42 protein-coding genes, 1 tRNA gene and 2 pseudogenes are annotated in these 52,189 nt (G+C 65.2%); 21 read left to right on the plus strand and 24 right to left on the minus strand.

The genetic code is table 11. The features are described from left to right. Positions 1-82 precede the first annotated feature (82 nt). Positions 83-156, plus strand: a tRNA-Arg gene (locus V6D40_RS03925). 26 nt (positions 157-182) lie between these two features. On the opposite strand, the pseudogene V6D40_RS03930 reads toward V6D40_RS03925, so the two are convergent. From V6D40_RS03930 to cmtR, 3 genes and pseudogenes are all read right to left on the minus strand, one after another. Further along, positions 183-1,412: pseudogene (locus tag V6D40_RS03930) on the minus strand (IS481 family transposase). Between the two features lie 523 nt (positions 1,413-1,935). Further along, on the minus strand, positions 1,936-2,535 hold the full coding sequence (locus V6D40_RS03935; protein WP_334289056.1) for a cadmium resistance transporter: 600 nt from the start codon (positions 2,533-2,535) through the stop codon (positions 1,936-1,938). Then, positions 2,535-2,894: a Cd(II)/Pb(II)-sensing metalloregulatory transcriptional regulator CmtR gene (gene cmtR / locus V6D40_RS03940; RefSeq protein ID WP_334289057.1), complete on the minus strand. Its 360-nt coding sequence runs from the start codon at positions 2,892-2,894 to the stop codon at positions 2,535-2,537. The genes V6D40_RS03935 and cmtR overlap by 1 nt, the downstream gene beginning before the upstream one ends. A gap of 126 nt (positions 2,895-3,020) precedes the next feature. Between cmtR and V6D40_RS03945 the strand changes: the two are divergent. Next, positions 3,021-3,386, plus strand: a pseudogene (locus tag V6D40_RS03945) (YceI family protein); the annotation flags it as partial. A gap of 60 nt (positions 3,387-3,446) precedes the next feature. Here V6D40_RS03945 and V6D40_RS03950 read toward each other — a convergent pair. Further along, positions 3,447-3,887, minus strand: coding sequence for a hypothetical protein (locus V6D40_RS03950; RefSeq protein ID WP_334289058.1), 441 nt, complete (start codon positions 3,885-3,887; stop codon positions 3,447-3,449). 63 nt (positions 3,888-3,950) lie between these two features. Here V6D40_RS03950 and V6D40_RS03955 point away from each other — a divergent pair, with 63 nt between their 5' ends. Next, positions 3,951-4,742, plus strand: coding sequence for a YhfC family glutamic-type intramembrane protease (locus V6D40_RS03955; RefSeq protein ID WP_334289105.1), 792 nt, complete (start codon positions 3,951-3,953; stop codon positions 4,740-4,742). Here the strand turns inward: V6D40_RS03955 and V6D40_RS03960 are convergent. The 6 genes from V6D40_RS03960 to V6D40_RS03985 all read right to left on the minus strand — a co-directional run bounded on the left by V6D40_RS03960 (position 4,739) and on the right by V6D40_RS03985 (position 13,804). Next, positions 4,739-4,963 carry a PspC domain-containing protein gene (locus V6D40_RS03960; protein WP_334289059.1) on the minus strand — a complete coding sequence of 75 codons (225 nt, stop codon included), beginning with the start codon at positions 4,961-4,963 and terminating at the stop codon, positions 4,739-4,741. The genes V6D40_RS03955 and V6D40_RS03960 overlap by 4 nt on opposite strands. A gap of 24 nt (positions 4,964-4,987) precedes the next feature. Continuing rightward, complete coding sequence (locus V6D40_RS03965; protein WP_334289060.1) at positions 4,988-5,461, minus strand: MarR family winged helix-turn-helix transcriptional regulator; 474 nt, start codon at positions 5,459-5,461, stop codon at positions 4,988-4,990. A gap of 189 nt (positions 5,462-5,650) precedes the next feature. Next, positions 5,651-8,311, minus strand: coding sequence for an AAA family ATPase (locus V6D40_RS03970; RefSeq protein ID WP_334289061.1), 2,661 nt, complete (start codon positions 8,309-8,311; stop codon positions 5,651-5,653). A gap of 2 nt (positions 8,312-8,313) precedes the next feature. Then, complete coding sequence (locus tag V6D40_RS03975; RefSeq protein WP_334289062.1) at positions 8,314-9,480, minus strand: metallophosphoesterase family protein; 1,167 nt, start codon at positions 9,478-9,480, stop codon at positions 8,314-8,316. 417 nt (positions 9,481-9,897) lie between these two features. Further along, the gene (locus tag V6D40_RS03980) at positions 9,898-10,713 is read right to left on the minus strand and encodes a hypothetical protein (protein WP_334289063.1); all 816 of its coding nucleotides are present in this window, start codon (positions 10,711-10,713) and stop codon (positions 9,898-9,900) included. Next, on the minus strand, positions 10,706-13,804 hold the full coding sequence (locus V6D40_RS03985; protein ID WP_334289064.1) for a DEAD/DEAH box helicase: 3,099 nt from the start codon (positions 13,802-13,804) through the stop codon (positions 10,706-10,708). Before V6D40_RS03985 ends, V6D40_RS03980 begins: the two co-directional genes overlap by 8 nt. 98 nt (positions 13,805-13,902) lie before the next feature. On the opposite strand from V6D40_RS03985, the gene putP reads away from it, so the two are divergent. The 3 genes from putP to V6D40_RS04000 are packed head-to-tail and all read left to right on the plus strand — an operon-like array spanning position 13,903 to position 16,572. Continuing rightward, positions 13,903-15,465, plus strand: a complete 1,563-nt coding sequence (putP, locus tag V6D40_RS03990; protein ID WP_334289065.1) for a sodium/proline symporter PutP — start codon at positions 13,903-13,905, stop codon at positions 15,463-15,465. A 7-nt stretch (positions 15,466-15,472) separates the two neighbouring features. Then, the gene (locus tag V6D40_RS03995) at positions 15,473-16,072 is read left to right on the plus strand and encodes an HNH endonuclease family protein (RefSeq protein ID WP_334289066.1); all 600 of its coding nucleotides are present in this window, start codon (positions 15,473-15,475) and stop codon (positions 16,070-16,072) included. Between the two features lie 11 nt (positions 16,073-16,083). Then, positions 16,084-16,572 (plus strand): DUF2269 domain-containing protein, encoded by a 489-nt coding sequence (locus tag V6D40_RS04000; protein WP_334289067.1) that lies wholly within the window; start codon positions 16,084-16,086, stop codon positions 16,570-16,572. Positions 16,573-16,737: 165 nt separating this feature from the next. Here V6D40_RS04000 and V6D40_RS04005 read toward each other — a convergent pair whose 3' ends face one another. After that, positions 16,738-18,795, minus strand: a complete 2,058-nt coding sequence (locus V6D40_RS04005; RefSeq protein ID WP_334289068.1) for a DEAD/DEAH box helicase — start codon at positions 18,793-18,795, stop codon at positions 16,738-16,740. Positions 18,796-18,837: 42 nt separating this feature from the next. Here V6D40_RS04005 and V6D40_RS04010 point away from each other — a divergent pair, with 42 nt between their 5' ends. The 7 genes from V6D40_RS04010 to V6D40_RS04040 all read left to right on the plus strand — a co-directional run bounded on the left by V6D40_RS04010 (position 18,838) and on the right by V6D40_RS04040 (position 27,238). Next, positions 18,838-19,800 (plus strand): hypothetical protein, encoded by a 963-nt coding sequence (locus tag V6D40_RS04010; protein ID WP_334289069.1) that lies wholly within the window; start codon positions 18,838-18,840, stop codon positions 19,798-19,800. Between the two features lie 26 nt (positions 19,801-19,826). Further along, positions 19,827-20,702, plus strand: coding sequence for a hypothetical protein (locus V6D40_RS04015; RefSeq protein ID WP_334289070.1), 876 nt, complete (start codon positions 19,827-19,829; stop codon positions 20,700-20,702). 22 nt (positions 20,703-20,724) lie between these two features. Next, a complete protein-coding gene (locus V6D40_RS04020; protein WP_334289071.1) occupies positions 20,725-21,408 on the plus strand; it encodes a hypothetical protein in 684 nt (227 codons plus the stop codon). A 9-nt stretch (positions 21,409-21,417) separates the two neighbouring features. Continuing rightward, a complete protein-coding gene (locus V6D40_RS04025; RefSeq protein WP_334289072.1) occupies positions 21,418-22,803 on the plus strand; it encodes an amino acid permease in 1,386 nt (461 codons plus the stop codon). A 74-nt stretch (positions 22,804-22,877) separates the two neighbouring features. Beyond that, the gene (locus V6D40_RS04030) at positions 22,878-23,864 is read left to right on the plus strand and encodes an L-lactate dehydrogenase (RefSeq protein ID WP_334289073.1); all 987 of its coding nucleotides are present in this window, start codon (positions 22,878-22,880) and stop codon (positions 23,862-23,864) included. A gap of 51 nt (positions 23,865-23,915) precedes the next feature. Continuing rightward, positions 23,916-24,314, plus strand: a complete 399-nt coding sequence (locus V6D40_RS04035; protein ID WP_334289074.1) for a (deoxy)nucleoside triphosphate pyrophosphohydrolase — start codon at positions 23,916-23,918, stop codon at positions 24,312-24,314. Between the two features lie 113 nt (positions 24,315-24,427). Then, positions 24,428-27,238, plus strand: coding sequence for a DEAD/DEAH box helicase (locus V6D40_RS04040; RefSeq protein WP_334289075.1), 2,811 nt, complete (start codon positions 24,428-24,430; stop codon positions 27,236-27,238). On the opposite strand, the gene V6D40_RS04045 is transcribed toward V6D40_RS04040, so the two are convergent. From V6D40_RS04045 to V6D40_RS04065, 5 genes are all read right to left on the minus strand, one after another. Beyond that, a complete protein-coding gene (locus V6D40_RS04045) occupies positions 27,239-28,408 on the minus strand; it encodes an ATP-binding cassette domain-containing protein (RefSeq protein ID WP_334289076.1) in 1,170 nt (389 codons plus the stop codon). Beyond that, positions 28,399-29,079, minus strand: a complete 681-nt coding sequence (locus V6D40_RS04050; RefSeq protein ID WP_334289077.1) for an energy-coupling factor transporter transmembrane component T — start codon at positions 29,077-29,079, stop codon at positions 28,399-28,401. The genes V6D40_RS04045 and V6D40_RS04050 overlap by 10 nt, the downstream gene beginning before the upstream one ends. A 3-nt stretch (positions 29,080-29,082) precedes the next feature. Then, entirely contained in the window at positions 29,083-29,859 is a 777-nt protein-coding gene (locus V6D40_RS04055) for an ECF transporter S component (protein WP_334289078.1), read from the minus strand. Between the two features lie 108 nt (positions 29,860-29,967). Next, positions 29,968-30,975, minus strand: coding sequence for a nucleoside hydrolase (locus tag V6D40_RS04060; protein WP_334289079.1), 1,008 nt, complete (start codon positions 30,973-30,975; stop codon positions 29,968-29,970). Beyond that, positions 30,972-32,165: an MFS transporter gene (locus V6D40_RS04065; RefSeq protein ID WP_334289080.1), complete on the minus strand. Its 1,194-nt coding sequence runs from the start codon at positions 32,163-32,165 to the stop codon at positions 30,972-30,974. The genes V6D40_RS04060 and V6D40_RS04065 overlap by 4 nt, the downstream gene beginning before the upstream one ends. A 102-nt stretch (positions 32,166-32,267) precedes the next feature. Here V6D40_RS04065 and V6D40_RS04070 point away from each other — a divergent pair, with 102 nt between their 5' ends. Continuing rightward, positions 32,268-32,762 (plus strand): hypothetical protein, encoded by a 495-nt coding sequence (locus V6D40_RS04070; protein ID WP_334289081.1) that lies wholly within the window; start codon positions 32,268-32,270, stop codon positions 32,760-32,762. A gap of 15 nt (positions 32,763-32,777) precedes the next feature. Here the strand turns inward: V6D40_RS04070 and V6D40_RS04075 are convergent, their stop codons facing one another. Then, a complete protein-coding gene (locus V6D40_RS04075; protein WP_334289082.1) occupies positions 32,778-33,617 on the minus strand; it encodes a hypothetical protein in 840 nt (279 codons plus the stop codon). Between the two features lie 113 nt (positions 33,618-33,730). Then, positions 33,731-35,293, minus strand: coding sequence for a carboxylesterase/lipase family protein (locus V6D40_RS04080; protein ID WP_334289083.1), 1,563 nt, complete (start codon positions 35,291-35,293; stop codon positions 33,731-33,733). A gap of 100 nt (positions 35,294-35,393) precedes the next feature. Here V6D40_RS04080 and V6D40_RS04085 point away from each other — a divergent pair, with 100 nt between their 5' ends. The 3 genes from V6D40_RS04085 to V6D40_RS04095 all read left to right on the plus strand — a co-directional run bounded on the left by V6D40_RS04085 (position 35,394) and on the right by V6D40_RS04095 (position 43,839). After that, on the plus strand, positions 35,394-36,353 hold the full coding sequence (locus V6D40_RS04085) for a hypothetical protein (protein ID WP_334289084.1): 960 nt from the start codon (positions 35,394-35,396) through the stop codon (positions 36,351-36,353). Continuing rightward, entirely contained in the window at positions 36,354-39,989 is a 3,636-nt protein-coding gene (locus V6D40_RS04090) for an ABC transporter ATP-binding protein (RefSeq protein ID WP_334289085.1), read from the plus strand. 112 nt (positions 39,990-40,101) lie between these two features. Then, a complete protein-coding gene (locus V6D40_RS04095) occupies positions 40,102-43,839 on the plus strand; it encodes a multifunctional oxoglutarate decarboxylase/oxoglutarate dehydrogenase thiamine pyrophosphate-binding subunit/dihydrolipoyllysine-residue succinyltransferase subunit (RefSeq protein ID WP_334289086.1) in 3,738 nt (1,245 codons plus the stop codon). 6 nt (positions 43,840-43,845) lie between these two features. On the opposite strand, the gene V6D40_RS04100 is transcribed toward V6D40_RS04095, so the two are convergent. After that, entirely contained in the window at positions 43,846-44,490 is a 645-nt protein-coding gene (locus V6D40_RS04100) for a hypothetical protein (RefSeq protein WP_334289087.1), read from the minus strand. Between the two features lie 25 nt (positions 44,491-44,515). After that, a complete protein-coding gene (locus V6D40_RS04105; RefSeq protein ID WP_334289088.1) occupies positions 44,516-45,016 on the minus strand; it encodes a general stress protein in 501 nt (166 codons plus the stop codon). A gap of 27 nt (positions 45,017-45,043) precedes the next feature. On the opposite strand from V6D40_RS04105, the gene V6D40_RS04110 reads away from it, so the two are divergent. Continuing rightward, the gene (locus V6D40_RS04110) at positions 45,044-46,180 is read left to right on the plus strand and encodes an Mrp/NBP35 family ATP-binding protein (protein WP_334289089.1); all 1,137 of its coding nucleotides are present in this window, start codon (positions 45,044-45,046) and stop codon (positions 46,178-46,180) included. On the opposite strand, the gene tatB is transcribed toward V6D40_RS04110, so the two are convergent. From tatB to sigE, 3 genes are read right to left on the minus strand one after another with little or no spacing between them, the layout of a single operon-like run. After that, entirely contained in the window at positions 46,173-46,598 is a 426-nt protein-coding gene (gene tatB / locus V6D40_RS04115) for a Sec-independent protein translocase protein TatB (protein ID WP_334289090.1), read from the minus strand. The two genes, V6D40_RS04110 and tatB, sit on opposite strands and share 8 nt — an antisense overlap. A gap of 10 nt (positions 46,599-46,608) precedes the next feature. Then, complete coding sequence (locus tag V6D40_RS04120) at positions 46,609-46,944, minus strand: anti-sigma factor family protein (RefSeq protein WP_334289091.1); 336 nt, start codon at positions 46,942-46,944, stop codon at positions 46,609-46,611. After that, on the minus strand, positions 46,941-47,531 hold the full coding sequence (gene sigE / locus V6D40_RS04125) for an RNA polymerase sigma factor SigE (RefSeq protein WP_442891882.1): 591 nt from the start codon (positions 47,529-47,531) through the stop codon (positions 46,941-46,943). The genes V6D40_RS04120 and sigE overlap by 4 nt, the downstream gene beginning before the upstream one ends. 45 nt (positions 47,532-47,576) lie before the next feature. Between sigE and V6D40_RS04130 the strand changes: the two genes are divergently transcribed. Next, positions 47,577-48,194 carry an O-methyltransferase gene (locus V6D40_RS04130; RefSeq protein WP_442891885.1) on the plus strand — a complete coding sequence of 206 codons (618 nt, stop codon included), beginning with the start codon at positions 47,577-47,579 and terminating at the stop codon, positions 48,192-48,194. Here the strand turns inward: V6D40_RS04130 and glgC are convergent. Next, entirely contained in the window at positions 48,191-49,408 is a 1,218-nt protein-coding gene (gene glgC, locus V6D40_RS04135) for a glucose-1-phosphate adenylyltransferase (RefSeq protein ID WP_334289094.1), read from the minus strand. The genes V6D40_RS04130 and glgC overlap by 4 nt on opposite strands. A gap of 62 nt (positions 49,409-49,470) precedes the next feature. Between glgC and glgA the strand changes: the two genes are divergently transcribed. Together glgA and V6D40_RS04145 are read left to right on the plus strand one after the other, a co-directional pair. Continuing rightward, positions 49,471-50,652, plus strand: a complete 1,182-nt coding sequence (gene glgA, locus V6D40_RS04140) for a glycogen synthase (protein WP_334289106.1) — start codon at positions 49,471-49,473, stop codon at positions 50,650-50,652. Between the two features lie 12 nt (positions 50,653-50,664). Then, entirely contained in the window at positions 50,665-52,086 is a 1,422-nt protein-coding gene (locus V6D40_RS04145) for a GH32 C-terminal domain-containing protein (protein WP_334289095.1), read from the plus strand. The last annotated feature ends 103 nt before the right edge of the window (positions 52,087-52,189 follow it).

Raw genomic sequence — 52,189 nt, forward strand, 5'->3', positions numbered from 1 at the left:
CCAGCGTGCTGGAATCTACGCAATTTCGGTGCCGGCGCACGTCGGTGCTAGTCTTGGTCAGTCGGAGATTTACTCCGGTGATGTCTTCGTAGCTCAGTGGATTAGAGCATCGGTTTCCGGTACCGAAGGTCGCAGGTTCGAATCCTGTCGGGGACACAGTGTGAAGTCTCGAGACATCGTTCCTACGGTGTCTCGAGATTTTTCGTTTTGGGGTTGCCCGGGGGTTGGGCGAGTTCGTTGTGGGATCGGTTGTAGTAGATGCGGTCTTCGGTGAGTGTGTAGGACGCGATTTGTTCCCCGGTGGTGGTGATTTTGATGTCGACGTGGTTATCGACGATGACCATTGTGATGGGTTCTCCGCCCCAGCGTCTCCCGATGTAGAGGCGTCGGAGTTGGCCGCGCCAGCGCAGTGTTGCTTTACCGTTGTTGCCGACTTTGTCGGTGCGTAGGCGAAAGTCTTCGGTGGTCTTGATGAGGGGTGGTGCGGCTTTTGGCAGTGCGGTGTATGCCTCGAGCGGTGTGGCTTGGCCGAGTGCTCTGTGGGGGCGTGTTCGGTTGTAGTAGTCGATGATTTCGTCAATGTCGTTGTTGAGTCTTTCGATGCTTGTGGCAGGGGGTAAAGCGGCGAGTGCGAGTTTGAGTGTTTGGTGGAAGCGTTCTACTTTTCCCTGGGTTTGGGGGTGGTAGGGTTTGCCGTTTTTCTGCTGTATGCCCAGGTCGAGGAGGAGTTGTTCGAAGCCGTTTCGTGATGGGTTGGTTCTATCGCCGCTGGTAGTGAAGGCTCGTCCGTTGTCTGTGAGGGTGGATTGCGGGTAGCCGTTGGTTTCAGCGGCGTGGATGAAACTGTCGATGACGTTTCCTACCGTGGCGTTGCTAAATGCTTTGCAGTAGAGGACGTAGCGGGAGTGGTCGTCGAGGATTGTCAGGATTGCGACACGCCGGTGGCCTGCGATAGACCAGTCGCTGTAGTCCATTTGCCAGGTTTCGTTGGGTTGGTCGGCTTCGAACCTAATCCATGAGCTGCGTGGGCGTTTTTAAGGCTGGGGTGTGACGTAGCCGTTGTTGGAAAGTATGCGATGGATTGTTGATGCAGCTGGCGGCGGGTCCACGCCTTCTTGTTGGAGGTGCCAGCGGATGGTGTGAGCGCCGGCGTCTGTGCCGCGGCTGGTGAGTGTTTCTCGCAGTTCGATGATTCGTTTAACAACGGTGTCGTCGGTGGCGCGGGGGTTGGTGTGTGGGCGTTTGGATTTGGGTTCAAGGGCGGGGAAACCACCTTCGTTGTATCGCTTTTGCAGTGTGCGTACCCAGCGAGTGGAGACGTTGAAGTGTGCTGCTGTTTCGGCCTGGTTCATGCCGGTGATGAGCATGGTTTCGATGATGATTCGCGGGCTTGGCTTCTTTTTGTTCTCCATTGGTTAAGCATGGAGGAACGATGTCTCGAGACAGCTGATTGCGGGACCCCGGGGCACTTCTGTCGAGGAGACTGCCCACCGGTACGGTGTATCGAGACATGTACACAGGAAAGGCCGGAACAGTGTCACGAGACATGCGGAACGATGTCACCGAACCAGACACTGTCGGGGACACAATATGAAGTCACGCAGGGGGTTTCACGAAACTGTTCCAATCTTTTCACGAAACCCCGCGCCAGCCGAAAGAAAACGGCCGCGAACACAAAAGTGACCCGCTCCGTTCGTTCGGAGGGGTCATTTTTCTTTGTCTGAACGCCGTTCCTGCACGGGTTATAGCGCGGATTGTTTATGAGCGCGGACCGAGCCACGGAAGAGTTTCCGTACTCATCTGGTGGCGCGGTTTTTGCAGCGCTTCATAGCGGTCTTGTTGCTGTGATCACGCAGGACTGGCTGCGGGTAGTTGTTGGGGTCTGAACCGAGAGGGGTGCGCCCGGTCGGGGCCGTTTGGAACACTGCTGCTCCGTCAGAGCCCGAAGGCTCCGCCACTGACGAGGATCACGATGCCGAGGCCGATGAGAACGATGGGAAAGAGGATGTCCTCAAAGCGTTCGAGCACTTCCGCGATCGGGGGGCGGGTGGCGACGAACTTTGCCAGGGCCACCAGGACCGCAACGAGCGCGAGGAAGATAACACAGTAGGCGACTACTGTGAGAGGTTCCACGCTGAGGAATACAGGGGTGTAGACGCCGATGTTGTCGCCGCCATTGGCAAAAGTGACGCCTGCGACTGTCCAAACGCCGACCTTCTTGCCGGCAACCTTGGCCTCGTCGTCATCGTCGTCATCGTCTCCGCGCCAGGCCTCCCATGCGGCCCAGAGGCCGAGGCCCAGAGGGATGAGACCAAAGTATGGGATGGCTGCCGGGGGCAGGAATGCTCCGGCACCGATGGTCACAAGGATCGCGGCGACGAGGATGCCGGCAAATCCGAGGTACTGGCCGGCCAGAATACGGGCGGTGGTGCCGCTCTGGCCTGCCCCTCGCGCGAAGAAAAGGGAGAGCACGATGATGTCGTCGATGTTGGTAACTGCGAACAGGCCTATCGCCTGCAAGACCGTGGTGAGCATTACGCGCCCTCCCCAGCTACGTCGCATCCGGGAACCGAGCAGGCGGGATCGATGCACGGGGCATCTTCGTCTACTGCCAAGGTGGCATCGACCAATGTAGTCAGCGCCTGCGCCAGGTGCGGATCGGCGATCTCATATCGCGTCCGACGCCCCTCGGGCTCGGAGACGACAATCCCACAATCGCGCAAGCATGCCAGGTGATTGGACACGTTCGAGCGTGTCAGGTCCAGATCTCGGGACAGTTCCGCCGGGTAAGCGGGATGGTCGAGCAGGGTCAAGATGATCCGGGATCGAGTGGGGTCGGCCAGTGCACGACCCAGGCGGTTCATCACGTCGAGACGCGAAGCAATAGTCAGCATGCACTGAACTATACAGCGAGCACTGAACTAGTCAAGTTCCGGGTAGCGGTACAGCTGTGTGTGCTGCTCAAGAGACAGTGGAAGTAGCAGAGATGGCAGAGATTCCGGCAAAGTTGCGAAAACAGCACCGCCAGCCTGGACACCGGTAACGAAGAGCGCGACGGTCACGTGCGCAGCGACGACTTCTTCGCCGTCGAGCAGTTCCCGGAGATGACGTTTACCTCCACCAGCTTCGACGTTGACGCTTCCGGCAACGGCTCGGTGACCGGCGACCTCACCATCAAGGGCACCACCCGCCCGGTGACCTTCGAGGTTGAAACCTTCGGCGTTGAGGAGGACCCATTCGGCAACACCCGCATCGGCTTCGAGGCGAAGACCACGATCAACCGCACCGACTTCGGCATCGACTTCCAGGCACCGCTGAACTCCGGCGGCATGCTCGTCGGTGAGAAGGTGGGTATCGAGATCGAGGGCTCGGGTATTAAGCAGTAAAGGGGGCGTCGCTAAGCAAAGCCCCTTATAACGGCGGATCCGCTATTCGCGAACCTGCCGTTAATTTTGTCTGCGCGCGTCGATGTCCGCCACAACCTCCTCTGGGCGCTCGGCGGAGGCAAGGTACGTCGTGGTGCGGGTATCGATCTGCACCGTCGGCCCACCGACGATATAGGCCGTGGCGTTTCCGACGGCGCGCGGGCCTGCCCCCTCGATGAGACCGGTGTCCGGGCCGACCTGAACGCTGGTGATAGTGCTGAGGTTTACCGAGTGGGAGAAGCCCAGCACCGACATAGTGACCGCCTCGTCGGACACCGTGATTGTGGTGCGCATTGCAACGCAAGCAACCGTAAGGCCGACGAGGGCGAGGGCGAAGATGACCGCTGCGGGATTCGAGTCGACCAACATCGGAGCCAGCGCAGCGGTAACCGCTAGTGCCGCAGCTACCGCCAGCCACAGGATCGGGCCGTTCAGTCGGCGCGTGTACACGGACTCGGACATGCCGGACAGCGTAGGCGCGCCGCGGGAACCGTGCAAAGCTGTTGATACTTTTGTGGCATGCACATGCCGCCAATCGGACTCATCGCTCTGCAGGGAATCGGTGTTGTTGTTTTTGTGCTCATCGCGTGGGTGCTAACGCAGCGACGGATGGGATTTCCGTGGTCTGCCATCGGGTGGGGCGCGCTGTCGTTCCCGCTGTCGCAGATTGCTCGACTCGCCGTGATTACACCGCTGAACGTGCTGTGGGCCCAGATCCTCTCCCCCGGTGCGGCGGCGACGGCGACGGTGGCCACGATGTTGATCAGCTCGGGCTTGTTTGAGGAGACAACCCGCTGGGTCGTGTTGCGGTTCTGGACGAAGAGCACCCGCGCGTGGCGCGAAGGCGTTGGGTTCGGGTTGGGCCACGGCGGCATCGAGGCCATCTTGATCATCGCGGGCACGGCGCTGACGAACGCGGTCCTGATGATGAACTCGGATGCGATTGTAGAAAGCGTGGCCAAGTCCGGCGACCCGGCCGCCGCTGGAGCGATCGGTCAACAGATCGATACGCTTAAGCAGCTGACGTTTACAGACATCGGACTGAGTTGGTACGAGCGTGTGCTTGCGGTGGTTGTGCACGTCGCGTTCACGCTGATCGTGCTTCGCGCGGTGCGCGAGCGCAGGTGGCAGCTGTGGCTGCTCGCCGTCGTCGCGCACATCGCGTTCAACGCGGTGGTGGTGGTCGTCGGCGCACCAGCGGGTGCGTTGGCGGTGTACGCGATCATGACGGTCGTCGCAGCCGTTGCACTGTGGACTGTAGCCTTCGGCCCGCTGTCGCGCCGCGCAGTGGAAGGCGCGGGGGCTAGAGCCCGTTAAAACTCAGCCGGGATGACGATCCAAGACACGACGTAGGCGAGGAAACCCGGCAGGAACCCGGCGAGCGCGAGCAGGACGAAGACGATGCGCACAAGCGTCGGGTCGACGTTCAAGTACTCGGCGAAGCCGCCACACACGCCGGCGATGACCTTGTCGGTCATGGAGCGGGTCAGCCGGCGCGGCGGCTGCGGGTTGTTGTACATGGGGTACGGAGAAGACATCAGATACACCCTTTCGATGAGACTCTAGCTGTCGTTTTCCATCCTATTGTCCACCGCGAGTACTGCGTCGACGAATTTCTGCACATGGGCGCGATCGGTGCTGGTAGTCGGTGCAAAAATCAGTCGGCGCACTGTCTCGACGTGGTTCGGCACAGCGTCCTCGAGGCGTTCCAGCCCCTCCGCTGTGAGCGCCACTGTGACACCGCGGGCGTCGTTGGCACAGCTCCCCTTCACCACAAGACCGCGCCTTTCCATGCGAGTCACCTGGTGCGAACCGCGCGAGCGATCCCAATTCAATTGCGCGCATAAGTCCCGCAAGCGCATGCACTGGCCCTCAGCCTCCGACAGCTGGACCAGCACCGCGTACTCGGCCGAGGTGAGATCGAAGTCGGTGCGCAGCTCCTCGTCGATTTCCCTGCTGACTTTCAGGGCCGCCTCGATGAGTCCACGCCAGAGGCGTTGTTCCTCCTCACTGAGCCATTGTGGTTCGTTTGCCACTGCTCCCCTCCTGTTTATTTCTGCCAAGTTACTGCCAATTCATTGGAAAGATCAATTTTCGGTTTGTTGACGCGTCCATTATTTACTACAGTCTTACATCAATGCATCCCCCTCCAAGGCATTGCATGTACAGAGTTTGAGCCCGGCACCGCCCCCTCCAGGGTGCCGGGCTCAAACGCTTCCTTCGGGTTACGCGCTCGCGGTGGGCGCCTTCAGTTCCGCTATGGCATAGCGCCGCGCCGCGTTGACGCGGTCGAACCTGCTGGGGAAACAGGTCAACACGATCACCTGGGCGTTTTGCCCAACTTGGTCGAAGAGCAGGTTCATGCGGCTCAGCCGGTCTGGGTCCGTGGCCCCAAGCGCGTCGTCCACCACAACCGGAACCGGCGACGTCGACCCCGTGCCCGTGACCAGGTCGGCGATGGCGAAACGGGTCAGGATCGCCAGCTGCTCCTTCGTGCCGCCGGAGAGCTCCGACAATGGCACCGTCGTGCCGTCGACCGTGCGCTCGGTAATCTCCAGCGAATCGCCGAAGTTGAAGTCCACGCTGGAGCCGTAGATGACGCGGGCGTGGTTGCGCAGGGCCTCGTTGAACGGCGCGGTGTAGCGGGCGCGGGCGGCGTCGCGGTGAGCCACCATCGTCTCCCGGAGAAGGCGGGCGGCTTCGGCGCGGCGGGTGGTGCGTTGGAGATCGGTTTCGGCCTTGTCTAGCTCCGCCTCGGCACGGTCTGCCTTTTCTGCGGCGCCAGCGGCGAGGTCGATGCGGCCAGCGAGCTCGCGGATCCGGTTCTCCGCGTCGGACTTGCGCTGTTTCAGGTTTTCGACGCGGGTAGTGGCCCCGTTAAGCAAGCGCTCGGCGAGCTCCGGGTCGGCCGCAGCGGAACGCGCTGCGAGGTCGTCGTGGACCTTCTTCGCCTCCACCATCTCGGCGCGCACGGTCTCGAGCGCCGCCTTCATCGCGTCGCGCGGGTGCTTCTCCTCCGCCGCGTCGAGCTCCGCCTGGGCCGCGTCGCGCTCCGCGTCCTTCGTCTCCGAGCGGGTCTCAAGCACAGTGAGCTCGTTTGCGGCCTTGCGGTCAGCGTACGGTTTCACCGCCGCGTCAGCGTTGTCCACTTCGCGCTCCGCATCCGCGAGGGCGGTTTCAGCTTCGCGCAGCGCTTGCTCGGTGTCGGCTGGGGTCAGTTCCGCCACCGCGCCATCGTCGAGACCCAACTCTTCGGCGAGCTCGGCCACCGTCGACTGCAGAGCCGCGCGCTCGGCGCGAAGGGTTTCTAGGTCGCTGCCCCCGAGCAGGTCCGCGCGGCGCTGCTTCGCGGCCTTGAACGCGGTGGCGTGCTCTTTGTGCTCGTCGCGGGCGGTTCGGGCGGCGGCGATGGAGGGGTATCCGGTGGCGTCGATAAGCGAATCGAGCTTTTCCTCCGCCTTGCGCACTGCCTCGCGGGGGTCCTCGGACCCCTGCGCCGCGCGGTACACCACTGTGTAGTCCCCCAGCACCACCTCGGTGCCCTCGAAGACCCCGATGGATACCGTCCCGTCGACCTCGCGCTGCTTACCGTCAACCTTGATGCTTTGGCCGGTGGCGCAGATGTCCAGCTTCGCGGCTGCGGCGTCGAGCAATCGCCGCTGGAGCGCGACATCGCTTTCAGCTTCCTCGAGTGCCCGGATGTCTTTGTCGGTGACCTCCCGGCGCGGGGTCTTCTCCAGCAGGTCGGTGTAGGTCTTGTCGGCCTCCTCGACGCGCTCGATGAGCTCGTCTTTGGCGCGCAGATCGTGTGCCGCGCGCGCGAGGTCGCGCCGTTTGCCGGCGGTTCTCGCGGTACTGCGCGCATCTGCCGCGCCGGCTTTCGCTTCCTCGCGCGCCTGGGTGAGATTTGTTAGCTTCTCCGCCTCCTGCTCAGCGGCCTCGCGGGCGGGAGCAAGCTTTGCGCGAATGTCGCCCGCTTCCTTGGTAAGGGTCTGTACCCGCTGGGTGAGCTGCTCGCGCAATGCAAGGTCTTCCTCAGCGCGCTCAAGCGCCGCGGCAGCGCGGGTAAATTCCTCGCGCGATCGTTGCGCCTGCTCACCGAGTTCGCGGGCCTGTACAGCCTCGGCCTCGCGCGCAGCCGCCTCTTCAAGCGCCTCGGGCATCTCGGCATCGGCGTTTCGGATCTCCTCCTCGCGGCGGGCGACCTCGTCGACATAGGTCGAAAGCTCCGCCACCTCGCGGCGAGCGCGGTCGTGCGCGGCCTTCGCCTCTTCGACCGCAGTGAACTTGGCGGCGTAGGACGCCTTCTCCTTCGCCTTCGCACCCGCGGTGAAGTACTTGGCGTACTCCTCCTCGACCGCGGCCATCAGGTCAGTGTCCTCTACGGCGACCGCCTCGCCCCCGGAGCGGTCCTGCAGCGCAGCGGCGATCGAGGGAATGCCGGCGGCTTGAATACCCGGGTCGAGCTGGCCCTGGCGAAGGAACAGGTTCTGGGCGAGCTCGCGGTCCATGTGCTCGCTCAAGATGCGCTCAAGCTGGTCGTCGGCTTCCCTGCCCGTGTAAGTCTTGCGCTGCGGCGCCGTGATCTCGAGGACTGATTCGGGGCTTTTCAGCCACTGTTTGCGAATGGTGAAGGAGGTCTCGCCCACCGTCGCGCTGAGCGTGACAGCGGGAGTGACGTCGCGGCCGACCGGCGAGACGGCTTTGATCTCCTTTTTCTTCGCCGAGCTGCGCTCGCGTAGGACGAGGTCGACCGCGTCCAATATGGTGGACTTGCCTGCCTCGTTGTCGCCGTGGATGACAATGACGCCGGTGTCTGGCAAGTCGCGGAGTACAAGGTGTTCGATGCCGCGGAAGTTTTCGATTTCGAGGCTGTGAATGCGCATTCTTACTTCTCCTCTTTGCTCACGCGGAACAACAGGTTGACGGCGTCGCGGGCTTGGCTGTCGTTGGCGCCGCCATCTGCGCCCGAGGCAAGTGAAACCAGCTCGCGCATCGCTTCTTTGGCGTAGCCGGTCAGCGGGAGGTTCTCTAGCTCCTCGTCGCTGGGTTCGAGGTGCAGATTCATCAGCCGCTCGCGGGGGTACAGGGCGGCGAAGATCGGCTCCAACTCCCCCAGGCGCCGCTCAAGATCTGCGGTGGCCTCGAGCCCGAGCGTCCCGGAGAGCGCGTACTTGATCACGGTGCGGGATTTGTCGGGGTAAGCCTCCAAGGTTTCGATAACGCGGTCGACATCGCCGGCGTCCGCAACGTCGAAGTGGAGGGCATCGAACGTCCACTGGCCGGTGGCCACCGGCTTCACATCGACGGTGCTCGTCGTCCCGGTTTTGTCCACGCTGACTACAAGCACGTTGCCGGAATCTGTCTCGCCGCCGGCCACCCCGGGGGTGAGATCGTGGTAGTCAGTCGTCTCCGGCGAGCCCGAGAACCACACCCGGCCGCTTGCTCCCAACTGCTGCGTTGAGTGGGTGTCCCCGAGCGCGACGTAATCGATGGTGCCGTCCGCCAGCTTTTCCTCTAACCCCAGGAGGTCGATCAGCGCCGGGTTCGCGTCCGCCCCGTAGCCCTCCACTTGGCCGTGGCCCACAAGGATGCGGATGCGCTCGCTCGGCGCTAGATCGCGCACCGACTTGGCGCACAGGTCCTCGGAGGCGTGCTTGGTCATTAGCGGCGCGCCGACGACATCCACTCCGTCCGCGACCTCGACCGGGCCGCAGGAATCGAGCACCGCGACCCCCTCGATGCCCTCGGTGCTGCGGAAGATCGAGTCGGCCACCAGCGGGTCGTGGTTGCCGGGCAGCAGGTAGACCGGCACGGGAAGTTTGCGCAGCGCCTCCAGCGCGCGGCCCAAGGTCGCGAGCTCGAGCGCGTTGTGCTCGAACACGTCGCCCGCAACGACAATGAACTGCGCGCCGTGCTCTGTAGCCACCTCCCCCAAGCGCTCTACTGCGCGCAGCCGCGCATCGTCGAAACGGGATTGGGCTTCGGGCGGCAAGAACTTTCTTGTCATCCCGATCTGCAGGTCGGAGGTGTGGATGAAGGTGGTGTGCGTCATGCCTTAACCAATACCAGGCCACCCCAACACGCCCGCGCCCTCGTCGAACACAGAGGCTAAAGGATGGCTCGCCTGCGGATAACGATTTGCGCGAGTTGACCGACCCCTGTAGCTCCCACGGATTTGACTAGACAACATACCTGGGGAAACGGGCCTGAAAAGCGCCCGTTTTTCCTTGGGAGCTACACCCCGGTCCGGACTGAAACGCGCACTCGACCACGAACTTGAACCGGCCCCTGCAGCTCATCCCCACCCCGGCTGCCCTGTAGCTCCCAATGATTTGACTAGACACCTCACCTGGGGAAACAGGCCTGAAAAGCGCCCGTTTCTCCTTGGGAGCTACACCCTGGGCCGGACTGAAACGCACACTGAAACCGACCGCTGTAGCCCATTCGCACCCCGGCAACCCTGTACGCGCTAGTCGTCTTCTTCGACCAGCGTGTCGTACAGGTCTTCGATGTCGGCGACCGCGTTGAGCAGGTCGATGTTGGTAAACGACACGCTTTCCAACGCGCGGCGCAGAAGGTCGGTGTCGGAATCGTCGATCATGGGGGCGATCTTGGGGTTCGGCAGGTCGGGCATGTCCCGGCCCGACCAGAAGTATTCGGATCCGGCTTCGGCGTTGGCTTTGGCGATGGTGTACGCCCCGTCGCGAAGCGATGCCTCCACCGCATCCATCGCCATGTTGCGGATGGCGAACACGGTGGCCGGCTGCTGGTTGATGCGCCGGGCCGCCGCGACGGCGACGGCGACGGCGTGCTTGCACACATCAGCAGGGTCGGGGCAGTCGCAGAAGAAACGGAACTCCTCCGGGGCGGCCCCGAGGAAGACGTCCAGCACCTCGTCAGGGAACTCGCCCTTCTCTGCCCGCTCAAGCCCGCCAGGCGTTGCCGCCATCGCACTCATCGCCTGCTTCAGCTCTTCCTGCGTGCGTACCGGAAGGATGAAACCGGCGTAGAACGGTTCGTTCTGGCTGCCCGCCACGCTTGCGTCCATGGAGTTCGGCCGCACCCGAAGCTCGGTGACGTGACCTTTCTCAGCGTAGTCGCGGCCCCGCTTCACGCGCCCCGCGTCTGTGCGGCGAAGCGCGGCATTGAGCACCACCATCGCGGCGTGGGAGAGCTGGTCCGCAGGCTCTGACACCGTGGGTGAACCCGTCTCCTCCGGGGAGCTCACGCGCCGGCGCGCGCCAAAGTTGGCGTAGATGACGTTGTCTTCGCTCGGCCTATTCACGGTGCCCCCTGAAACTAATGAGCTTGGCCAGGTCATCGGCGTCGAGCTCGGTGATCCAGCCCTCGCCCTCCCCGACCACGGCGCCGGCGAGGTGCATCTTGCCGTCAAGCACTTCCTGGATGCGCTCCTCCATCGTGCCGCGGGTGATCATCTTGTACACCGTGACATCCTTCTGCTGGCCGATGCGGAAAGCGCGGTCCGTCGCCTGGTTCTCCACCGCAGGGTTCCACCAGCGGTCCATGTGCACCACAATCGACGCCGCGGTGAGGTTCAACCCCGTGCCGCCAGCTTTCAGCGACAGCAGCATCGCGGGAGGACCGTCCGGGGATTGAAAGCGCTCCACCATCGCGTCGCGGGCATTTTTGCCCACCCCGCCGTGCAGGAACGGGATCTGCTCACCGAGCCGCTCGCTCAAGTACGGCTGGAGGATGTCGCCGAACGCCTTGTACTGGGTGAAGATCAGCACGCGCTGGCCGGTCTCCGCGGCCTGGTCGAGGATCTCAACCAGTTTCTCCACCTTGCCCGAGCGGTGGCGCCCCTTGATGGTGACCGGGGAGCCGTCGCCGAGAAAGTGCGCCGGGTGGTTGCAGATCTGCTTGATGCGGGTGATCATCGACAAAACGAGCCCGCGCCGCGCCATGCCCTCGCGGCGCGCCAGCTCGCGCCCCATCTCCTCGGTCAGCGCGGTGTAGAGCGCGCCCTGCTCCGCCGTCATGTCCACCCCGATGACGTGCTCGGCCTTATCCGGCAGGTCGTCCACGATCGCCTGGTCCGTTTTCAGGCGGCGCAAGATAAACGGCGCGGTGAGGCGCTGCAGCCGCTGCCCCATTTCCTCGCTCAGCGCGTCGTCGCCGCGCTCGATGACCTTGGCAAAGTGGTTGCGGAAAAAGGCTTGCGAGCCGAGCATGCCAGGGTTCACGAAATCGAGCAGGCTGCGCAGCTCCGCCAGCTTGTTTTCGATCGGGGTGCCGGTGAGCGCAATGCGCTGGCGCGCCGGCAGGCGCCGCACGCTTTTCGCCGCCTGCGTGCCAGCGTTTTTGATGGCCTGGGCCTCGTCCACCACCACGTGGTCCCACTGGATCGCCGAGAGGTCGGCGGAGTCCCTGCTCACCACGCCGTAGGAAGTGATGACCAGGTCCGCCTGGCTCGCGGCTGCGACGAGTTCCGCCCCGCGCAGGCGCCCGTTGCCGTGGTGCACCACAACCTTCATGCTTGGCACGAACTTCTGCGCCTCGCGGGCCCAGTTGCCCACCACCGACGTCGGCGCGATGACAATGGACGGCCCCGCTTTCCGCCCCGCGTCTGCCTCGACCGCGAGGAGCGCGAGGAGTTGGAGGGTTTTGCCTAACCCCATATCGTCGGCAAGCACTGCCCCCAAGTTGTTCCTGGACATGAAATACAGCCAGTCCACCCCTCGCCGCTGGTACTCGCGCAGCACCGCTTGAACGGTGGGCGGGATGTCAACGCGCTCGGGCGCCGGGCGGTCCGTGCCGCCGAGCAGGGAGTTGTACCAGGTCGCGCCGGTGATCTCGACCGGCGGTTCCAAGCCCGCCTCCGCCGAGGACTCGAGCGCGAGCTGGCGCAGCTCGGACGCGGACACCGTGCCGCCGAGCTCCTCTTTCTCCGCCTCCTTCATCTCCTCGCGCAGCTTGGCCGCGTGCGCCGCGAGTTCCTCAGCGTCGCCGCTACCCGCTGCCTTCGCCATCGCGGCAAGCCGCTCGGCCGCCTCCACGCGCTGAGTCAGCTCCTCAAGACTCGATTTGTGCAGCTCGCGCATGTAGCGCTCGGTGCGGGCGAGCCCGGCCTTATCCGCCAGCACCCACTCGCCGCGGAGCTTCACTAGGCCGGACTTGGAGTTGACCAGCTCCCGCATCTCCTCGTCGGTAAGTTCCATGTCGCCGACGGAGACGCGCCAGTCGTACTGCATGAGCGTGTCGAAGCCCAGGTGGCGCACAGTGGATGTGTCGTACGGGTTCTGCTCGCGGGTGACGTGCAGTTTCGCGCGTGTCTCCGCAGTGGTCCACGCCTTCGGCAGCATGACGGCGAAGCCCACGGCGCGCAGCCTGGATGCGCCCGCGCGGACAAACTCCGCGATCTCGTCGGCGGTTAAGTAGATGTCCCAGTCCCCGTCGTCGGGGCCGCCCTGCACCCCCAGCGGGTGCGGGTGGCGGGCTGGATCCACCAGGTCGGTCGCGGCGACCGCGCGGGCGAGCTCGCTGCGCAGGCGCTGCGCCGTCTGCCCGTCGTAGTCGTGCTGGCGCACCGGGCGCGGCGCGTCGGTGCCGGAGCGCACCTGCACGCGCACCGGCCACACGTTGGCGTTTGCGCTTTCCCCGCCACCGCCCTCGCCGTCCTCCAGCGGCGCGTCCGCGATGAACACCAGCTGCAGGTTGACAGCGGCGATCGAGCCGTTCCAGTCCCCCATCCGCCGCGACAGAAGCGCGCTGCCGCGGCGCAGCGGGGCGCCAGTGAGCAGCGAGTTGATGAAGTCGTGCCGGCCGTACGGGCGCGCATCCAGGGCGGTGCCGGCGTCGCGCAGCCGCTCGGTGGCAATCCAGTGGACCAGCGTCTTGGCCATGTCCTCGCTCAACGTGGGGTTGTTCGCAACCAGCACCCCGGGCGCGGCCGCGACCATGGACGCGAGCCAACCGCGCTCCGCCACGCCGGTGCCGAGCTGCCACTGTGCGTACCAGAGCGCGTCCTTCAGCGGCACCTGGATAGTCACGCGCCCGGCGCGCACGAAGCGGTCGAGGCCGCGGAACATCTGCACGAGCCAACGCAGGTCCGGCGCGAGCGCCCCGCTCTCCTCCGGCGCCAGCTTGGCCAGGCCGGATAAGAGCAGCACCGTGTCTTCAGGCGTCAGCGCCGCCGTGGGCGCCACCAGCTCCACGGGGCGGCCCTTGGGTGTTTGCAACCGGATCTGGTTGCGGTGGCGGAACTTGTTGCCGTCTATCAGCTCGTGCACCACCGGCGGAAACGTCTCTGGCCCAACCTTGTCCATGGTGACAATGCGGTGGCCTTCGACCTGCTCAACCCACATGTTGAGGCCGGACTCCGGCAACCAGAGTCCGTGGAGCAGGAATTGAGGCATACCCACTGTTATAACACCCTCCTCAAACACGGCCGTGAGCGTTCATTTAATGAAGTACGATGTCATCCACATCACACTTTTAGTGAGAAGGAGGAAACATGTCAGACAATTTTTGGCTGGTGCTCGCCATCGTCTTGTACTTCGGCGCGATGGTTGCCATCGGCTTCTACTCGTGGATGAAGACGAGTAAGTACGACGACTACGTGCTCGCCGACCGCGGCCTAAGCCCGTTTGTCGCCGCGCTGTCCGCTGGCGCGTCGGACATGTCGGGGTGGCTGCTCATGGGTCTGCCCGGCGCCCTGTACGTCTCGGGCATGAGCGAGCTGTGGATCGTCATCGGCCTGTTCATCGGCACCTGGGCAAACTGGAAGTGGGTTGCGCCGCGTCTGCGCGCGTACACCGAGGTCTCCAACAACTCGATCACGCTGCCCAGCTTCTTTGAAAACCGCACCCGCGATTCTTCGCGTGTCCTGCGCGTTACGGCTGCGCTGATCATCATCTTCTTCTTCACGTTCTACGTTTCCTCCGGCATGGTCTCCGGCGGCCGCTACTACGAGTCCACCTTCGGCGGGGATTACGTCACCGGCATGCTCATTGTCGGCTCGATTACAGTGCTTTACACCTTCTTCGGCGGCTTCCTCGCCGTGAGCTACACCGACGTGGTGCAGGGCATCTTGATGTTCGCGGCTCTTATGATCGTTCCGATCATGGCGCTGATCGCCGTGGATAACCCGGGCGACATCTTCTCCTACGCCACCTCCAACCCGTACGGCCCGTGGCCGGAGGGTAACCCGGACTACTTCAACGTGGTCGCCGGCGTCTCGGTAGCAACCATCATCGGTAACTTGGCGTGGGGCCTGGGCTACTTCGGCCAGCCGCACATTGTCACCCGCTTCATGGCGCTGCGCTCCCCCGCTGAGGCGCGGGCAGGCCGTCGCACCGGCATGATCTGGGTCGCTTTTTGCTACGTTGGCGCGATCTTCACCGCGCTAGCAGCCACCATCTACTTCGGCACCACCACCGACTTCGTCACGGACCGCGAAGGATTCGAGACCGTGTTCCTGGATCTCGCGCGCCTGATGTTCCACCCGCTGATTGCCGGCATCATTCTCACAGCCGTCCTGGGCGCGATCATGTCCACGATGTCCTCGCAGCTGTTGATCACGTCCTCGGCCCTGATCGAGGACCTCTACCGCATCTTCAAGAAGGAGCCGAGCCAGGGCGCTCTACTCTTCTTGTCGCGCACCATGGTCGTTGCCATCGCTGTCATCGCAATGTTGATGGCGTTTAACCCGTCCGACACCATCCTCGGCCTCGTCGGCTTCGCGTGGGCGGGCTTCGGCGCCGCATTCGGCCCGGTGGTACTCGCCTCGCTGTACTGGCGCCGCCTGACCGCCCCTGGCGCGATCGCAGGCATGATCGTCGGCGCCGTGACCGTCTTCGTCTGGGGCACGTTCTACGGCGACATCATCTACGAGATCGTCCCGGGCGTCATTCTGGCCACCCTCGCGATGGTCGTCGTCTCGCTGATGACCCAGCCGAAGCCGGGTGTTGAAGCGGAGTTCGATCGCGCGGTTGCCGTCACCGATTACGCCCTTGCCCACCCCGAGGTCAGCTTCGCCGACGCGCTGCGGAACCAGGAGGGCGCAAAGGGCGTCTAAGAAGGGTGTGCGACGCTACCTTCTCATCCTGACCGCTCTCACAGCACTCACCGTGCCGTTCCCCACGGGGCAGCTGCTTGTCGACGCCCCCTTACAACCCCGCTTCACCACCACCGGATACCAGCGCCAACAGGCGTTCGGACCGGGGTGGGCAGTGGGCCCCAACGGTTGCGACAGCCGCCAAACCGCCATGGCCGCCGCGTGGTCCACGCCGTGCACCGTCGCCTACCGCGACTGGGACGTCGGCCCCATCCGCGACCCCTACACCGGCGACAATCTCCTCCCGATAGACGTGGAGATCGACCACATCTACCCGCTCTCCGCGGCCTGGGACATGGGCGCCCACGCCTGGCCGCAAGAGATGCGCCTCGCCTTCGCCAACGACCCGCTGAACCTCACCGTCACGTCGTCGCGGGCCAACCAGTCCAAGTCCGACGCGCTGCCCGGCGAGTGGATGCCGCCGGACCGCTTAGCCCGCTGCGCCTACTCCCGGCGTATTTCGGCGGTGGCATCGAAGTACAACCTGCCGTTCACACGGGAAGATCAGCGCGCTATGCGGCGCTCGTGCGGAGGGTTTCAGGGTCTCATTTCCCGCAGATCCCTGTAGTGTTGGGCGTCATGAACACATTTTTCGTCTTCCTGCACGTCGCTGCAGCGATCGTTCTGCTCGGTCCCGTGGTGGTTTCCTCTTCAATGTTCCCGGCAGAAGCCTCCAAGGCGCGCGCCGGCGGCGAAGAGTCCACCGGTCACGCATCGGTGCTGCACAAGATCACCCGCAACTATGGCCTCCTCTCCCTGCTCGCCCCGCTGCTCGGCGGCGTGGTCATGGCCATGGACTGGGAGGTGCACAAGTCCAACTACCTGCTGCACACCGCCATCGTGCTTTCCGTCATCGCGTGGGCGATCCTGCTCGGCATGGTGATCCCGCAACAGCGCAAGATTATGGGCTCCCTCGGCGCGCTTGAGCCGGCCGACGCAGCTCCTGGCGACGTCACCGAGAACTTCGAGAAGGCCAAGGCTAAGGCAGCAGCCGGCGCCGGCATCTTCAACCTGCTCTGGTTCCTCACCCTGATCCTGATGTTCGTCCCTGCCCCGGACACCTGGTAAACCGCCTGCGCGAAGACCAAGAAAGTGCCCGCCCTCGTTCATTGAGGGTGGGCACTTCCCGTTTGGGCAGTTGCTGATAGCGGGTAACTCCGCAAGGCCGTCACGACGACCTGCGGAAACGCGAACCAGGCCGCGAGTTATCCGCTATCACCGTCCGGCGCGGCGCTAGTCGCGGTCCCGGTTCCGGAACCCACCGCCGCGGCCACCGCGGTCGCGGTCCCGGCCCCCGCGGTACCCGCCGCGGTCGCGGTCGCCCCGGTAGCCGCCGCGGCCGCCCCGGTCGCGCGGCGGCGCACCGTGGTCGCGCTGGATGTTGATCAGCTGACCGGAGATGCGGGTGTCGCTCAGGCGGTCGAGCACGGACTGGTCGAGGTTCTTCGGCAGCTCAACCAGAGTGAAGTCGCCACCGATGGTGATGCGGCCGAAGTCCTTGGAGCTCAGCCCGCCCTCGTTAGCCAGGGCGCCGACGATGGCACCCGGGCGGACGTGCTGGCGCTTGCCCACATCCAGGCGGTAGGTGTCGAAGCTGCCGCGGTCACCGCGATCGAAGCGGTCGTCCCGGTCGCGACCGCGGCGGTCGTCGCGGTCGAAACGGTCGCGGCCCCGGCGGTCCTCGCGGTCGAAACGATCGCGGTCGCGGCGGTCGCGCTTGTCCTTCGGCGGCTCCTTCATCAGGAACTCGTCGCCGGCCTGGGCCTGGGTGGCCAGTGCTGCGGCGACATCGTCCATCGGGACGTTGTTGGCCGCGGAGTACTCGCGCACCATCGACTTGAACACGTCCAAGTCGGAGGCCTCCAAGGACGCGGTGATGGAATCCATGAACTTCGCCTTGCGGCTTTCGTTGACCTCGTCGACCGTCGGCAGGTCCATTTCCTCGATCGTCGCGTTGGTCACGCGCTCGATGGAGCGCAGCATCCGGCGCTCGCGCGGGGTGACGAAGAGGATGGCCTCGCCGCTGCGCCCAGCGCGGCCGGTGCGGCCGATGCGGTGGACGTAAGACTCCGTGTCGTTCGGGATGTCGTAGTTCAAAACGTGGCTGATGCGCTCCACATCGAGGCCGCGGGCGGCGACGTCGGTGGCGACCAGGATGTCGAGGCGGCCGTCGCGGAGCTGATCCACCGTGCGCTCGCGCTGGTTCTGAGCGATGTCGCCGTTGATAGCGGCGGCGGAGAAACCGCGGGCGCGCAGCTTCTCGGCGATCTCCTCGGTCTCGTTCTTCGTGCGCACGAACACGATCATGGCCTCGAACTCGGTAACCTCGAGGATGCGCGTCATCGCGTCGAGCTTGTTGCGGTGCGCGGTGAACAGGTAGCGCTGGGTGATGTTGGTGTTGGTGCGGGTCTCGCTCTTGACCGTCACCTCGACCGGGTCGTTGAGGTACTGCTTGGAAATGCGGCGGATCGCACCCGGCATCGTCGCCGAGAAAAGAGCAACCTGCTTGTCCTCCGGGGTGTCCTCGAGGATGCGCTCGACATCTTCCTGGAAGCCCATGTTCAGCATCTCGTCGGCCTCATCAAGCACCAAGAAGCGCAGGTTGGAGATGTCCAGCGAGCCCTTCTCCAGGTGGTCGATCACTCGGCCCGGGGTGCCGACGATCACCTGCGCGCCGCGGCGCAGGCCAGAAAGCTGGATGCCGTAGGCCTGGCCGCCGTAAATCGGCAGAATGTGGATGCCGCCCAGGTGATCGGCGAACGACTGGAAAGAGTCCGACACCTGCAGCGCGAGCTCGCGCGTCGGCGCAAGCACCAGCGCCTGCGGGTAGCGCTCCTTCGGGTCGATCTGTGACAGCACCGGCAGCGCGAACGCCGCGGTCTTGCCCGTACCGGTCTGCGCGAGGCCGACAACGTCGCGGCCCTGCATCAGCAGCGGGATGGTCTGCGCCTGGATCGGCGACGGCTGCTCGAAACCGACGCGCTTGACGGCGTCGACGACCGTGCCCGGCAAGCCGAGGCCGTCGAAGCCGTTGTCTTCGGCCGGCTCCTCGGCAGGCTCCCCAGCCCCAGCCGGCTCTTCTGTCTCGATTACCTCTTCGAGGGTGACAATGCCCTCGGCGTTGGCTGCGTCGTCCGCAGCGCCGGTCTCCTCAGAAACCCCCGCATCCCTGGTGTCGTTTTCTGCGGCTGCGTCAGCAGTGGCCGCGACATCCTGCGGGTTATCCTGATTTTCCGACAAGTTCATGTCCGGCTTATTCTCGCCGCCGGTGGCGTTTTCGGAAATGCTCATTGTTCGCCCACCTTACGCCGTTGACCCGTTAATCTGCTATTTGTGATTTTTCTGCGCTCCTCGAAACTCCTCGCCACGCTCGCCTGCTCCGCGCTGCTCGCGAGCTGCGGTGTGCCGCTGTTCGGCCAGGCTGGTTCTGGGGTGGACAAGGGTGCGTCGGCAAGCAGTGCCCCCGACTTACTCGACACGGCCGAAACCGACGAACCGTACGTCGACGTCGACCCGAATCTGTTTATCGAGGGCTCGGGCGCCACCGTCGCGGGCACACCGGAATCCGGTGTTTCCGGGTGCTACCTGATCGACAAGACTCCCGAGGACCCGCGGCTGAGCGCGCTCGTTGTGTGCCAGGCACGCTTTCGCTATCCCACCCCGGATATCGAGTTCGACGGAGGCTGGCCCAACCCGCCGTTCGCCAACGTCGTCTCCTTCGATTTCGACGCGGAGAAATTCGAAACGGGGATGTCGCCGGGTTCGCAAGGGTTCATGTCCCCGCCGCGCGCGCTCGAGCCGGGTGAGCGCGTCACCATTTACGGCACGACGATCTACCACTTGCGCGACGGCGGGTTCCGCGCCGAGCGCGCCGGCGAAGGCTACGAGGTGCACAGCGGGGTGATCCAGCACGACTGGGATTCGACCGACCGCGTCGCGCAGTCCAAGGAGCCGGTGGACAAGGGCACCGTCTGCGGCCGCGTCTACTCGCTGGATAACAAGGACCGGCTTGTCGTCGCCGCCGAGGACGGCACCATCTGCCCCGCCGCCATGGACGCGATGGACGGCTACATCACGGCGCTGCGGGAGGGAGATAGCAGCATCCAGGGCAACGCCGCGCTGTGGGAGTCGCCGGAGAACTGGGGCTGCTCCGGCCGCTACTTCTTCGACGGCGAGGAGTACGTCGGCGCCAACGGCAAGCTCAGCTGCAGCGCGGGCGGGTTGAACGGCAGCGCGGCGGGTGACGGCAGCGGTTCCGTCGTCGCGGTTGAACCGGACGATTTGCCCCGCCTGTAGCCCTTGGCTCACGTAATCTCGTGGGCATGTCGTTTCTTCCCCGGCCCGCGGTAATCGCCGCCGCTTCGTGCGCCGTGCTGCTTGGCGCCACCGCCTGCGCAGGTGGCCAGGACGCGGTCCCGGAACCGACGATCGACGCCGCACCTGCAGCGACCCGCTCCGCAGAGACGTCAGCGACCACCGCGACGTCAGCGACCACCGAGACCACCGCGGACGCCCCGAAGATGCTCGAGCGCAGCGCCAACGAGTTCGAGGTCCCAGGCGCCTACCACGAGATGTACGCCGTCGCGCTCAAGGAGGACGACGCGACCTGCGTGTACAAACCCGGCAACTATTTCGGCTGCGAGGTGAATTTCCAGGGCGTGCTCCCGCCCGACGAGCAGCCGTACGAGTTCACCAGCGGCCCCGTCGATTACGTGGGCTTTTTAGACGACAAGTTCTACACCTCCGTCCTCGTCGGCGGCGGCGACGGCCCGGGGGTGTACCACCCGCTGAACCCCGGCGAGTTCGTCGAGATCGGTAACGTGACGTTTACCCGCAACCACGACGCCTCGGTGCGGGTGACGACGGGTAGCCACTGGTTCGAGATCGACGCGGACGGCCAGTACAGCTCCGACAGCTTCGACCCGGCCGCGGGCGGCGCATCGACGCAGGAGGTCGCCGCAGGCCCGGCCACGTGCGAGACGTTCGACTACTCCGGGCGTTTGTTCGTTGTCGAAGCAACTGATGCGAGTCTATGCGCCGCTGGCTCCCAGGCCGCGCAGGGCATGACGCGCGAGCCAAGCTCCCTGCCGCGCGAGTACGAGATTGACGGCATCTCGTTCACGTGCGAGGACAAGGGCGGCGAGCGGTCGGTCTGCACCGCGTCCACCGGCGGCCGCGTCGAGGCCCAACCGGCCTAAACCTGCGCCGTAGGATTGCCCCATGGCCATCCTCCGCACCCGCCCGCTGCTCCTCGCCGCCCTCGCATGCGCCGCACTCACCGCCTGCGGCACGGACGCGCAGGAGCAGGCGCTTGACGACGCCCCCACCACCTCCTCCCAAACCCCCTCCCCTGCAAACACGCACACCTCGGAAGCCCCAACCCCCACCGAGACCACGGGCACCAGCGAGGCCACGGAAACCACCGAGCCCACCGAGGCCACCGCCGCGCCAACTACCGCGTCCTTCGACGCCGCCCCCGCGCCCGCAGTGGAGCGCGACCCCGCCGACTTCACCGAGGCGGAGCCAACCGACCCGTTCGCCGCGTACGCGATCACGCTCTCCCCCGGCAACACGTGCGTCTACTACGCAGGTGGCGGCTACTTCTCCTGCGACCTCGCGCTGGCAGGTGCCCTGCCGCCTCTGGACCCGGACTACGGAGCACCCGCCGGCCAGCACCCGGACGTCATCATGTGGGGCGACGACCGCGGTTTCGCCGTCACCCACTCCACCGGCGGCGGCGAGGGCGCGCCGGAAGCTGCCCAGCTCTTCCCCGGCCAGAAAGTCACCGCCGGGGATTACACCTTCCAGCATTTCCAAGACGGCACCATGCGCGTTGAGCGGGCCGGGCACTGGTTCGAGGTCTCACCCCAAGGTCAGTACTCCTCGGATCGCTTCACCCCTTAAGCTCATCGTATGAATTCCGCCCCTTCGGCGCCCGCACGAGGCCTGACACACCGTCACATCCACTTCATCGCACTCGGCTCCGCCATCGGCACGGGCTTGTTCTACGGCTCTGCCGGCGCGATCCAGGCGGCGGGTCCCTCGGTGCTGCTGGTCTACCTGCTCGGCGGGGCGGTCGTGTACTTCATGCTTCGCGCGCTCGGCGAGATGAGCGTGCGCCACCCGGTGCGCGGCTCGTTCGCCGTGTACTGCCGCGAGCACCTGGGCGGCTTGGGCGGCTACATCACCGGCTGGATGTTCGCCTTCGAGATGATGATCGTGTGTTTGGCTGACCTCACTGCGATCGGCATCTACATGAAGTTCTGGTTCCCCGACACCGCGTCGTGGGTGTGGATCGCGGTGACACTGCTCGTCATCGGCGCGGCGAACCTGGCCAGTGTGCGCTGGTTCGGAGAACTCGAGTTCGCGTTCACGCTGATCAAGGTCGCCGCGGTGGTGGCGATGATCGTCGGCGGCGCGGCGATTCTCACCTTCGGACTCGGTGAGAACCCCGCGATGACCGGCATCGACAACCTGTGGAACGACGGCGGCTTCTTCCCCAACGGCGGCCAAGGCATGATCGCCGCGTTCATCCTCGTGCTCTTCGCCTTCGGCGGCACCGAGATCATTGGTGTCGCCGGCACCGAGGCAGACGACCCGGACCAGGCGATCCCGAAAGCCGTCAACACCGTGCCGCTGCGTATCCTGCTTTTCTACGTGCTCGCCATCCTGGTGATTTTGATGCTGAACCCGTGGCGCACCATCACCGGCGACGAGTCGCCGTTCGTGCAGATCTTCTCCACGCTCGGCGTCTCCTGGGCAGCGGGGCTACTCAACCTCGTCGTGATCACCGCGGCGCTCTCCGCGATCAACGCAGACCTCTTCGGTACCGGGCGCGTGCTCACCGGCTTGGCCAAGGAGGGTCTCGCGCCGCGCGCCATGGCGAAGACAGTGCGCGACATCCCCGTCATGACCACAGTCTCGCTACTCATCGTGCTGGTTGTGGGAGTGGCGCTCAACGCGGCGTTCCCCAACGTCTTTGAAACCATCGCGGCACTGGCCACCTTCGCCACCGTGTTTGTATGGTTGATGATTCTGCTCGCCCACATCGCGTCTAGGCGCCGCATGACGCCCACGCAAGTTCAGGCGCTGCGCTTCCCGGTGCCGTTTTGGCCCTACGGGCAGTGGTTCTCGGTGGCGTTTATCCTCTTCACTTTCGGCATCATGGCGTGGCTGCCGCAGTACCACTTGGCGCTCGCGGTCGGCATCGGGTTCCTGCTGGTCATGACGGTTTTGTACTTTGTAACGGGGCGTCCGCAAGCAACTGCCCAAGCGCACACCGCCTACGACCGCAAGTAGCCGCGCTCAGATACCACCATTGTGGAACAATGGGCGGTGTCAACAGCAGCAGATGCTAAAAGGAGCGCTTGACAATGACCGCCGCACAAAACCAGTCCCAGGTCACCCCCGGCACGAAGGTCGTCCTCATCGGCGCGGGCGCCGTGGGTATCGCCTACGCCTACGCGATTTTGAACCAGGGTCTCACCGACCACCTGGCGATTATCGACCTCAACGAGGAACTCACCTGGGGCCAGGTCGAAGACCTCTCCCACTCCGTGCCGTTTAGCGGCAACAACATCAAGGTTTCCGTCGGCACCTACGCCGACTGCAAGGACGCAGCCCTCATCGTCAACTGCGCCGGCGTCGCGCAGCGCGAGGGCGAGACCCGCCTCGACCTGGTCGCCCGCAACGTCAAGATCTTCGACTCCATCAACTCCGAGGTCATGGCCAACGGCTTCAACGGCATCTACGTCGTGGCCACCAACCCAGTCGACGTGCTCACCTACGTTACCTACAAGCAGACCGGCCTGCCGTCCAACCAGGTCATCGGCTCCGGCACCGTGCTGGACACCGCCCGCTGGCGCCACAACCTGGGCAAGCACTTCAACATCGCCCCGTCGGCGGTTCACAGCTACATCATCGGCGAGCACGGCGACTCCGAGCTCGCGGTGTACTCCTCTAGCCACATCGCCGGTGTACCGATGACCAGCCTTTTGGACAAGGAAGCGGAGCAGGACCCGGAGATCCACGCCAAGATCGAGGACATGTTCGTGCGAACCCGCGACGCCGCGTACGACATCATCAAGGCCAAGGGCAACACCTCCTTCGGCATCGGCTCCGCGCTGGCTCGCATCACCAAGGCGATCCTGCGCAACGAGGACGTGGCCCTGCCGGTCTCCGCGTATCTTCAAGGCGAGTACGCGCTCGACGACATCTACATCGGCACCCCGACCGTGCTCAACCGCAACGGCGTGCGCAACGTGGTTGAGCTGCGCCTTGCCGAGGACGAGTACGAGCAGTTCGCTTCCTCCGCCAAGACGCTTCGCGAGGTCAACGAGTCCACCGGGCTGACCAACTAAGGGGCATTTGCTTAACGACGCAGCGGGGGTTGCGTCGCTAAACTGTCGCTCATGCCGAAAGTAATCGACGTCGTAGCTGCCGCAATTGTGCGGGATGGACGCGTCCTTGCCGCCCAGCGGGGACCGGGCATGACCATGGCGGGGTTATGGGAGTTCCCCGGCGGCAAGATTGAGCCGGGTGAAACCCCTGAGGAATCGCTCGCTCGTGAAATCGCTGAGGAACTTGGCGCCGACATCACTGTTCGGAATCACATCGTCACCACTGATCACCCGTACGATTTCGCGACGGTCCGTTTGGCAACGTACTACTGCAACCTGCTCGCCGGCACACCGGTGGCTTCAGAGCACGCCGAGCTGCGCTGGCTCACCGCTACGGAGATGCACGAATTAGACTGGGCACCGGCTGACATTGAAGCGGTGCACCTCATCGCCCGGGACCTCGCCGCGTGAACAGATCACTCGAGGGATTAAGACGTGATCTCGAGTTCGGTTTCATCGATCGCACAGTAGCTGCCGAACGTATAGAAAATCCGTCTCTGATCGCTAATGATCGGGCGAACAGCATGTTCGGCATGCTTCGGTCCGAACTCTCCAGTGCGGACAGCTTCATATTTTCCGTTGCGTTCATTTCGACTGGAGGCATTGGCACGATCCTGGAAGAACTGGCCAAATTCAAAGGCCAGGGCACTATCATCACGAGTACTCTGAACGACTTCAACGAGCCTGCAGCGTTTCGTGAGCTTCTGAAGTTCGACCACATCGATTCGTACGTCATCGAGGGCCCACACCACGCAAAGGGGTACATCTTCGACCACGATGACCATGTCACCGCGATTGTCGGCAGCTCGAACCTCACGCGAAGCGCGTTGCTGTCCAACCAGGAATGGAACCTCCACTTCTCCACCCATCAAGACGGTGATATTGCTGTTCAGTTGAAGCAGGCGGTGCACAATCACCTCGCCCGCGCGGTGCCGCTTACCGAGGATTGGATTGAACGGTACGAGCAGGCCCGCTCAACTCGCGCCTTCGTCGTCCGCGATAACCAACCAATCTTGGTCTCACCGGGTGGCGAGCGCATCGAACCGAACAAGATGCAACACGAAGCTCTTGGGAGTTTGCGCGAAGTTGTTGACTCTGGCGCCAAACGAGCGCTCATAATCTCTGCCACGGGAACAGGTAAAACAATCTTGGCGGCCCTCGCCGCAAGAGAGATGAACCCTGGCCGAATTCTCTTCCTAGTTCACCGAGAACAGATCCTGCGCAAAGCCGCTGACGCATTCGCGCGAGTGCTGGAAATTGACCCCTCGGATATTGGCTTCTTCGTGGGCACGCAGCGCGATATCGACGCGCGGGTGGTGTTCTCTACAGTTCAGACCCTCTCGCGGCCGGAGAATTTGTTTAACATTTCCCCCACCCACTTCGACATGGTCATTGTGGACGAGGTACACCGCTCGGGTGGCGAGACGTACCAGCGAATTCTCAACCATTTCGATCCGGGATTCACCCTCGGGCTCACTGCAACGCCAGAACGATCCGACAGGTTCAACGTTTTCGAGCTCTTCGATTACAACGTCCCTTATGAAATCCGTCTTGAGGGCGCGCTCGAAAACCACATGTTGGTCCCCTTCGATTACTACGGTGTCACAGACTATGAATCAGCCAGGGGTTCAATCGGCGACTCGGCTGGCATCGATCTACTGACCTCGCCCGAGCGTGTGGACTACATCGCCCAGACTCTCGAGACGTACTCCTTTGCCCAGGGCACGAAGGGCCTGATCTTCTGCAGCCGCATCGAGGAAGCCGATAGGCTATCCCAGCTGCTGAATCAGAAGGCCGTTCACGGAAAACTACTGCGAACCGTCGCATTGAAGGGCGAGCACTCGACGGCGGAAAGAGAAGCCGCAATTCGTCGACTGGAAGACGGCGAGCTGGATTACATCCTGTCTGTCGATATTTTCAACGAAGGCGTCGATGTGCCGGCGGTCAACGTCGTCGTTTTGCTCCGAAGCACCGAGTCATCGATCATATTTACCCAGCAGCTGGGCCGTGGCCTACGCAAAGCGGACGGCAAGAAGTCGCTCCGCGTGATCGACTTCATCGGTAATTACGCCAACAACTACCTCATCCCTATCGCACTCACCGGCGGCAACCCGGGCGATAAAGATCGCCTCCGCGACAACATGCGTCGAAAGAGACGCGAGCCGATTGCTGGTTCCTCGACAGTGAGTTTCGACGAGGTCGCCACCCAGCGAGTCCTGGAGTCTTTACAGAAAGCGCGCATCTCCGATAGGCGTGTAAAGCGCGGCGAGATCGAACGGCTCCGGAGCCGTTTAAATGTCATTCCACGATTGGCTGACTTCCTAACGTTTGAAACGCTCGACCCGTTTGTGCTCGCTGCAACCGACAAACAAGCCCGCAACTACTGGGCGCTACTCAAGGCGTTTAATTTCGTCGAATCGGGCCCGAGCCAAGCGGAAGATGGCTTCCTCTCTATGCTCAGCGTGGAATTGCTCAACGGCAAGCGCCCACAAGAACTGCTACTGCTCCGCGAACTTCTTCGCCGCGGTCCGAACGCCCAGCTATCCACGAGCGAATTCGCTGAGGTCTGTCACGAGTGGTCACCATTGATCCAAACCGGCGAACCCACATTGACCTCGGTCGAACGAGTTCTCAATCTTAAGTGGAGTATCGACGCCGCAGCAGCACGCTATGGTGGTCAACCTCTTGTTCTGCGCGCTGACGACAGCTTCAAGCTGGGTTCGGCGTTCGCGGCGCTGTACTACGCCTACCAACCCGATCATCCTGATCGCGCTGAAAGCTTTCGTTTCCACGTCGACGACGTGATCGAAACCGGCCTCCGTACGAATGCACTGCGATACGGCCGGAGTGACACCTTCGTGCCGCAACAAACCTACTCACGAAAAGACGCTTCCCGACTGCTCAACTGGAGCAATAACCGGGAGTCCACCATCTACGGGTACAGCATTGACGCAGCGACTAAGACATGCCCCATCTTTGTCACGTACCACAAGGACGCTGATGTCGCGGCGAACATCCGATATGAAGACGAGCTCATCGACCCATCGACGATGCGCTGGTTCTCCCGGCACGGCAAGACGCTAAAGAGCCGCGAACTCCAGGCAATGTTCAGCGGCGAAGTGGACCTCTACCTTTTCGTAAAACGCGAGGATGCTGATGGCTCTGACTTCTACTACCTGGGCAGGGTGGACGCGGAGGACCCCCAGCAAACCACCATGCGCGGCGATAAGGGGAAAGACCTCGACGTCGTGACCACCATGCTCAAGATCCGGGTGCCGATCGACCAATCCATGTTCAACGTGCTCACCGCGAGCAAACTCGCGCCGCGCGGTTAATCAGCGAAGCAGCCACGACGCGTCAACACGGGCGAAGGCCCCCACCTCCCCGGCGAACGAGGCGTCGTGACACGTCATTACGACAGCTTTACCTGTTGAAAGCCCATCGGCGATGAGGGCACGAGCCACCCCTCTGCCCGAAGAGTCCAAGCCGACGTCCGGTTCGTCGAGAAGCACGAGCTGCCTCCCCTGCGAGAACACCTGTGCGAGCTGCGCCAAACGCAGGTGCGCCGCAGGGAGATCGAGCGGGTGCTCATCCGGATCCAGTTTCACCCCCAGCTCGGTTAATCGCTTAAGCGCAGCTTCGTCCCCCACGAACCCTGCGGTGGTTACCTCCGAGACCTGATCTGCAGCGCGCTGTAGCGCGAGGGAAACACTCACTCCATGGGTGTCCTCCAACCCAGGGTTGCCGTCCAAACCAGCGAGTGCGCGCAACAACGTAGTCTTCCCGGCGCCGTTGTCTCCTCGCAGCCATAGAACCTCGCCTGGCTTAAGCGCGAGATGGATCGGCCCTGCGGTGAAGATCGGCTCGGTGCTCTTGCGGGGCTGCCACCACTTCCGCTTCTGCTCTCCGCGGGTTGCAACCACCTCGCCGAGGTCGATCATCGGCATTTCGGATGGCGCAACAGGTGGTGGGAGGCGGACTGGTTCAGCGGCAACTGGAGGTCCCAACTCTCCGCGGACAAGTGAAAAATGCCCCTCTCCCTTGGTGGAAAGGACAACTGTGCGAGACGGCAGTGCGTCGAGGAGCTTCTGGATGCGAGCGGCGGACTCGGGGTCGAGGCCGGCGAACGGGTCGTCAAGCACGAGGGTCTCGGGTTCAAGGACTGCGACGCATGCGATCGCGAGACGGCGGGTCTGCCCGCCTGAAAGGGTGGTGGGATCGTGCTCTGCGAGGTCGGTAAGACCAGCCGCATCGAGGATTGCGTCGACGCGGCGTTGCATCTCTAAGCGAGGTACGCCGCGCTGCTCGAGGCCAATGGCCGCTTCCTCAACCACCGTGGTGCGCAAGTACGTGACGTGCGCGATCGGGTCTTGGCCCACCACAGCGGCGTTCGGCCACGTGTCGTGGATCTGGTTGGCAAGCGTGCTCAAGCCCGAGCCGGAAGCGCCGGTGACGGTGACTTGTTTGTGCGATTGAAGCGCCTCTTCGAGCGGACTCAGATCCACACGACCACCACCAAGCAGGCCAAGGGCACGAGGATCCGGATCGCGCGCTGGAACGCGGAATCATGGACCGGGCGCAGCACCGTTCGCGGTCCGTCAATGCCGTAGCCTGCGGTTTCAAGCGCCCTTCCCCGGTTCGCGGCGAGCGTGAGCAGCTCTGCCAGCACCGGCATGATGACGTGAGGTACGACAGTTTTGATAGTCACCGGGCGCGCTTTGAGACGGTTCGCGTCGCGGACCACCCGCACCCGCGCAGCTGCCTGCGGGAACAGTTGCAGGGTGGCACCGGTGATGTAGGACAAACGGTTGCCGTAGCGGCGTACCTGCAGCGTCTTCGCCAAGTCCGGGACTCGGACAAACACCCCGGCTGCGAGGATGCACGCCATGAGCGCGGTGAAACGGAGTGCTAGCTCGCCGGCTACAGCGAGGCCGTCAGCGGTAATGAGTGGCGCGAAGCGCTCCTCGCCGTATGGAGCGTGGATAAGCACCATTGACAGGGCTACGGGGAACGCCAAGGCGGTGACCGCTGCGATGAGTGCCAAGTTTCGTGTCTTCGCCGTGCCGGCCATCAGCGCGATGACAAGCACCGCCGCCGACACTGCGGGGCGGTTAGCCCCCATGACCACGATCCAGCCGGAGACGCCCACGGCGAGCGCGGTCAAGGGGTTGAGCATCGGTTAGACCTGTTGCGTACCCTGCTGCGCACCCGGCGCGAACGCGCTGACGGTACGCTTCGGCAGCGCCTTGACCGTGAAGAACGCGATCAACATGACGATGACCTTGTCCACCGGGTCGGAGATGAACGCCTGCGTGGTCACCGACGCGATCAAGGACGCGCCCATTTCGCGGAACAGGCTGACGAGTGCGCCGGTGCCCACGCCCGCGGTGCCGCCGTAGACGAACGCCGCAACCGGTGCGGCCACCATGCCGCCGATTACGCCAAGGAGCAGGCCGTAGAGCACCACGGTGCCGACGTTTTTGAACGCGTTGAGCTTGTGAATGAACACGCCGGAGAGGTAGCCGATCAGTGCCGCGCCGGCCGCGAACGGCAGCGCGGCCGGGTTGAGGAGGCCCCACACCAGGTTGTTCAGCGCGCCGGTGGTCATGCCGGCGATCGGGCCCGCCAGCGCCGCGACCAGCACGGTACCGATGGAGTCGAGGTAGAGCGGCAAACCGATGGAGCCGACGATCTCGCCCACCACGGAGTTGATGATCATGGCAATCGGGATCAAACCGAGGGTGCGCGCCGGCAGGACCGGGACGGTAGCGATGAGCAGGAGGATCGTGCCGAGGCCATAGCCAACGAGAGTGATCACGCCCTGGGTCGAGCCAGTGACGGTGTCCCAGTCGGTTGGTCGGACAAGGACGAGGTAGAGCCAGGTCGCTGCGATGATGGCGGCGCCGGCAATGACGAGTCCGCGGCGCGCAGGCGTCCAGACGGCTGGTTGTGACATGGGTGTGCCTTCCGAAGAGGATGAGGGTACGAGCGGATGCCGCCGCCGCACCTATGTCACCTCGGTGCGGGAGCAATCGCCGGGGAGTTTAGCAGCTCTTAGCCGCAATTAATCGTCAGCCTCGCTGTGGTAGCCGGCCGCGAGAGCGGCGTCGCCCGCAGCGAACTGCGCGTGCACCTTGCACGCGCGCTCGAATTCCGCCCACGCTTTCTCCACGTCGCAGCCGGTCAGCACGTTCGCGTTCGGCGCGTTGTCCCAGATCCCCTTCACATCCGCGGACACGGCGCCGCGCATCAGCTCGGAGTCTGCTTCCACCTGGAGGTATGCAGGGCAAGTTGTCGAAGGGATCCGTTCGAGAGCAATCAGCACCGTCAGCAGGTCGTGGATTTGGGCGCCGTATCCCTCCCCCACGTCTTCGTGGAATTCGAAGTAGAAGCGGGTGATGTCGCGCAGAGGCTCAGCGATCGCCTGAGAGCCCAACAACGCGACGATGCGGTCGAGGCGCTCCGGGGCCAGCCACATCTGCTCCGTGACATTCAAGGGACACAGCGTAATTGTTGTCCCGGCTTCGGCAGCGGCTGCGAAGATGTCGTTGGCCGCGTGCGGGTCCACCCAGAAGTTCCACTCCGCGTTCGGCGTCGTGTTGCCCGGGTAGTGCACCGCGCCGCCCATCACCGTGATATGGCGCAGCTCGGCGAAATGCCGCGGGTGCATCTGCGCGAACGCGGCGAGGTTGGTTGCAGGCCCGGTGACAATCAGGTGGAGGTCTTCGGTGCCGCGCTCGATGGCGTCGATCCACAGCGCGTCGAAGTCGCGCTCAACGTGGCGCTCGGGCGCGGTGACGTAACCCAGGCCCGTTTCGCCGTGTGTCTCCGGGGTGGTGGTCAGCGGCAACGCCAGCGGTGCGTCGCAGCCCGCGGCGAGCGGGATCGTGCGCAAGCCGCACTGGGACAGCAAATACGCGGCGTTGCGGGCGCACTGCTCGGCGCCGACATTGCCGGCGGAGGTGGTCACGCACTCAATCTGCACCTCACGGGCGTGGTTCAACGCGGCGAGGTAAATCAGCGCGAACGTATCGTCGATGCCCGGGTCGCAGTCCAAAATGACACGTTTCACCGCATCGTCTCCTTACCTATCGTGATCCAGATCGCCAGCGAGATCGCCGCAATCGCCGAGCACAACCCGAACGCCACGCTGAAGCCGGCGGCTTGGGCGATAAAGCCGAGCACGATCGGGGCAAGAATCTGGCCGAAGTCCTGCGTCATTTGGTACGTGGACAGCACCTTGCCGCCGGAGCGGTCGTTGCCGATGATGTCTGCAAGCGACGCCTGAACTGCCGGGCTCATCAGCCCGCCACCCATGCCCGCGAGCGCCGAGAAGATCACCAGCGGCCAGAACGACGTGGCGAGCCCCAGAACGCCGGTGAAAATGCCGGTGACGGTGAGTCCGGTGATGATGAGCGGACGGCGCCCGTGGGCGTCGGCAAGCCTGCCCGAAAACTGCAGTGCGATGGCCATACCTGCGGCGAACGCTGTCAGCGCAAGGCCGGATGCTGCCGCACCGTGCTCGAACACCGCCGCGGCGAACAGCGGCAGGATGGCAACGCGCGCACCCATGTTGACGAAGCCGTTGGAAAACGCCGCGCTGAGCAGCGCCTTGTACGAGGGGTGCTGCCAGGCGGTCTGCAGTCGCATCGGCGCCTTGGCCGGCGGCAGCGGCTGCGCGTGCTTCGGGTCGTGCGTGAGCACCCACACCAGAAACGCCGCGCAACCGACCACAATGCCGTAGATGGCAAACGGCGCACGGTGGCCGAGGAAGGACAGTGCCGCGCCGACAATCGGGCCGACAATGTTGCCCAGGAGAAACGCGGTGGCGTACAGTGCGTTCGCCCGCCCACGGATGCTCGGATGCGTCACCCGCACAATCAGCGCTTGCGCGGACAGGGTGAACATAGTGGAGCCGAATCCGGCCAGAAAACGCAGGGCGAGAATGTGCCAGTAGGCCTGCGCGAACGCGACAAAGAAGGTGGCCGCGGCGACGATAGACAGTCCCGTCAGGTAGACGGGACGGGAGCCAAGCTTGTCGACGAGCACGCCAGCCCCCGGAGCGCCCAAAAGCCGCGCCAGCGCAAACACCGAAATCACCGCACCAGCGGCGGCCATGGAGACGTTGAAGCTTGCCGCGAACTGCGGCAGCACAGGCGCGATGAAGCCGTAGCCAAGCGCGATGAGAAACGCCGCGCTCACCAGCACCCAAATGGTGCGCGGGATAGTGGGCTGATTCGTTTGAATAGAGGGGTTCGACATATCGCTGTTTAGCGTAGCCTGGCTGGCAAATCGCCACCGATTTCGAACTTGTGTTCTACTTTTCGAACGGCTGTGTCGCACCTGCGTTCTAAAGTTCGGGCCATGTTCAACACCAACGTCACCCCAGTCACTACCGTCAGCACCCCCGTCGCCCTCGCGGACGAGATCACCCAGCGCTTCCCCACCCACCTCGACGCGCTCACCGCGATCATGCACCACCCGCGCTCGCTCTCGCGTCCGACCGCGTCCTGGCGCCCGCCGCTGAAGACGCTGCCCCGCTTCGCCGGCGGAGGCGAACTCAACGCCGCGGTAACGCGCAGGCGCGTCGGCCCAAAGGCGAAGGCCCGCATACTCGGCTACGGAGAAACGCAGGTGCCCGCCTACCTCATTGAGCTGCGGCTGAGCGACCCGTCGGGGCTGCCCGCCGACCGCCGCCTCACCGAGGCGTGGGTCCGCGCGCTCGTCCCAGAAGATGCCATCGGCGCGGTCCATGAGCTGCCGTCTGCCCGAGCCGCCACATACGTGTGGCTTGTGGACGGCCACTTCAACCCCATCGCCTCCCCGTCCTCCATGTTCGAGGGGCTGACGGCGGCGTAAACGCGGGATGCGGCGCTAGATCTCGTCCTCGGTGTCGACCGCCTGGTCCGGGTCAATCCCGGTCGCCTCATCGTCGTCGGCGAAGCTGTCGTCGTCCTCGTCATCGTCGTCGTCCTCGTCGTCGGCGCCGAAGATGTCGTAGACGTCCGGCTCGTCGAAGTCGTCCTCGACGGGCAAAAGCTGCGCCTCCCACTCCTCGGCTTGGTCGGCGGCGAGGGAGAGGACGTCGAAAAGCCGATCGAAGTCCGTGAACGACCCGAGGTCGAGCACCTCCGCCTCGCCGATGGCCTCGTCGTGGATAGCCTCGAAGAGGCGCAGGCGGTCTTCCTCGGTGAGCTCGGCGTCGCCGTCGGACTCCCACAGCTCGCCGATCGCGTCGTCGACCACGTCGTCGATGTTGTCCGGGTACACCACGAACTTCACCTCGGCCTTCGGCGTGCCGCCAACGACCTGGAGAGTGACCTGCAGCTCCGCGTTCTCCCCCACCTCGGCGCGCACCAGATCCGGGTTCACCGTGTCGTGCAGGAACTCGAGATCGCCGATGCGCTCATCGGTGCCGTCGAGCAGGTCGCCCAACACCGTGACCATCTGGTCCGTCGCCATGTGGTCGGCCACCGCGCGCACCGCGTCCTCGACCGAGAACACCACCGCGACCAGGATGGACTCGAACTCGTCGTCGTCCTCGTCCACGTCGGCCGCCGCAATATAGACGTTGGCCGCGGGAAGGTGCGGGTCAATCTCGACGAACTGGATCTCCACGTCCGCCGTGATCGGGACAAACATGGTCTCATCGTGCACGCGTGACTCAATGCCGTCGCGGTCCAGCGCGCCGGCGATGTCCTCGAAAAAGCTCATAGGGGAACATGCCTTTCCTACAAGGTGTATCCACGTTCGGGATTCGGGCCTGCCCCAGCCTAGCCGTCAATGCCGCGCAGCGTGCGCAAACGCGCGTGCGCAGCGGGCGCGCGCTACTGGTCGTCGTCCACCACGGAGTCCGGCGTATCCGGGTCCGGTGAGTGCCTGCCCCACTCGCGCATATCGAAGCTCTCCCACGCGCGGCGTTTCTCAGCCTTCGGGTCCAGCTCCACGGAAAACTCCCTGTCGATCACCGCGGTCGCCCGCCCCGGCTCGTCCTCGTTGCGGAAGCCGTACTGCGGCCAGTCGTCCCCCGGGAAACCGTTGTGGAAAAACGATCCCCAGTGGTACTGCATGATGCTGCTGACTTGGTCGAACGCTTCCTTCGACCCGAAGCGGTCGATTTTCGACGCCCGCGTGGTGTTCGGATCCCCAAACACCGCAACCAAGTCCGATGTGTGCACGGCGCCGAGACCTAAACGCCGCATTGTCTCCGAGGCGTAGTCGAAGCGGTACATCCACGTCGGCGCCACGCGTCGATGCGCGGTGGCGAGCATCACCGACGGCGCCCAGAAAATGGCATCCGCGATGAGCTCAGCGAAGTCCGCGCGCCCGCCAACGTCGCGGTACGCATGAATCACGCCGCGGGCGTTATCGGGGTCGTAGACGTTGAGCGCGCGGCGCGCGGCGCGCTGGCGCTGCTTCACCGTCTGGTACATCGTCTTGGCAAAGCTCGCCTCGTCAGCGTTCGTGCCGATCAAAAGCGGCACCGGCGCCTGCTCGCCGGCTTCGAACACGTCGATCGGGTGCTCTGGAAGCGTCACCCCGTCGACGGTGGGCATGAAAGCCGTGTTGAACTGCACCAGCTCTTTGCCGTTCATCAGCATCTGCTGCCCCGTGCGCACGAGGTCCTCGGCACTGGCTGCGCGCAGGTCGTCGATGGTGGAGAGTTGGGACATGCCCATGCCGTCGATAAGCCTGTGCACCCACATCGCCGACTGCACGCTTGAGTGCACACTGGCGCTCGGCGGACTTTGCGCCACGGCCCGGTGGAACAGCCCCCGCGCCCCCGGCGCGCACATCAGGTGGATCACCGCGGCGCCGCCAGCAGATTCACCCATGATGGTCACCCTGCCCGGGTCGCCGCCGAAGGCCGCGATGTTGTCCTGGATCCATTTCAGCGAGAGGATCTGATCGTGGATCGCCGGGTTGGACACGCAGTCAGACCCGAGCGTGTGCAGATCGAGGTACCCCAGCACGCCCAGGCGGAAGTTCACCGAGACGTAGACAACGTCGGTCACCTCGGCAAGCACGTGGCCGCGCAGCACCTTCTCGTTGCTCGCGCCGGTGACGAAGGTGCCGCCGTGGTAGTAGACCACCACCGGCAGCTCCTCGTCGGTGTTCGGGCGCACGATGTCGAGGGTGAGGCAGTCCTCGGTGCCAACCACCGAGTCGTTCCACCCGAAGTTGCCCTGCAGCGCGGGCGGGGCGAAGCGCGAGCCGTCGCGCACGCCGCTCCACGGCTGCGCCGGCGACGGCGCGCGGAACCTGTTCGGCCCCGACACCCCACTACCGTAGGGAACGCCGCGCCACGTGCGCACACCGGTCCTGTTGTGGACGATGCCGCGCACAGTGCCACCGGTGGTTGACACATCGAGCGAGAAATCGTCTGACATGGCTCCTAGGTTAGCCCCTCGAATGGCCCGCGGATCGGCCCTTCGATCGGCCCTGAATCTGTCGGGCCTGCTCGCGCGCGGGGCAGCTAAACTGTCCAGCATGTTCGGACGCAGCAAGAAGGCCACAAAGGCCGATTCGGAGCCGAAGCGGGATCTGCGCCCCCGCGATGGCCGTGACAACAGCGACAACAGCGACACCGCCTCTCCTGAAGACATCATCGCGTCGCTGAAGACGGCGGACGCGCGCCGCCTTGAAGAAGACGCGGGCCCGCTGGGCAAGGCGTTCATCAGCGCCGTCGACGCCGCGGTGCACCTGCAGTCCGGCACCATTCGCGCGTACGTGAACTGGCTGCGCCGCCAGAACCCAGAGGCCTCGCCGCAGGAGCTGCAGGAGATCATGGCAGCGCACTTCCGGAAGACGGCTGCCACCACCGGCGCGGGCGCAGGTGCGGCGGCTGCGATCCCGGGCGTTGGCCTGATCACCGGAGGCGCCGCCATCGCCGGCGAATCCGTCCTCTTTTTGGACCTCGCTGCGTTCTACACCGTGGCCTCTGCGTACCTGCGCGGGTTGGACATCAAGGACCGCGACCGCCGGCGCACCGTCGTGCTCGCAACGCTGACCGGCGCGCAGGGCGTGGCGATCGTGGACACGATCCTCGGCGGCGGCAAGGCCGACCTGCCGTCGAAGCACACCCTGGCACGCTTCTCCGGCCCGGGCCTGCAGGAAGCGAACGACATCCTGAGCCGATTCGCCATGAAGTCGCTGAACAAGCGGATGCGCAGGAGCTGGTTAGGCAAACTCCTGCCGCTGGGCATTGGCGCGTTCGCGGGGCGCTCCGCCAACCGCAAGCTCGCCGACGCGGTGCTCAACAACGTTGCGGAAAGCCTCGGGCCAGCTCCAAGCCAGTTCACCGAGCCGCTGCCGGAGAAGGGCGCAGGCGACAAGGACGAGCGCGAGGCCGAGGCCAAGCTCAGCGCCAACCCGCGCGAGTTCGCCGCCTGGATTGTGCAGCTGTTCACAAGCGCCAAGCGCGACAGCAACGCCAAGCGCGACAAGTAAATGGCGTCAAACGCCAACCCCGGCCGTAACCTGCTCTACCGATCCCTTCGCGCTAACCGCGGCCCGGCCATCGCCGCGTTCACGGCGGCGGGCCTAAGCGCCGTGTTCCAAACCGCGGTGCCGGCGCTAACAGGCCGCGCCATCGACATCGCCGCCGGCAACGCGCAAGGAAGCATCCACCGCATCGCGTGGGCGATGGTGGCCATTGCGCTGGCCTCCTTCGCCGTCAACTTCCTGCGCCGCTTCACGTCCGGCCGGCTGGCGTCGAACTCGCAGCACTGGCTGCGCGTGGAACTGCTTCGCACCATGCACCGCCTCGACGGGCCGGGCCAGGACAACATCGCCGCGGGCCAGATCGTCTCGCGCTCGATTACAGATCTCAACCAGTTCCACATGGTGCTCGCCAGCTCGCCGATGCTGTTCACCCGCGCACTGCAGCTCACCACCACACTCGTGGTGATGTTCGCGATGGACGTGCCGCTGACCCTCATGGCACTGGCGTTGATGCCGCTGATCCTCTTCGAGGCCAACCGCTCGCGCCGCGCGCTCTACGCCGCGACCTGGGTGAACCAGCAGGCCGCGGCAGATCTCACACAGCACGTCGAGGAGACGGTCTCCGGCGTGCGCGTGGTCAAAGCGTTCGGCCAGGAAGAGCGCGAGATCGATCGCCTCGACCAGCTCGGCCGCGAGCTCTACGCGGTGAAGATGCGCACGGCGAAGCTCACCGCCCGCTTCCAGCCGGTGCTCGCGCAGCTGCCGAAGGTCGCGCTTGTGATCACCATCGTCGCCGGCGGGCTCACCGCCATCCGCGGCGATATCACCGTCGGCCAGTTCGTCGCGTTCACTGGTTACCTCACCGCGATGACCACGCAGCTCGAGGCGCTGACCCGCCAGTACGTGCGCATGCAGATGGGCATGAGCTCGGTCGACCGGCTGGAGGAGGTCCTAGCTCTCGCGCCGACGACCGCCCGCAAAGCACCCATCGCGCCGGCCGCGCCCACCGGCATCCGCTTCGACAACGTCAGCTTCGAAACCAACGGCCACCTAGTCCTCGACCGCGTGACGCTCACCGTCGCACCCGGCGAACAAGTCGCCGTCGTCGGCCCGCCCGGCGCGGGCAAGTCCATGGCGGTGCAGCTCGCCGGCGGGTTCTACGAGCCGGGCGAAGGGAGCATTTCGCTTGTCGACGCCCACCTCAACCCCACCCCCTACCCCCATCTCACCCACGCCGACATCCGCTCGCGAGTCACCTGCGTCTTCGACGAAGCGTTCCTCTTCTCCGCGTCCGTGTTCGACAACATCGCCCTCGGCGCGCAGCACCGTAGCGGCGCGCAAGCGCTTGACGGCGCCGCGCTCGACGCCGCGGTGAGAGAAGCTGCCCGCCTTGCCCGCGCCGACGAGTTCATCGAGCGGCTGCCAAACGGCTACGACACCGAAGTCGGTGAGCGCGGACTGACCCTTTCCGGCGGCCAGCGCCAGCGCATCGCGCTCGCCCGCGCGCTCATGGCCAAGCCGGCAGTCTTAGTCCTCGACGACGCCACCTCCGCCATCGACGCCGAAAACGAAGCGCTGATCCTGGCCAACCTGCGCAGCCACTTGGACGGCGTCACCGTCATCGCGGTCGCGCACCGCCAGTCCACCGTCGACCACGCCGACCGCGTCGTCGTCATGGACCAGGGCCGCGTCGTCGCAGACGGTCCGCGCGAGGAGGTTGCGCGCACGGAGGTGTACCGGGGTGTGATGGTTGAGGGGGGCGTCGGCAAGCAGCAGCCCTTGAGCGAACTGTGGCCCGACGTGCCTGCACCCCCGCCGCCCGCCAGCGCCACACCTGAGCTTCTGCAGCGGGTCGAGCGCCTGCCCGCGGCGCGCGAAACCCCTGCCCTGAGCGAGGCGGCCCTTGCGCGCCTGCGCGAGCCGAACCGCGACTTCCGCGTGCGCAGCCTGTTCAAAGCCGTGCGCTGGCTCATTGCCGCCACCGTGGTACTGCTGGTCGTCGGTGTGGCGGCGGACCTGGCGTTTCCCACGCTAATCCGCGCGTCGATCGACGGCGGCATCGAGCCGCGCGACTCCGGCTACCTCGTGCGCGTCGGCGCCGCGGCGCTGGTTGTCGTCATCGTCGCGTGGGCCGCCGACGCACTGATGACCGTGCTCTCCTCGCGCGCCGGCGAGCGCCTGCTCTATCGCCTGCGGCTGCGCTCCTACGCCCACCTGCAGCACCTGGGCCTGAGTTACTTCGAGTCCCGCCTATCCGGCAAGATCATCACACGCATGACCACGGACATCGACACGCTGTCGTCGTTTCTGCAGACTGGGCTTGCGCAGGCGATCGTGGCTGTCGGCAGCCTCGCGGGTGTGAGCGCGATGCTGGTTGCCACGGACCTTTCGTTGACCCTCATCGCGCTTGCGGCCGTGCCCGTGATCGTCGCGGCAACCGTGGTGTTCCGCTCGTTTTCCAAGCGCTTCTACACCGAGGCGCGCCGGCAAGTTTCGGCTGTCAACGGGCAGTTCGCCGAGCAGATCGGCGGGATCCGCGTCACGCAGATGCACCGCGGGGAGGCCCACGCCGAGGCGCGCTTCGCCGCAGAGTCGGACCACTACCGGCGCCTGCGCATGCGCACCGTGACCGCGATGGGCCTCTACTTCCCCGGCATGCAGGCGATCAGCCAAATCATGACCGCGGTGGTCATTTTCATCGGCGCGGGCCGCGTGGCCGACGGCACGCTGTCTGTCGGCGTGCTCGTCGCGTTCACGATGTACCTAAGCCAGCTCTACGGCCCGATCCAGCAGCTCGGCCAGATCTTCGACTCCTGGCAGCAAGCCACCGTCAGCTTCGAGCGCATCACCGACCTGCTCGCTGAACGCACCACCGTCCCCGACCTCGGCACCGCACCCGGCGCCGCTCAGGCCGCGCGGGGGGAGCTTTCGCTTGTCGACGCCACCTTTTCCTACCACCCCGACCACCCACCCGTCCTCAAGTCGTTGGACCTCACATTCGCCCCCGGTGAGACCGTCGCATTGGTCGGGCCGACCGGCGCGGGAAAATCCACCGTGGTGAAGCTGCTCGCCCGCTTCTACGACCCGACCACCGGCGTTGTCACCGCCTCCGGCGCGGATATCGCGTCGTTTCCTCTGGTTGGGTGGCGCCGGGCGCTTGCGCAGGTGCCACAGGAGTCCTACCTGTTCGAGGGCACCGTGGCGGACAACATCGCCTACGGCGCGCCCGGGGCCAGCCGCTCCGAGATCGAGACAGCCGTGGAGCGCATCGGCGCGCTCGGCATCATCGCCGCGATCCCCGGCGGCTTCAACGCGCGCGTCGGCGGGCGCGGGCGGGGCTTAAGCTCCGGCCAGCGCCAGATCATCGCGCTTGCCCGCGCCGAGATGCTCGTCCCCGACGTGATGCTTTTAGACGAAGCCACCGCCACCCTCGACCCCGCAACCGAACTGGCCGTGCTTAACGCCGCCGACCGCGCGACCTCCGGCCGCACGTCCGTCATCGTGGCACACCGCCTCGCCACTGCCGCGCGCGCCGACCGCGTCGTGGTCATCGACGACGGGCGTATCGTGGAATCCGGCACGCACGCCGAACTGGTGAAAGAAGGGGGCCGGTATGCACGAATGTGGGCGGTCCACCGATAATGGGGGTACCGACCCCGTCGTGACCGAAAACACGGTTCCACGGCGCTACCATCGGCTTGAAGTCTACGAAAGACCCTGCAAACTTACTTGTTAAAGGAAGGCGATCACTGCCGTGAGCAGCGAAAACACATTTGGGCAGAACAGCTGGCTGGTCGACGAAATGTACCAGCAGTTCCAAAAAGACCCCAATTCTGTTGACGAGGAGTGGCGCACGCTCTTCGAAGACAACGGTGCGCCGAAGACAGCCAAGGGCACCCCGACCGTTACCCCTTCCGATCCCGGCGCAAGCCAGCCGAAGACCGACCCGGACGTAGCGCGCACCACCGCGGCGCCGAGCCAGGACGGCCGCGAGACCAAGGTCGACTTGGCTGCGGAGCAGACCAAGAAGGACGCTACGGTTTTGCCGAAGCCGCGCAAGTCGCCGCTGGACCGTATTAAGGACGTCCACGTCGAGCCGGGCGAGACCCAGCTCAAGGGCGCATTTAAGGCGATCGCGAAGAACATGAACGAGTCGCTGGAAGTCCCCACGGCCACCACCGTGCGCGACATGCCGGTCAAGCTCATGTTTGAGAACCGCTCGCTGATCAACGACCACCTGAAGCGCACCCGCGGCGGCAAGATTTCGTTCACCCACATCATCGGCTACGCCATCGTCCAGGCCACCAAGCTGCACCCGGACATGAACAAGAGCTACCGCGAAGAGGAGAAGAAGTCTTTCGCGGTGCAGCCGGAGCACATTAACTTAGGCCTGGCCATTGACCTGCCGGGCAAGGACGGCTCCCGCTCCCTGGTCGTCGCCGCGATCAAGGAGTGCGAGACCCTTTCCTTTAGCCAGTTCGTCGAGGCCTACGAGGACATTGTGGAGCGCGCCCGCATTGGCAAGCTCACCATGGACGATTTCTCCGGCGTGACCATCCAGCTGACCAACCCGGGCGGCATCGGCACGCGCCACTCCATCCCGCGCCTGACCAAGGGCCAAGGCACGATCGTCGGCGTCGGCGCGATGGATTACCCGGCTGAGTTCGCCGGCGCCTCCGAGGACCGCCTGGCCGAGCTCGGCGTGGGCAAGCTGGTCACCCTGACCTCCACTTACGACCACCGCGTGATCCAGGGCGCAGAGTCCGGCGAGTTCCTGCGGGACATCTCGCAGCTGCTTATCGACGACGCGTTTTGGGACGACATCTTCGAGTCGTTGGAGATCCCGTACTCGCCACTGCGCTGGGCCCAGGACCTGCCGAACACGGGCATCAACAAAGACACCCGCGTGATGCAGCTGATCCACTCCTACCGCGCCCGCGGCCACCTCATCGCCGACACCAACCCGCTGCGCTGGCACCAGCCGGGCCTGCCGAAGCCGGACTCGCGCGACCTGCTGCTCGAGTCCCACGGCCTGACGCTTTGGGACCTGGACCGCACCTTCCACGTCGGCGGCTTCGGTGGCAAGGAGACCATGACGCTGCGCGAGGTGCTCTCCCGCCTGCGCTCCGCCTACACCCTGCACGTCGGCGCCGAGTACGCGCACGTGATGGACCGCGACGAGCGCGAGTGGCTGCGCGACCGCATGGAGGCCGGCATGCCCAAGCCGACCAACGCGGAGCAGAAGTACATCCTGCAGAAGCTCAACGCCGCCGAAGCGTTCGAGAACTTCCTGCAGACGAAGTACCTGGGCCAGAAGCGCTTCTCACTCGAGGGCGCCGAGACCCTGATCCCGCTCATGGACGCGGCGATCGACACCGCCGCCGGCCAGGGCCTCGACGAGGTCGTCATCGGCATGCCGCACCGCGGCCGCCTGAACGTGCTGTTCAACATCGTGGGCAAGCCGGTCGCGACGATCTTCAACGAGTTCGAGGGCAACTTCAAGGCCGCCCAGCAGGGCGGCTCCGGCGACGTGAAGTACCACCTGGGCTTCGAGGGCGAGCACATCCAGATGTTCGGCGACGGCGAGATCAAGGTCTCGCTGGCCGCCAACCCGTCCCACCTCGAGGCCGTCGACCCGGTGCTGGTCGGTATGGCGCGCGCGAAGACCGACCTACTCAAGGCCAGCGAGGGCCGCGAGGACTACCCGGTTATGCCGATCATGCTGCACGGCGACGCCTCCTTCGCTGGCCTCGGCATCGTCCAGGAGACCCTGAACCTGTCTCGCCTGCCGGGCTACTCCGTCGGCGGCACGATCCACGTGATCGTGAACAACCAGATCGGGTTCACCACCACCCCGGATTCCGGCCGCTCCTCCTTCTACGCCACCGACCTGGCCAAGGGCTTCGACTGCCCGGTGTTCCACGTCAACGGCGACGACCCGGAGGCAGCAGCGTGGGTTGCCCAGCTCGCAACCGAGTACCGCCGCGAGTTTGGCAAGGACGTCTTCATCGACCTGATCTGCTACCGCCTGCGCGGCCACAACGAGGCCGACGACCCGACGGTGACGCAGCCGGTGATGTACGACCGCATCGAGTCCCACCCGTCCGTGCGCACCCGCTACACCAACGACCTGGTGGGCCGCGGTGACATCTCCCAGGAAGACGCGGAGAAGGCGGCGCAGGACTTCCACGACCAGCTCGACGCGGTCTTCTCCGACGTCAAGTCGTCTGAGGACAAGCCGAGCGAGCAGACCGGCATCACGGACTCCCAGGAGCTCACCCGCGGCCTCGACACCTCGATCTCCGAGGACGAGTTCAAGCGCCTCGCGGCTACCTACGCCGACCTGCCGGAGGACTTCACGCCGAACAAGCGCCTGAAGAACGTGCTGAAGAACCGCGGCAACTCGTTCGAGGCCGGCAACATCGACTGGGGCTGGGGCGAGCTCATCGCCTTCGGCTCGCTGGCGGAGCAGGGCAAGTTCGTCCGCCTCGCCGGCGAGGATTCGCAGCGCGGCACCTTCACGCAGCGCCACGCGGTGCTCTACAACCCGGACAACGGCGAAGCGTTCAACCCGCTCGACCACAACGCCACCGAGGCCGGCAACGAGGGCCGCTTCGAGGTCTACAACTCCGCACTCACCGAGTACGCGGGCTTGGGCTTCGAGTACGGCTACACCATCGCCAACCACGACGCGGTGGTGGCCTGGGAGGCGCAGTTCGGCGACTTCGCCAACGGCGCGCAGACCATCATCGACGAGTACATCTCCTCCGGCGAGACCAAGTGGGGCGAGCTGTCCAGCCTCATCATGCTGCTGCCCCACGGCTACGAGGGCCAGGGCCCAGACCACTCGTCCGCCCGCATCGAGCGCTACCTGCAGCTCGTCGCGGAGGGCTCCATGACCATCGCGCAGCCGTCGACGCCGGCGAACCACTTCCACCTGCTGCGTCGTCAAGCACTCGGCGAGATGAAGCGCCCGCTGGTCGTCTTCACGCCGAAGTCGATGCTGCGCAACAAGGCCGCCGTGTCCCAGCCGGCCGACTTCATCGAGACCACCAAGTTCGAGTCCGTCATCGACGACCCGAACTTCATCCAGACCGGCAACAAGAAGGTCGACGGCGCGGACCTGGACAAGGTCGAGACGATCCTTTTGTGCTCCGGCAAGGTCTACTACGAGCTGGCGAAGCGCAAGGAGAAGGACGGCCGCGACGACGTCGCCATCGTGCGCGTTGAGATGCTGCACCCGATCCCGTTCAACCGCTTGAAGGACGCGTTCGCGAACTACCCGAACGCGAAGCAGATCCGCTTCGTGCAGGACGAGCCGGCCAACCAGGGCCCGTGGCCGTTCTACAACGAGCACCTCCGCAACCTCATCCCGGACATGCCGGAGATGGTTCGCGTCTCCCGCCGCGCCCAGTCCACCACCGCAACCGGTGTGGCGAAGGTGCACCAGCAGGAGGAGCAGGCGCTTATCGACGAGGCGTTTGCCAACTAGCCCGCCCTACACGGGCGGCTGCTCCGGGTCGATCGAGACCACAGCACCGCCTGCGGGCCCTGGCGCGATGCCGGCGTACTCGAGCAGCCAGTCGGCCACGGCGACGTCGGCAGGCACCCCCTGCCCCACCTTCTCGGCCGATTCGGCGATGTCTTCGGTCGCCATCATGCGGGTGATGAAGTTGATGCGCTGGATGGTGCCGCGGTCGAACTTGCCATTGCGGAAGACAGGGATGATGTTCTGCACGAGCCGCTCGCCGTCGGTGTAGCCGCAACCCTGCGCCGGGGAGGGATCGACCGTTCGCATGGTGGCGGGCAGCGTGCCCACGGCCGCGTCGTACGTCGCCACCGACAGCTCCTCGCCCTCCATACCGCTTGCCGCTAGTTCCGCAGCCGCGGCCGAGTCGTACGTTTCAAGCACCGCGCCTGTGCACGTGACCACGAGATCGACCGGCTCTGCGCGCAAGATCTCTAGCGGGTCGAGCGCCTCGGCGCCGCCGAAGCTGGACACGCCGGCGGCGTAGCCCATGGCGTCGAAGATCTGGCTGTAGATCTCCCCCAACACCACCTGCTCCTCGGAGCTTGCGTCGATGCCGATCACCACAGGTATCGGCTCGTCGGCGCAGGACGCCACGCTTGCCGACGCCGCCACAACGCCCAACCCCCCAAGAAGCCGCCTACGCGCCATCGGCAGGACGCGGATCACCCGCCGGGGCACTTATAGACGCAATCAAGTCGCGGGCCTGAGGCGCCGCGTCCGGCTCGCACAGCACGTCGTAGTGGCCCGCCACGATGGAGGTCGCCGACGCGAAGTCGCGCTTGCCTCCGGAGAACCCGTACGCGATCGCCGCGAAGATGATGCCGAAGATCGCGCCGATCAGAAGGGCCCACAGGAAAATGGACCAGCCGGTGCCCGGCTCGGCGAATAGCGTAAAAATCAGGCCGATGAACAGGCCCATCCACGCGCCAGACAGCGCACCGCCGCCGAGCACCTTGCCCCAGGTCAGCCGGCCGGTGATGTTCTCGACCTGCATAAGGTCGACGCCGACGATGGTGAGCTTCTCCACGGGGAAGTTGCGGTCCGACAGCCCGTCGACAGCCGCCTGCGCTTCAAGATAGGTGTTGAAACTGCCGACCGGCCATCCGGAGGGCACTGCTTTGACGTTGGGTTTAGTCATGGTCCCTCACTATACTTACCCAGTGATATGACTACTTCGAACCACATCACGCGCGAGGCCGTCTACGAGGCACTTTCGCGCGTCGAGGACCCGGAAATTGGCAAGCCGATCACGGAGCTGGGCATGGTCGAGTCAGTGACCATCACCGGCGCGGACGTACACGTGGGGGTCTACCTCACCATCGCCGGTTGCCCGATGCGCGACACCATCGAGCGCAACACCCGCGCCGTGCTGGAGGAGCTCGACGGCGTGGGCAGCGTCGGCGTCACCATGCACACAATGAGCGACGAGCAGCGCCGCGCCCTGTCGGAGAAGCTGCGCGCCGAGCAGCCGAGCACCGCAATCCCCTTCGCCGACCCGGACACCCGCACCCGCATCTACGCGGTGGCGTCCGGCAAGGGCGGCGTGGGCAAGTCGTCGATGACGGTGAACCTCGCCGTAGCACTCGCCGAGCAGGGCCTGAGCGTGGGCATTGTCGACGCCGACATATACGGCCACTCCATCCCGGGGCTGATGGGTTCCGCCGACAAGGGCCCGACTGTCGTGGACGACATGATCATGCCGCCGATCACCCACGGCGTGCGCCACATTTCAATTGGCCAGTTTGTGGAGGGCAACGCGCCCGTTGTGTGGCGCGGCCCGATGCTCACGCGCGCGATCCAGCAGTTCCTCGGCGACGTCTACTGGGGCGATCTGGACGTGCTCTTCATGGACTTGCCGCCGGGCACCGGCGACGTGGCGATCACGGTCGCGCAGCTCGTCCCGAACGCGGAGCTAATCATCGTCACCACCCCGCAAGCCGCCGCCGCGGAAGTCGCCGAGCGCGCCGGCACCATCTCCCAGCAGACGGAGCAGAAGGTCGCGGGCGTGATCGAGAACATGTCGGGGCTCATGCTTGACGACGGCACCGTTCACCACATCTTCGGCCAAGGCGGAGGCCAGCGCGTCGCGGAGCGTCTGACTCAACTCACGGACAGCGACGTGGCACTCCTCGGCTCCGTCCCTTTGGACCCGAAGCTTCGGGAGCACGGCGACGACGGCACCCCTGTGGTCATTTCCGAGCCCGACTCCCCCGCCGCGGCCGAGATCCGCCGCATTGCGAGCACGCTGAAGGTGCGCCGCGACTCCCTTGCCGGCAAGAGCCTCAACCCGCAGGTTAAGTAACATCCTCCCAGGAGAAGCCGCCCCGCCGCTTCTCCTCCGGCGCCGCCGGTTTCGGCCCGGCCTTCGGCGCCGGCCGCGGCCCCGAATTCACGCGCGGTTCCTCGTCCGCCTCCGCGAGCACGCGGCGCGGGTCGAAGCTGCCGAGGTAGTCCTCGTCGCCCTCGAACAACAGCGATGACACCGCCCGCTTCGGCCCCATCGCCGCGTAGCGCGACACAGTGTCGAGCGGCTTTTTGAACTCGTCGAACTCCTCCAGCTCGCCGTTGAGCTCCTTCTTCGCGTTCGCGATGGCCTTGCGGGCGGCGTAGATGGCCGCGCGCACGTCCTCAATCACGCTGGGGAGCCGCTCCGGGCCGATGACGATCAGCCCGATCACGAGGACGAGAAAAAATTCGCCCCATCCGAAACTGGAAAACACCGTTCCTACCCTACTCGCGGCCCAGCAGCGCCCGAAGCGCCTGCTCCGCTTTTTCCCGCTTGCCGGCGGCCGCCTCCCCGCTCTCGGCGCCGCCGCACTCCGCCTTCGTCAGCCCCGACAACTTGGCCACCAGCGAGCTCGGCGCGCGCACGTCCTCGCCGCACGAGCCGCGCACGCGCTCAGACGCGCCGCGCTGGGTGGCGACCTCGTCTTGGCATTCGGGGCATTGGGCGAGGTGTTGCTGGGCCCGTCGATAAGCAGCCGTGCTCAGCTCGTTGTCCACGTACGCCGCCACCGCCTCCGGGCTTAGGTGGTCGGTGGACGAAAAGTGCCGGTGTCCCGTCATCGGGAACGGATCAACTCCCGCGCGGCGACATCCACCTGCGCTTGCGCCTCCAGCGACGCGCGCAGCTGCGTGCGGCCGCGGTGGATGCGCGAGCGCACCGTGCCCATTTTCACCCCGAGCGTGTCGGCGATTTCCTCGTAGCTCATGCCGACGACGTCGCACAGCACCACCGCGACGCGGAAGTCGGGCGCCAGCTCGTCCAGCGCGTGCTGCAGCGCGGGGTCCAAGTTGGTGGCCGTGTACGCCTGCTCCGGCGTCATCGCGGTGCCCGGCACCCGCTCGTAGTCCTCCGGCAGCTCCTCCATCCGGATCTTGGAGCGGTGGCGCACCATGTCCAGAAACAGGTTCGTGGTGATGCGGTGCAGCCAGCCCTCGAACGTGCCCGGCTGGTAGCGCTTCAGGTTGCGGAAGACGCGCATGAACGTCTCCTGCGTCAAGTCCTCAGCGTCGTGCTGGTTGCCGGAGAGGCGGAACGCGAGCCGGTAGACGCTGTCGGCGTGCTCGGCGACGAGCTCCGCCCACGACGGCATCTCCCCGCACCCCGCGTCGAAGGCGGCTGTGCCCGTCAACTCACCAGCGTCGTCCATGCGCAGCATTCTATCCGACTATGCTTTCAGGGTGTGAGTGATGAGATGACGTCGTACATCCTTGAGGCACTGCTTGACGACGCAGCGCTGGAACACGCCTACGTCGAAGGGGAAGAAAACGGGGTGCGCGGGCCGTCGCCGATCGTCGGTTCCCTTTTGACCACCCTGGCAACCGGCGCGTCGCAAGGCGCGGTGGCCGTAACCCCCGCCGCCGGCGTCGTGGGCCTGCACATCCTGCGCGGCCTGCCGGAGAAGGCGACGCTGACCTGCATCGAGCCGGAGGCGGCGCTGCAAAGCGGCGCGAAAGAGGCGTTCAAGCTCGCCGGCCACTCGCCCTCGCGCACGCGTTTCCTCACCGCGCAGCCGGCGAGCGTGATGAGCCGCCTCGCCGCGGAGACCTACCAGCTGATCTACCTCGACGTCTCCCCGCGCGAGCTTGTCGCCATCATGGACGAAGCTTGGCCGCTGCTCACGCGCGGCGGCACGCTGGTCATCGCCGATTCGCTTCTCGACGGCACGATCGCCGACCCCACCCGCCGCGACCGTGAAACCGAGGCCGCCCGCCAGGCCGACGCGCACGCGGACGCGCTTGCGCAAGACGGCGCCAGCGTGGTCACCCGCCTGCCGCTCGACGGCGGGCTGACCCTGATTACGAAGCGTTAGACCACTTCGTTCTTGCCCACGACCACTACCCCGCCGTCGGAGACGGTGTAGCGGGAGCGGTCGCGCTCGTGGTCGACGCCGATGATCTCGCCGTCGGAGACGTAGACGTTCTTGTCCAAAATGGCGTGGCGCACCACCGCGCCGCGCCCGATGCGCACACCCGGCAGCAGCACCGAGCCTTCCACGGTCGCGCCCTCTTCCACGCGAACGTCAGTTGAAAGCACCGAGTTGCGCACCGTGGCGCCCGAGACGATGGAACCGGACGCCACCATCGACTCCTGCGCAATACCGCCGAGCACGAACTTCGCCGGCGGCAGGTTCGAGTCCTCCGTGGAGTGGATCGGCCACGCCTTGTTGTAGAGGTTGAACACCGGGTGCGAGGAGATGAGGTCCATGTGGGCCTCGTAGAAGGAGTCGATGGTGCCGACGTCGCGCCAGTAGCCCTTGTCGCGTTCGGTCGCGCCCGGGACCTCGTTCGTGGAAAAGTCGTAGACGTGCGCCTGGCCCTTCGACACGAAGTACGGGATGATGTCGCCGCCCATGTCGTGAGCCGAGTCGTCGTTTTGCTCGTCTTCGAGGAGTGCTTTGATTAACGCTTCCGTCGAAAAGCAATAATTGCCCATCGACGCGTAGGTGGTGTCCGGGTCGTCCGGCGTGCCCGGCGGGTCGGCGGGCTTTTCCAAAAACTCCGTGATCGAGCCGTCGCCGTCCGCCTGGATGCAGCCGAACGCCGACGCCTCCGTGCGCGGCACGCGAATGCCCGCCACCGTGGCGTCCTTGCCCGAAGCGATGTGGTCCTCCACCATCTGCGACGGGTCCATGCGGTAGACGTGGTCCGCGCCGAAGACGAGAACGTAATCCGGCATGTCGTCGTAGATCAGGTTCAGCGACTGCACAATCGCGTCCGCCGAACCGGAGTACCAGCGCTTGCCGCGGCGCTGTTGCGCCGGAACCGAGGCGATGTACTGCGGCGTCGGACCGGAAACGTTCCAGGCCGTGGCCACGTGGCGGTCGAGCGAGTGCGACTTGTACTGCGTCAGCACCGCAATGCGCATGTAGCCCGCGTTGACCAGGTTGGAGAGGACGAAATCTATGAGGCGGTAATTACCGCCGAACGGGACCGCAGGTTTCGCGCGGTCCGCGGTGAGGGGGAACAAGCGCTTCCCCTCACCGCCAGCGAGAACGATGGCGAGGACTCGAGGCTGGCTCTTCATGGCCCCAAGCGTAGGGAATCCGGCCCGTTTGCGCAGCACATTCAGCAGGTCCATGCACTAGTCTGCGGAAATTATTAAGCTCGGCGGGCATGAAAGTCGGAATGCTGACCAAGGAGTATCCGCCGGAGATCTACGGCGGTGCCGGCGTCCACGTCACCGAGCTGACGCGCTTCATGCGCGACATTGTCAACGTCGACGTGCACTGCATGGGCGCGCCCCGCGACGAGGCGCACGTGTACGTGCACGGCGTGGATCCCGAGCTGGCGGATGCGAACGGCGCGTTGAAGACGCTGTCCACCGGCCTGCGCATGGCCAACGCAGCTTCCGGTCTCGACGTGGTGCACTCCCACACCTGGTACTCCGGCCTCGGCGGCCACCTCGCCGGCCTGCTGCACGACATCCCGCACGTAGTCACCGCCCACTCGCTTGAACCGGACCGCCCGTGGAAGCGCGAGCAGCTCGGCGGCGGCTACGACGTGTCGTCCTGGAGCGAGCGCAACGCGATGGAAAACGCCGACGCCGTCATCGCCGTCTCCTCCGGCATGAAAGACGCGATTTTGCGCGCTTACCCCGCCATCGACCCCGGCAAGGTGCACGTCGTGCTCAACGGCATCGACCCCGAGAAGTGGCACCCGGAGAAGGGCACGATAACTGACGAGCTCGGCGTCGACACCTCCCGCCCCATCGCGAGCTTCGTCGGGCGCATCACGCGCCAAAAGGGCGTGCCGCACCTGCTGAAGGCGGCGCAGCAGTTCGACGAGGACATTCAGCTCATCTTGTGCGCGGGTGCGCCGGACACGCCGGAGATCGCCAAAGAGACCAGCGACTTAGTGGCGCAGTTGCGCGCTGAGCGCGACGGCGTGTTCTGGGTCGAAGAGATGCTGCCGTCGGAGAAGATCCGCGAGGTCTATGCCGCCTCCGACGTGTTCGTCTGCCCGTCGATCTACGAACCGCTGGGCATTGTGAACCTCGAAGCGATGGCGTGCGGCACCGCCGTGGTCGCCTCGCGCGTCGGCGGCATCCCCGAGGTGGTTGTCGACGGCGAGACCGGCACGCTGGTCGACTACAACGAGAACGACGCGGCCGGTTTCGAGCGCGGCATCGCCGACGCCGTCAACGCCATCGCCGCCGACCGCGACGCGGCCGAGCGCATGGGCAAAGCCGGCCGCGAACGCGCGGTCGCCGACTTCTCGTGGGCCACCATCGCCGAACAAACCGTCGACATTTACAAAACGCTGATTTAGGACGCTGCTTACATGACTACCTTCAGACCAGAACTCCACATCACCGCGGAAGAAGGCATCCTCGAAGGACCCGCCGGCGTGGTTCGCCTCGGAGAGGAGAACAACCGCGTTTGGCACATGTTTTACCAGTACCGCCCCACGCCTGACGCCGCGAGCCGGTGGGGCCACAACATGAGCGAGGACGACCCGTTCAGCTGGTACGAGTGCAACGACGCGATCATCCCGGCCGGCGGCGAGCGCCACGTGCGCGCCGGCGCGGTGGTGTGCGGCACCGAGAGCGACGGCGGGGTGGACATCTACTTCACCTCCAACACAGACGCGGGCAACACGATTCAGCTCGCGCGCGTGGACGACGTGAACGGACTTTGCGCCGATCTGGACGCCGACGGTGCTGATGTTTCCGCTGCCGTGAAGCGCCTCGGCCAAGTGGTCGACGCCACCGGCGAGTTCGACAACCTCCGCTCTCCCTGCGTGTTCCCCGGCTGGTCCAGCGCCGCCGACCGCGATTCCGGCCACGAGGGCTGGGGTATGCTGGCTGTCTCCGGCTCCACGGACGCCCCGCAGCCGGTGGTATTGAGTTCGGGCGACGGCAGGGCTTGGCTTATCGACGGCCCGTTGAACTTCAACGGCGACCCCGGCATCGAACTCGACGCCTCCGTGGTCGCCCCGCGTTTGGTCCGCCTGCGCGACGAAGTCGACGGCGAGATTTACGACGTCCTGTTCATCACCGTCGAGCGCGACGGCAAGGACGTGGCGAGCTACATCATCGGCAAGCTGGAAGGCAACACGTTCACCGTTGTCACGCCGAGCCAGCTCTTCGACCACGGCCACGACTTCACCCGCCCGCGCAACACGAACTACCCCCGCATCGCCGAGGAGGAGCTGAAGCGCTACGAGCGCGCGTACATCTACGGCTTCATGACGAACTCGGGCCGCGCCGGCGACCCGACCGCCGAGCCAAACTGGGCGTCCGAGGGCTGGGCGAACACGCTCACCCTGCCGCGCCGCGTGACCCTGCAGCACGGCCACCTCTACCAAGTGCCGGCGCCGGGCCTGCCTGAGGCGGTCGACGCCGCGGAGCGCGCCCTGATGTGGACCGGGCTGTGCACCATCCCCGCAGGTTCCGAGGTCGTCGCCGAGGTGCTCGACGCCAGCGGCGAGCCCGCCGCGCGCATCTCCCACCACGGCGAGCGCATTGAGCTGGACCGCTTCGACGGCGATCCGAAGCAGGCCGCGCTTCACGACGAAGACGAGGACAACATCACCATCATCGTCGACGGCTCCACCCTCGAGGTGTACGCCGGCGGCGGCAGCGTTGTCATGTCCTCGCGCTTCTGGCCCGCGGGCGGCGCAAGCGGGATCCGCGTGCGCACCAGCGGCAGCGCCGAGATCTTCAGCGAGTGGCGGCGCGGCCACACCGCGCTGGGGATCTAATGCCGCGCACGGGAACGCGGCGTAGCAGGGCGATCGCAGCCGCCGCTGCCGCGTCGGCCCTCCTCGCTGCGTGTGGCGGCGAGCCCGCCCCCACCACCTCCGC

The organism is Corynebacterium sp. Marseille-Q4381 (genome assembly GCF_036881695.1).
Taxonomy (GTDB): domain Bacteria; phylum Actinomycetota; class Actinomycetes; order Mycobacteriales; family Mycobacteriaceae; genus Corynebacterium.

Excerpts from the sequence above, each read along its gene's own strand:
- V6D40_RS04030 (WP_334289073.1), top strand. The coding sequence starts at position 22,878 with ATGACCGCCGCACAAAACCAGTCCCAGGTCACCCCCGGCACGAAGGTC.
- putP (WP_334289065.1), top strand. The coding sequence starts at position 13,903 with ATGTCAGACAATTTTTGGCTGGTGCTCGCCATCGTCTTGTACTTCGGC.
- V6D40_RS04015 (WP_334289070.1), top strand. The coding sequence starts at position 19,827 with ATGTCGTTTCTTCCCCGGCCCGCGGTAATCGCCGCCGCTTCGTGCGCC.
- V6D40_RS04145 (WP_334289095.1), top strand. The coding sequence starts at position 50,665 with ATGACTACCTTCAGACCAGAACTCCACATCACCGCGGAAGAAGGCATC.
- V6D40_RS04000 (WP_334289067.1), top strand. The coding sequence starts at position 16,084 with ATGAACACATTTTTCGTCTTCCTGCACGTCGCTGCAGCGATCGTTCTG.
- V6D40_RS04050 (WP_334289077.1), bottom strand. The coding sequence starts at position 29,079 with ATGCTCAACCCCTTGACCGCGCTCGCCGTGGGCGTCTCCGGCTGGATC.
- V6D40_RS04085 (WP_334289084.1), top strand. The coding sequence starts at position 35,394 with ATGTTCGGACGCAGCAAGAAGGCCACAAAGGCCGATTCGGAGCCGAAG.
- V6D40_RS04065 (WP_334289080.1), bottom strand. The coding sequence starts at position 32,165 with ATGTCGAACCCCTCTATTCAAACGAATCAGCCCACTATCCCGCGCACC.
- V6D40_RS04080 (WP_334289083.1), bottom strand. The coding sequence starts at position 35,293 with ATGTCAGACGATTTCTCGCTCGATGTGTCAACCACCGGTGGCACTGTG.
- V6D40_RS04090 (WP_334289085.1), top strand. The coding sequence starts at position 36,354 with ATGGCGTCAAACGCCAACCCCGGCCGTAACCTGCTCTACCGATCCCTT.
- V6D40_RS04110 (WP_334289089.1), top strand. The coding sequence starts at position 45,044 with ATGACTACTTCGAACCACATCACGCGCGAGGCCGTCTACGAGGCACTT.
- V6D40_RS04105 (WP_334289088.1), bottom strand. The coding sequence starts at position 45,016 with ATGACTAAACCCAACGTCAAAGCAGTGCCCTCCGGATGGCCGGTCGGC.
- V6D40_RS04070 (WP_334289081.1), top strand. The coding sequence starts at position 32,268 with ATGTTCAACACCAACGTCACCCCAGTCACTACCGTCAGCACCCCCGTC.
- glgC (WP_334289094.1), bottom strand. The coding sequence starts at position 49,408 with ATGAAGAGCCAGCCTCGAGTCCTCGCCATCGTTCTCGCTGGCGGTGAG.
- V6D40_RS04075 (WP_334289082.1), bottom strand. The coding sequence starts at position 33,617 with ATGAGCTTTTTCGAGGACATCGCCGGCGCGCTGGACCGCGACGGCATT.
- V6D40_RS04120 (WP_334289091.1), bottom strand. The coding sequence starts at position 46,944 with ATGACGGGACACCGGCACTTTTCGTCCACCGACCACCTAAGCCCGGAG.
- sigE (WP_442891882.1), bottom strand. The coding sequence starts at position 47,531 with ATGGACGACGCTGGTGAGTTGACGGGCACAGCCGCCTTCGACGCGGGG.
- V6D40_RS04025 (WP_334289072.1), top strand. The coding sequence starts at position 21,418 with ATGAATTCCGCCCCTTCGGCGCCCGCACGAGGCCTGACACACCGTCAC.
- V6D40_RS03960 (WP_334289059.1), bottom strand. The coding sequence starts at position 4,963 with ATGTCTTCTCCGTACCCCATGTACAACAACCCGCAGCCGCCGCGCCGG.
- V6D40_RS03935 (WP_334289056.1), bottom strand. The coding sequence starts at position 2,535 with ATGCTCACCACGGTCTTGCAGGCGATAGGCCTGTTCGCAGTTACCAAC.
- V6D40_RS03950 (WP_334289058.1), bottom strand. The coding sequence starts at position 3,887 with ATGTCCGAGTCCGTGTACACGCGCCGACTGAACGGCCCGATCCTGTGG.
- V6D40_RS04130 (WP_442891885.1), top strand. The coding sequence starts at position 47,577 with ATGACGTCGTACATCCTTGAGGCACTGCTTGACGACGCAGCGCTGGAA.
- V6D40_RS03975 (WP_334289062.1), bottom strand. The coding sequence starts at position 9,480 with ATGACGCACACCACCTTCATCCACACCTCCGACCTGCAGATCGGGATG.
- V6D40_RS03955 (WP_334289105.1), top strand. The coding sequence starts at position 3,951 with ATGCCGCCAATCGGACTCATCGCTCTGCAGGGAATCGGTGTTGTTGTT.
- V6D40_RS04055 (WP_334289078.1), bottom strand. The coding sequence starts at position 29,859 with ATGTCACAACCAGCCGTCTGGACGCCTGCGCGCCGCGGACTCGTCATT.
- V6D40_RS03985 (WP_334289064.1), bottom strand. The coding sequence starts at position 13,804 with ATGCCTCAATTCCTGCTCCACGGACTCTGGTTGCCGGAGTCCGGCCTC.
- V6D40_RS04005 (WP_334289068.1), bottom strand. The coding sequence starts at position 18,795 with ATGAGCATTTCCGAAAACGCCACCGGCGGCGAGAATAAGCCGGACATG.
- V6D40_RS03970 (WP_334289061.1), bottom strand. The coding sequence starts at position 8,311 with ATGCGCATTCACAGCCTCGAAATCGAAAACTTCCGCGGCATCGAACAC.
- V6D40_RS04040 (WP_334289075.1), top strand. The coding sequence starts at position 24,428 with ATGTTCGGCATGCTTCGGTCCGAACTCTCCAGTGCGGACAGCTTCATA.
- V6D40_RS04035 (WP_334289074.1), top strand. The coding sequence starts at position 23,916 with ATGCCGAAAGTAATCGACGTCGTAGCTGCCGCAATTGTGCGGGATGGA.
- V6D40_RS04020 (WP_334289071.1), top strand. The coding sequence starts at position 20,725 with ATGGCCATCCTCCGCACCCGCCCGCTGCTCCTCGCCGCCCTCGCATGC.
- cmtR (WP_334289057.1), bottom strand. The coding sequence starts at position 2,894 with ATGCTGACTATTGCTTCGCGTCTCGACGTGATGAACCGCCTGGGTCGT.